54 protein-coding genes (1 of these 54 running past the window's edge) are annotated in these 57671 nt (G+C 59.6%); 15 read left to right on the top strand and 39 right to left on the bottom strand.

Going from position 1 to position 57671, the window contains the following annotated elements; genetic code table 11:
• The 10 genes from WA845_RS19420 to WA845_RS19465 all read right to left on the bottom strand — a co-directional run.
• Positions 1-122, bottom strand: a 122-nt coding sequence (locus WA845_RS19420) for a GlsB/YeaQ/YmgE family stress response membrane protein (protein ID WP_337322561.1), incomplete at its 3' end; no start/stop codon positions are given.
• A 95-nt stretch (positions 123-217) separates the two neighbouring features.
• Complete coding sequence (lpdA, locus tag WA845_RS19425; protein ID WP_337322536.1) at positions 218-1663, bottom strand: dihydrolipoyl dehydrogenase; 1446 nt, start codon at positions 1661-1663, stop codon at positions 218-220.
• Positions 1664-1720: 57 nt separating this feature from the next.
• Positions 1721-2365, bottom strand: a complete 645-nt coding sequence (locus tag WA845_RS19430) for an SGNH/GDSL hydrolase family protein (RefSeq protein ID WP_112554884.1) — start codon at positions 2363-2365, stop codon at positions 1721-1723.
• A 12-nt stretch (positions 2366-2377) separates the two neighbouring features.
• Positions 2378-3748: a pyruvate dehydrogenase complex dihydrolipoamide acetyltransferase gene (locus WA845_RS19435; RefSeq protein WP_004441609.1), complete on the bottom strand. Its 1371-nt coding sequence runs from the start codon at positions 3746-3748 to the stop codon at positions 2378-2380.
• 14 nt (positions 3749-3762) lie between these two features.
• Positions 3763-5184, bottom strand: a complete 1422-nt coding sequence (locus WA845_RS19440) for a pyruvate dehydrogenase complex E1 component subunit beta (RefSeq protein WP_035208868.1) — start codon at positions 5182-5184, stop codon at positions 3763-3765.
• Positions 5185-5201: 17 nt separating this feature from the next.
• Positions 5202-6245, bottom strand: a complete 1044-nt coding sequence (gene pdhA, locus WA845_RS19445) for a pyruvate dehydrogenase (acetyl-transferring) E1 component subunit alpha (protein ID WP_004441604.1) — start codon at positions 6243-6245, stop codon at positions 5202-5204.
• A gap of 153 nt (positions 6246-6398) precedes the next feature.
• The gene (locus tag WA845_RS19450) at positions 6399-6716 is read right to left on the bottom strand and encodes an FtsB family cell division protein (RefSeq protein ID WP_004441601.1); all 318 of its coding nucleotides are present in this window, start codon (positions 6714-6716) and stop codon (positions 6399-6401) included.
• A 293-nt stretch (positions 6717-7009) separates the two neighbouring features.
• A complete protein-coding gene (gene eno / locus WA845_RS19455; RefSeq protein WP_022556098.1) occupies positions 7010-8284 on the bottom strand; it encodes a phosphopyruvate hydratase in 1275 nt (424 codons plus the stop codon).
• Between the two features lie 136 nt (positions 8285-8420).
• Entirely contained in the window at positions 8421-9266 is an 846-nt protein-coding gene (kdsA, locus tag WA845_RS19460; RefSeq protein ID WP_037089144.1) for a 3-deoxy-8-phosphooctulonate synthase, read from the bottom strand.
• On the bottom strand, positions 9263-10144 hold the full coding sequence (locus WA845_RS19465) for a VOC family protein (RefSeq protein WP_337322537.1): 882 nt from the start codon (positions 10142-10144) through the stop codon (positions 9263-9265). The genes kdsA and WA845_RS19465 overlap by 4 nt, the downstream gene beginning before the upstream one ends.
• A gap of 314 nt (positions 10145-10458) precedes the next feature.
• Here WA845_RS19465 and lexA point away from each other — a divergent pair, with 314 nt between their 5' ends.
• Together lexA and WA845_RS19475 are read left to right on the top strand one after the other, a co-directional pair.
• Entirely contained in the window at positions 10459-11181 is a 723-nt protein-coding gene (gene lexA, locus WA845_RS19470; protein ID WP_004441588.1) for a transcriptional repressor LexA, read from the top strand.
• Positions 11182-11433: 252 nt separating this feature from the next.
• Complete coding sequence (locus tag WA845_RS19475; RefSeq protein WP_112554888.1) at positions 11434-12111, top strand: glutathione S-transferase N-terminal domain-containing protein; 678 nt, start codon at positions 11434-11436, stop codon at positions 12109-12111.
• 19 nt (positions 12112-12130) lie between these two features.
• Here WA845_RS19475 and WA845_RS19480 read toward each other — a convergent pair whose 3' ends face one another.
• Positions 12131-14605 carry a ComEC/Rec2 family competence protein gene (locus WA845_RS19480; protein ID WP_337322538.1) on the bottom strand — a complete coding sequence of 825 codons (2475 nt, stop codon included), beginning with the start codon at positions 14603-14605 and terminating at the stop codon, positions 12131-12133.
• A 262-nt stretch (positions 14606-14867) separates the two neighbouring features.
• Between WA845_RS19480 and gltA the strand changes: the two genes are divergently transcribed.
• Positions 14868-16157 carry a citrate synthase gene (gltA, locus tag WA845_RS19485; RefSeq protein WP_006697561.1) on the top strand — a complete coding sequence of 430 codons (1290 nt, stop codon included), beginning with the start codon at positions 14868-14870 and terminating at the stop codon, positions 16155-16157.
• A 123-nt stretch (positions 16158-16280) separates the two neighbouring features.
• On the opposite strand, the gene lpxB is transcribed toward gltA, so the two are convergent.
• The 15 genes from lpxB to WA845_RS19560 all read right to left on the bottom strand — a co-directional run bounded on the left by lpxB (position 16281) and on the right by WA845_RS19560 (position 30577).
• Positions 16281-17462: a lipid-A-disaccharide synthase gene (lpxB, locus tag WA845_RS19490; protein ID WP_112554890.1), complete on the bottom strand. Its 1182-nt coding sequence runs from the start codon at positions 17460-17462 to the stop codon at positions 16281-16283.
• A complete protein-coding gene (locus WA845_RS19495; protein WP_004441575.1) occupies positions 17459-18325 on the bottom strand; it encodes an LpxI family protein in 867 nt (288 codons plus the stop codon). Before WA845_RS19495 ends, lpxB begins: the two co-directional genes overlap by 4 nt.
• Before the next feature lie 3 nt (positions 18326-18328).
• Positions 18329-19144 carry an acyl-ACP--UDP-N-acetylglucosamine O-acyltransferase gene (gene lpxA / locus WA845_RS19500; protein ID WP_004441573.1) on the bottom strand — a complete coding sequence of 272 codons (816 nt, stop codon included), beginning with the start codon at positions 19142-19144 and terminating at the stop codon, positions 18329-18331.
• Positions 19141-19608, bottom strand: coding sequence for a 3-hydroxyacyl-ACP dehydratase FabZ (fabZ, locus tag WA845_RS19505; protein ID WP_004441570.1), 468 nt, complete (start codon positions 19606-19608; stop codon positions 19141-19143). Before fabZ ends, lpxA begins: the two co-directional genes overlap by 4 nt.
• Positions 19601-20668, bottom strand: a complete 1068-nt coding sequence (gene lpxD / locus WA845_RS19510) for a UDP-3-O-(3-hydroxymyristoyl)glucosamine N-acyltransferase (RefSeq protein ID WP_337322539.1) — start codon at positions 20666-20668, stop codon at positions 19601-19603. Before lpxD ends, fabZ begins: the two co-directional genes overlap by 8 nt.
• 49 nt (positions 20669-20717) lie before the next feature.
• Entirely contained in the window at positions 20718-23042 is a 2325-nt protein-coding gene (gene bamA, locus WA845_RS19515; protein WP_045534115.1) for an outer membrane protein assembly factor BamA, read from the bottom strand.
• A 199-nt stretch (positions 23043-23241) separates the two neighbouring features.
• Positions 23242-24363, bottom strand: coding sequence for an RIP metalloprotease RseP (gene rseP, locus WA845_RS19520; protein ID WP_162719212.1), 1122 nt, complete (start codon positions 24361-24363; stop codon positions 23242-23244).
• Positions 24364-24412: 49 nt separating this feature from the next.
• Entirely contained in the window at positions 24413-25246 is an 834-nt protein-coding gene (locus WA845_RS19525) for a phosphatidate cytidylyltransferase (RefSeq protein WP_004441563.1), read from the bottom strand.
• Positions 25246-25989: an isoprenyl transferase gene (locus tag WA845_RS19530; protein WP_112554894.1), complete on the bottom strand. Its 744-nt coding sequence runs from the start codon at positions 25987-25989 to the stop codon at positions 25246-25248. Before WA845_RS19530 ends, WA845_RS19525 begins: the two co-directional genes overlap by 1 nt.
• A gap of 62 nt (positions 25990-26051) precedes the next feature.
• Positions 26052-26609: a ribosome recycling factor gene (gene frr / locus WA845_RS19535; protein WP_004441558.1), complete on the bottom strand. Its 558-nt coding sequence runs from the start codon at positions 26607-26609 to the stop codon at positions 26052-26054.
• 61 nt (positions 26610-26670) lie between these two features.
• Positions 26671-27393 carry a UMP kinase gene (gene pyrH, locus WA845_RS19540; protein ID WP_003502561.1) on the bottom strand — a complete coding sequence of 241 codons (723 nt, stop codon included), beginning with the start codon at positions 27391-27393 and terminating at the stop codon, positions 26671-26673.
• Positions 27394-27490: 97 nt separating this feature from the next.
• Positions 27491-28417 (bottom strand): translation elongation factor Ts, encoded by a 927-nt coding sequence (tsf, locus tag WA845_RS19545; RefSeq protein ID WP_004441554.1) that lies wholly within the window; start codon positions 28415-28417, stop codon positions 27491-27493.
• A 357-nt stretch (positions 28418-28774) separates the two neighbouring features.
• On the bottom strand, positions 28775-29542 hold the full coding sequence (gene rpsB, locus WA845_RS19550) for a 30S ribosomal protein S2 (protein ID WP_003502558.1): 768 nt from the start codon (positions 29540-29542) through the stop codon (positions 28775-28777).
• A 6-nt stretch (positions 29543-29548) separates the two neighbouring features.
• The gene (locus WA845_RS19555; protein WP_003512833.1) at positions 29549-29674 is read right to left on the bottom strand and encodes a hypothetical protein; all 126 of its coding nucleotides are present in this window, start codon (positions 29672-29674) and stop codon (positions 29549-29551) included.
• Positions 29675-29734: 60 nt separating this feature from the next.
• Positions 29735-30577 carry a cell envelope integrity EipB family protein gene (locus tag WA845_RS19560; RefSeq protein WP_004441545.1) on the bottom strand — a complete coding sequence of 281 codons (843 nt, stop codon included), beginning with the start codon at positions 30575-30577 and terminating at the stop codon, positions 29735-29737.
• A gap of 116 nt (positions 30578-30693) precedes the next feature.
• Between WA845_RS19560 and WA845_RS19565 the strand changes: the two genes are divergently transcribed.
• Genes WA845_RS19565 through WA845_RS19580 form a run of 4 tightly spaced genes read left to right on the top strand, consistent with a single transcriptional unit; the run spans position 30694 to position 33545 of the window.
• Positions 30694-31164: a RidA family protein gene (locus WA845_RS19565; RefSeq protein WP_004441543.1), complete on the top strand. Its 471-nt coding sequence runs from the start codon at positions 30694-30696 to the stop codon at positions 31162-31164.
• Positions 31161-31901: a glycerophosphodiester phosphodiesterase gene (locus WA845_RS19570; protein WP_162719196.1), complete on the top strand. Its 741-nt coding sequence runs from the start codon at positions 31161-31163 to the stop codon at positions 31899-31901. Before WA845_RS19565 ends, WA845_RS19570 begins: the two co-directional genes overlap by 4 nt.
• Complete coding sequence (locus WA845_RS19575) at positions 31898-33091, top strand: GNAT family N-acetyltransferase (RefSeq protein ID WP_112554896.1); 1194 nt, start codon at positions 31898-31900, stop codon at positions 33089-33091. Before WA845_RS19570 ends, WA845_RS19575 begins: the two co-directional genes overlap by 4 nt.
• A gap of 22 nt (positions 33092-33113) precedes the next feature.
• The gene (locus WA845_RS19580) at positions 33114-33545 is read left to right on the top strand and encodes an HIT family protein (RefSeq protein ID WP_004441536.1); all 432 of its coding nucleotides are present in this window, start codon (positions 33114-33116) and stop codon (positions 33543-33545) included.
• Positions 33546-33729: 184 nt separating this feature from the next.
• On the opposite strand, the gene WA845_RS19585 is transcribed toward WA845_RS19580, so the two are convergent.
• A complete protein-coding gene (locus WA845_RS19585; protein ID WP_162719213.1) occupies positions 33730-34572 on the bottom strand; it encodes a DUF1989 domain-containing protein in 843 nt (280 codons plus the stop codon).
• A gap of 118 nt (positions 34573-34690) precedes the next feature.
• On the opposite strand from WA845_RS19585, the gene WA845_RS19590 reads away from it, so the two are divergent.
• Complete coding sequence (locus tag WA845_RS19590; RefSeq protein WP_112554900.1) at positions 34691-35569, top strand: LysR family transcriptional regulator; 879 nt, start codon at positions 34691-34693, stop codon at positions 35567-35569.
• Here WA845_RS19590 and WA845_RS19595 read toward each other — a convergent pair.
• From WA845_RS19595 to cckA, 6 genes are all read right to left on the bottom strand, one after another.
• Positions 35553-36503 (bottom strand): phosphatase PAP2 family protein, encoded by a 951-nt coding sequence (locus WA845_RS19595; RefSeq protein WP_112554902.1) that lies wholly within the window; start codon positions 36501-36503, stop codon positions 35553-35555. The two genes, WA845_RS19590 and WA845_RS19595, sit on opposite strands and share 17 nt — an antisense overlap.
• A 55-nt stretch (positions 36504-36558) precedes the next feature.
• Entirely contained in the window at positions 36559-36903 is a 345-nt protein-coding gene (locus tag WA845_RS19600; protein WP_162719197.1) for an AzlD domain-containing protein, read from the bottom strand.
• Entirely contained in the window at positions 36900-37658 is a 759-nt protein-coding gene (locus WA845_RS19605; RefSeq protein ID WP_004441519.1) for an AzlC family ABC transporter permease, read from the bottom strand. Before WA845_RS19605 ends, WA845_RS19600 begins: the two co-directional genes overlap by 4 nt.
• Before the next feature lie 165 nt (positions 37659-37823).
• Complete coding sequence (gene clpA / locus WA845_RS19610) at positions 37824-40331, bottom strand: ATP-dependent Clp protease ATP-binding subunit ClpA (RefSeq protein ID WP_004441518.1); 2508 nt, start codon at positions 40329-40331, stop codon at positions 37824-37826.
• A 10-nt stretch (positions 40332-40341) separates the two neighbouring features.
• A complete protein-coding gene (clpS, locus tag WA845_RS19615) occupies positions 40342-40698 on the bottom strand; it encodes an ATP-dependent Clp protease adapter ClpS (RefSeq protein ID WP_003502541.1) in 357 nt (118 codons plus the stop codon).
• A 284-nt stretch (positions 40699-40982) separates the two neighbouring features.
• Positions 40983-43571 (bottom strand): cell cycle histidine kinase CckA, encoded by a 2589-nt coding sequence (gene cckA, locus WA845_RS19620; protein ID WP_112555124.1) that lies wholly within the window; start codon positions 43569-43571, stop codon positions 40983-40985.
• 659 nt (positions 43572-44230) lie between these two features.
• On the opposite strand from cckA, the gene WA845_RS19625 reads away from it, so the two are divergent.
• Positions 44231-45478: a flagellar biosynthetic protein FliO gene (locus WA845_RS19625; protein WP_337322540.1), complete on the top strand. Its 1248-nt coding sequence runs from the start codon at positions 44231-44233 to the stop codon at positions 45476-45478.
• A 104-nt stretch (positions 45479-45582) separates the two neighbouring features.
• Here WA845_RS19625 and dksA read toward each other — a convergent pair whose 3' ends face one another.
• Positions 45583-46002, bottom strand: coding sequence for an RNA polymerase-binding protein DksA (gene dksA / locus WA845_RS19630; RefSeq protein ID WP_004441503.1), 420 nt, complete (start codon positions 46000-46002; stop codon positions 45583-45585).
• Between the two features lie 302 nt (positions 46003-46304).
• Here dksA and WA845_RS19635 point away from each other — a divergent pair, with 302 nt between their 5' ends.
• From WA845_RS19635 to WA845_RS19650, 4 genes are all read left to right on the top strand, one after another.
• Positions 46305-46781 (top strand): SixA phosphatase family protein, encoded by a 477-nt coding sequence (locus WA845_RS19635; protein WP_337322562.1) that lies wholly within the window; start codon positions 46305-46307, stop codon positions 46779-46781.
• A 127-nt stretch (positions 46782-46908) separates the two neighbouring features.
• The gene (locus tag WA845_RS19640; RefSeq protein WP_072494328.1) at positions 46909-48387 is read left to right on the top strand and encodes a YcjX family protein; all 1479 of its coding nucleotides are present in this window, start codon (positions 46909-46911) and stop codon (positions 48385-48387) included.
• Positions 48384-49463 carry a YcjF family protein gene (locus WA845_RS19645; RefSeq protein ID WP_004441496.1) on the top strand — a complete coding sequence of 360 codons (1080 nt, stop codon included), beginning with the start codon at positions 48384-48386 and terminating at the stop codon, positions 49461-49463. Before WA845_RS19640 ends, WA845_RS19645 begins: the two co-directional genes overlap by 4 nt.
• Positions 49464-49592: 129 nt before the next feature.
• Positions 49593-50153 (top strand): hypothetical protein, encoded by a 561-nt coding sequence (locus WA845_RS19650; protein WP_004441493.1) that lies wholly within the window; start codon positions 49593-49595, stop codon positions 50151-50153.
• A 13-nt stretch (positions 50154-50166) separates the two neighbouring features.
• On the opposite strand, the gene folK is transcribed toward WA845_RS19650, so the two are convergent.
• From folK to folP, 3 genes are all read right to left on the bottom strand, one after another.
• Positions 50167-50682 carry a 2-amino-4-hydroxy-6-hydroxymethyldihydropteridine diphosphokinase gene (gene folK / locus WA845_RS19655; protein ID WP_184285448.1) on the bottom strand — a complete coding sequence of 172 codons (516 nt, stop codon included), beginning with the start codon at positions 50680-50682 and terminating at the stop codon, positions 50167-50169.
• Positions 50683-50686: 4 nt separating this feature from the next.
• Entirely contained in the window at positions 50687-51052 is a 366-nt protein-coding gene (gene folB, locus WA845_RS19660; RefSeq protein WP_003502532.1) for a dihydroneopterin aldolase, read from the bottom strand.
• A gap of 78 nt (positions 51053-51130) precedes the next feature.
• Entirely contained in the window at positions 51131-51916 is a 786-nt protein-coding gene (gene folP, locus WA845_RS19665) for a dihydropteroate synthase (protein WP_084317306.1), read from the bottom strand.
• A gap of 178 nt (positions 51917-52094) precedes the next feature.
• Here folP and WA845_RS19670 point away from each other — a divergent pair, with 178 nt between their 5' ends.
• Positions 52095-52721, top strand: a complete 627-nt coding sequence (locus WA845_RS19670) for a DUF922 domain-containing Zn-dependent protease (protein WP_004441483.1) — start codon at positions 52095-52097, stop codon at positions 52719-52721.
• Between the two features lie 302 nt (positions 52722-53023).
• Here WA845_RS19670 and WA845_RS19675 read toward each other — a convergent pair whose 3' ends face one another.
• Both WA845_RS19675 and WA845_RS19680 read right to left on the bottom strand, forming a co-directional pair.
• A complete protein-coding gene (locus WA845_RS19675) occupies positions 53024-53344 on the bottom strand; it encodes a 2Fe-2S iron-sulfur cluster-binding protein (RefSeq protein ID WP_006697584.1) in 321 nt (106 codons plus the stop codon).
• A gap of 131 nt (positions 53345-53475) precedes the next feature.
• Complete coding sequence (locus WA845_RS19680; protein WP_112554909.1) at positions 53476-53844, bottom strand: Hpt domain-containing protein; 369 nt, start codon at positions 53842-53844, stop codon at positions 53476-53478.
• A 477-nt stretch (positions 53845-54321) separates the two neighbouring features.
• Between WA845_RS19680 and WA845_RS19685 the strand changes: the two genes are divergently transcribed.
• Positions 54322-57671, top strand: partial view of a hypothetical protein gene (locus WA845_RS19685; RefSeq protein WP_337322541.1) — the 5' portion only. The gene runs 3016 nt beyond the window's last position; only the first 3350 of its 6366 coding nucleotides appear in the window; it begins with the start codon at positions 54322-54324; its stop codon lies off the right edge, out of view.

Genomic DNA, 57671 nt, shown 5'->3' on the forward strand with positions numbered 1-57671 from the left:
GAACCGACAATGCCAAGGACAATGTTCATGAAAATGCCGAAACGCATGTCCATGAGCTTGCCGGCAAGCCAGCCGGCGAGACCGCCGATGATGATTGCTGCAATCCAGCCTACACTTTCCATTCCCACGCTCCCTGAAATAACAGCCCGCCTTAAGGCTGTATCGAGACATATGGGACACCCGGCATGGTTAGACAATGCCGGGCATCACGCGGCACTTATGCGTTCAGCACACGTCCATAGGCGTCGAGCACGCTTTCCTTCATCGATTCCGAAATGGTCGGATGCGGGAAGATCGTGTGCATCAAATCTTCTTCTGTCGTCTCCAGATTCATGGCGACGACAAAGCCCTGAATGAGTTCGGTCACTTCCGCCCCGACCATATGCGCGCCAAGCAGCTCGCCGGTCTTCTTGTCGAAGATGGTCTTGACCATGCCCTGATCTTCACCCAGCGCGACCGCCTTGCCGTTCGCCGCAAAGGAGAAGCGGCCGACGCGGATATCGCGGCCCTGTTCCTTGGCCTTGGCTTCGGTGAGACCGACAGAAGCGACCTGCGGGTTGCAATAGGTGCAGCCGGGAATCTTCAGTTTGTCCATCGAGTGAACATTCGGCAGACCGGCGATCTTTTCGACGCAGATGACAGCCTCGTGCTCAGCCTTGTGGGCAAGCAGCGGCGGACCCGCGACATCGCCGATGGCGTAGATGCCGGGAACGTTGGTCTTGCCGTAACCGTCGATGACGATGAAGCCGCGATCGGTCTTCACACCGGCAGCTTCGAGGCCGATGCCTTCGATATTGGCAACGACCCCAACGGCAGAGATCATGCGATCAGCCGTGATCTTTTCAGAAGAACCGTCCTTCTTCTCCAGCGTCGCGGTGATGGAGTTCGTGCCCTTCTCCACCTTCGAAACCTTGGTTTCCAGATGGATCTTCATGCCCTGCTTTTCGAGCTGCTTCTTGGCGAAGGTGGAGATTTCCGCATCTTCGACAGGCATGACCTGGCTCATGATTTCGACAACGGTCACGTCCACGCCCATGGTGCGGTAGAAGCTGGCGAATTCGATGCCAATCGCGCCGGAGCCCATGACGAGCAGCGACTTCGGCATTTCTTCCGGCTTCATTGCCTCGAAATAGGTCCAGATCAGCTTGCCATCGGGCTCAATGCCGGGCAGCGCGCGCGGGCGGGCGCCCGTGGCGACGATGATGTGCTTGGCTGTATAGGTACCCTCGCCCAGCGTGTTCTTCGGAACCGGACCCTGCGGCTGCACCACCGGCTTGGTGGACTTGCCGACCACGATTTCGCCCGGCTTGGTGATCTTGGCTTCACCCCAGATGATATCGACCTTGTTCTTCTTGAACAGGAAACCGACGCCATTGTTCATGCGGGCTGCAATGCCGCGCGAGCGCGCCACGATTGCCTTGACGTCAGGCTTGATCGAGCCTTCCAGCGTCAGGCCGTACTCCTTGGCGTGGGTGGCGGTGTGCATGACATCGGCTGTGCGCAGCAGCGCCTTGGTGGGAATGCAGCCCCAGTTGGAGCAGATGCCGGCCAGATGCTCACGCTCCACGACGGCAACCTTCATGCCGAGCTGGGCTGCGCGGATCGCGGCAATGTAACCGCCCGGTCCCGAACCGATGATGATGACGTCATATGATTGAGCCATTGGAAATCCTGCCTTGTCCTATCAGGTCGCGAGCAGCGCCACGACCGGGAATTGTTCTTAAAGTCCGAGCATCATGCGGACGACGGGCTCCAGCCCCCGCCCGATGGCCCGCGTATTTTCAGCATCGAGATGAACGCCATCCACCGGCGTCGTTTGGGCAACGGAACCCGCATCGAAAAAGCCGCAATAAAGCTCATCAGCAAGGTCCCGGTAAACGGACGCCAGCATCGCCGATTCATCGATCGCATCACGAAAGATCGCGCCCATGAACGGATTGGCCGTTTCACACAGCTGCGGCGGTGCGACGATCAGCACGTCAGGCGCCTCCCAGTCCGGCACCTGCCAGATGTGGTTGCGCGTGAGCTTCACCAGCCGTTCGACACCCTTCATGGCAACGATCGCCGATCCATGGATTGACGGTTTCAGGTCGTTGGTGCCGAGCATTATAATCACCAGATCCAGCGGCGCATGGCTGTGCAACAACGTCGGAAGAACCCGCGCGCCGTTGCGGTCGCAATCGGCGGTGTTGTCGTCATAGGCGGTGGTGCGACCACCCAGACCTTCGTGAATCACATGCACGTCAGGACCGAGCGCCTTCTGCAAGACGCTCGGCCAAAGATCGTCATGGCTGTGCCGGCCACCCGTTTCCGCATTTGATCCCCAGGTGAGGGAATCGCCAAAGCAGAGGACCGACTTCACCATCTTACTCTCCGATCAAACCAGCATGCCCATCGGGTTTTCGATGTAGCGCTTGAAGGCGCCGATCAGTTCGGCTCCGAGCGCGCCATCGACGCAACGGTGGTCGGTGGAGAGCGTGACCGTCATGACGTTGGCGATCTTGATCTCGCCATTCTTGACGACAGCGCGTTCTTCACCCGCGCCGACCGCCAGGATGGTGGCATGCGGCGGGTTGATGACGGCGGAGAAGCTTTTCACGCCCATCATGCCCATGTTGGACACGGCGGTCGTGCCACCCTGATATTCCTCGGGCTTCAGCTTGCGCTCTTTCGCGCGCTTGCCGTAGTCCTTCATCTCGTTGGAGATGGTGGAGAGCGACTTCTGTTCGGCCTTGCGGATGATCGGCGTGATCAGGCCACCCGGAATGGACACGGCAACGCCGACATCCGAATGCTTGTGCTTGACCATGGCGCTCTCCGTCCAGGAGACGTTGGCGTCGGGCACGTCACGAAGGGCCAGCGCCAGCGCCTTGATGACCATGTCGTTGACCGACAGCTTGTAGGCCGGCTTGCCGTCCTTTTCAGGGGCAGCGGCGTTGAGCTGAGCGCGCAGCGCCAGAAGCGTATCCAGTTCGCAATCGACCGAAACGTAGAAATGCGGAACGGTCTGCTTGGATTCGACCAGACGCTTGGCAATGACCTTGCGCATGCCGTCATGCGGCACGAGCTCGTAGGAGCCCTCTTCGAACAGCTTGAGAACGGCTTCGTCCGACTGGCCCTTGGCAAGCGCCGGAGCCGGTGTGCCTGCGGATGCAGCAGCGGCGGGAGCAGCCTTTGCACCGCCGGAAGCAGCAGCTTTTTCGACGTCGGTCTTGACGATACGGCCATGCGGGCCGGAACCGGAAAGGGCCGAAAGGTCGAGACCGGCTTCCTTGGCGAGACGACGTGCCAACGGCGAAGCGAAGATGCGCTCGCCGGACTTTGCAACCGGCGCTGGCGTGGACGAGGCAGCGGGCTGGTCGGCAACCGGCTTTTCAGCCTTCGCCGGGGCAGCCTCTTCCTTCGGCGCTTCCGCCTTGACGGCGTCCTGCTTGGGGGCCTCCGTCTTTGCCTCAGCCTTGGCAGGAGCGGCATCGCCGCCCTTTGCCGCCTCGGCCACATCTTCGCCATCGGCGGCGAGGATTGCGATGAGGGCATTGACCTTGACGGCTTCCGTGCCGGCCGGAACGACCAGCTTGGCAACGGTGCCTTCGTCGACGGCTTCCACTTCCATGGTCGCCTTATCGGTCTCGATCTCGGCGATCACGTCACCGGGTGCGACCTTGTCGCCTTCCTTGACCAGCCACTTGGCCAGATTGCCCTCTTCCATCGTCGGAGAAAGGGCAGGCATGGTGATGTTGATAGGCATCGAAACGCCTCCCCTTACTTGTAGCAGACGGTTTTGACGGCCTGGACGACTTCATCGACATTCGGAAGCGCCAGCTTCTCCAGATTGGCCGCGTAAGGCATCGGAACGTCCTTGCCGGCGATCGTCAGGATCGGCGCGTCGAGATAATCGAAAGCAGCGCGCTGGACCTGGTTGGAGATGAAGTCACCGACCGATGACTGCGGGAAGCCTTCTTCGACAGTGACGAGACGGCCTGTCTTTTTCACCGATTCGATAACGGTCGGCAGGTCCATCGGGCGGATGGTGCGCAGGTCGATCAGTTCGACGTCGATGCCGAGCTTTTCGAGTTCCGCAACAGCCTTCACCGCATAGGTCATGCCGATGCCGAAGGAAACGATGGTAGCGTCCTTGCCCTTGCGATGAATGCGCGCCTTGCCGATCGGCAGCACGAAATCATCGAGCTTCGGCACTTCGAAGCTCTGGCCGTAGAGAATTTCGTTCTCGAGAAAGATGACCGGGTTCGGATCGCGGATGGCGGCCTTCAAAAGACCCTTCGCATCGGCAGCCGTATAGGGCATGACGACCTTGAGGCCCGGAATATGGCTGTACCATGCGGCGTAACATTGCGAGTGCTGGGCCGCAACGCGGGCAGCAGCACCCGAAGGACCACGGAATACCATCGGCGCGCCCATCTGGCCGCCCGACATGTACAGGGTCTTCGCTGCCGAGTTGACGATCTGGTCGATCGCCTGCATGGCGAAGTTGAAGGTCATGAATTCGACGATCGGCTTCAGGCCGGTCATGGCTGCGCCGACGCCGATGCCGGCAAAGCCGTGTTCGGTGATCGGGGTGTCGATGACGCGGCGCTCGCCGAATTCCTGCAGCAGGCCCTGGGTAATCTTGTAGGCGCCCTGATATTCGGCGACTTCTTCACCCATGATGAAGACTTTTTCATCGGCGCGCATTTCTTCGGCCATGGCGTCACGCAGCGCTTCACGCACCGTCGTCATCACCATTTCGGTGCCTTCCGGAATGTCCGGGTCAGCGGCGACGTCGATCTTGGGCGCTGCCGGAACCTTCGCGGCTTCCTTGGAAGCGCTCGGCTCTTCGGTCGCTTCGCGGGTCTTGCCGCCAGCGGCATCAGAACCGGAGTTGGCAGCTTCGGCCTTCGGCTCTTCCTTCTTGGCAGAGGAAGAGATGTCGTCGGCGCTTTCGCCTTCCTGGATGAGCACGGCGATCGGGGTGTTGACCTTGACGCCTTCGGTGCCTGCATCGATCAGCAGCTTGCCGATGACGCCTTCATCCACGGCTTCCACTTCCATGGTCGCCTTGTCGGTTTCGATTTCCGCGATCACGTCGCCGGAGGTGACCTTGTCGCCTTCCTTTTTAAGCCATTTGGAAAGCGTGCCTTCCTCCATGGTCGGGGAAAGGGCGGGCATAAGAATTTCTACAGGCATGGGTTTCCCTTTCCCGATCAGAGCAGAATGTCGGTGTAGAGCTCGGACGCATCCGGCTCGGGGTCGTTCTGGGCGAAGTCGGCGCTGTCGGCAACGATATCACGGACATCCTTGTCGATGGCCTTGAGTTCGTCTTCGCTGGCCCAGCCCTGCTCCAGAAGACGTGCTTTCACCTGCTCGATCGGATCGTGTTCCGAACGCATCTTTTGCACTTCGTCCTTGGAACGGTATTTCGCCGGGTCGGACATGGAGTGACCGCGGTAACGGTAGGTCAGCATTTCCAGAATGATCGGACCCTTGCCGGAACGGCAATGTTCAAGCGCCTGATCGGCTGCTGCCTTGACGGCGCGCACATCCATGCCATCTACCTGAATGCCTGGAATGCCGAAGGACTGGCCACGCAGCGAATAATTCGACTGGGCGGTGGCGCGGGCGGTCGAGGTGCCCATGGCATAACGGTTGTTCTCGACGATATAGATGATCGGCAACTTCCAGAGAGCGGCCATGTTGAAGCTCTCATAGACCTGGCCCTGGTTCGCCGCGCCGTCACCGAAGTAGGTCACGGAGACGTTGTCGTTACCGCGATAGCGGTTGGCGAATGCGAGGCCGGTGCCGAGCGACACCTGGGCGCCGACGATGCCGTGACCGCCATAAAAATGCTTCTCTTTCGAGAACATGTGCATGGAGCCGCCCTTGCCTTTCGACAGACCGCCCTTACGGCCGGTCAGTTCGGCCATGACGCCACGGGCGCTCATGCCGCAGGCGAGCATGTGACCATGGTCGCGATAGGCGGTGATGACCTGGTCGCCCTCTTTCTGAGCCATCTGCATGCCAACGACGACAGCTTCCTGGCCGATATAGAGGTGACAGAAACCACCGATGAAGCCCATGCCATAGAGCTGGCCGGCCTTTTCTTCAAAACGGCGGATCAGAAGCATCTCGCGATAGGCGTGAAGCTCTTCTTCCTTCGAGAAGTCGGGGCTGTTCTTGCCGGTGAATTCGGTTGCGGACTTTGCCGTTGTCTTGCGGCCGGATACGGTCGCTGATTTTCGCGGCGCCATTCATCCCTCCCTGAGTTGCCGTTTGAATGGATAGAGTGGCGCGTACCATATGCAAGAATGCGCCATGCAGCAATGCTTTAAACGCATGGCACATATTCACGCTAAGGTGCTGTGAATAAATCAAAAATGTTGAATTAACCTAATTTCGGTTAATCAGAAATATGTGTTCATGATGACGATTTCGTCCGTTCGGGACATGTTCAGCTGGTACCGGGAAATCTCGTCAATCATGTCCCGTTCAAGCGAACCGTCACTCAACAGTTCCACCTGACGTTCCAGCGCCACGCGCGCCTGTGTCAGCTTTGCAAGCTCCGCCGTCCGGGTAATACGCTGCCGTTCCAGCCGCTCCGTTGCCTGAAGGCCGAAATCGCCATGGATCGAATGATAACCGAAGTAGGAAAGAAAAGCGATGGTAATGGCTGGAACGATCAGCCGACCGAATCGTCTCTTTTTATGATGCCTGGTCCACATGCCGGAGAGATGCCTCAAAACGCGTAACGTGAGTCTGAGACTAGAGCGGATTGTTTAACTATCCGTTGACCTTAAATTCCAATCGGCAATTGGGCATGAAAAAGCCCGCCGGAGGGCGGGCTGGATTGGCGGGAGACCTGCCCGCCCTATCGTCATCCTCGCCCTTGAGGCGAGGATCCAAAAACGTACCGTGGTGGATCCTCGGGTCAAGCCCGAGGATGACATCTCATATGTAGATGCGTTTTTCACCACCTCTGCCCGCAAGACAGCGGGCCCAGAAACCCGAACGCAAATTAACCGCGCAGAATTGAACGGCCGGCGTAAGCAGCCTGAGGGCCGAGCATTTCCTCGATACGGATCAGCTGGTTGTACTTTGCGAGCCGGTCGGAACGGGCAAGCGAGCCGGTCTTGATCTGACCGCAGTTCGTGGCAACTGCGAGATCGGCGATGGTCGAATCTTCGGTCTCGCCCGAACGGTGCGACATGACGGCGGTGTAGCCGGCCTTGTGGGCGGTTTCGACCGCGTCCAGCGTCTCGGAAAGCGAACCGATCTGGTTGACCTTGACGAGGATGGAGTTGGCGACGCCCATCTTGATGCCGTCGCGAAGACGCGCGGAGTTGGTGACGAAGAGATCGTCGCCGACCAGCTGGCACTTATTGCCGATGAGATCGGTCAATGTCTTCCAGCCGTCCCAGTCGTCTTCAGCCATCCCGTCTTCGATGGAAATGATCGGGTACTTGGCAACGAGGTCAGCAAGGTATTCAGCCATGGCGCCCGATTCCAGCGTGCGGCCTTCACCCTCGAGAACGTATTTGCCGTTTTTGAAGAATTCGGTCGATGCACAGTCGAGGCCGACATACATGTCTTCGCCCGGACGGTAACCGGCCTTTTCGATCGACTTCATGATGAAATCGAGCGCGGCAGGCGCGCTTTCGAGACCGGGAGCGAAACCGCCTTCATCGCCGACATTGGTGTTGTGGCCCTGCGCGGAGAGCTCTTTCTTCAGCGTGTGGAACACTTCCGAACCCATGCGCACGGCTTCGCGGATGTTTTCTGCGCCAACCGGCAGGATCATGAATTCCTGGAAGTCGATCGGGTTGTCGGCGTGGGCGCCGCCGTTGATGATGTTCATCATCGGAACCGGCAGCAGATGCGCGTTCGGGCCGCCGACATAACGGTAGAGCGGCAGGCCGGAGGCTTCGGCAGCAGCCTTGGCGATGGCGAGCGACACGCCGAGAATGGCGTTGGCGCCGATGCGCGACTTGTTCGGCGTGCCGTCCAGCGCGATCATCATCTGGTCGATCTGGATCTGGTTTTCAGCATCGAAACCGCCGATGGCGTCGAAGATTTCCGTGTTGACGGCTTCAACGGCCTTTTCTACGCCCTTGCCGAGATAACGCTTGCCGCCATCACGCAGCTCAACCGCTTCATGCGCGCCGGTGGAGGCGCCCGAAGGAACGGCGGCACGGCCCATGGAGCCGTCTTCGAGGTACACATCGACTTCAACGGTCGGGTTGCCGCGGCTGTCGAGGATTTCGCGCGCGATGATATCGGTAATGGCAGTCATGGTCTCTCCCTTGGGAATGGAACAGATATTTTCCGTCGCCTGTCTTAGACGATGGCGAAGAAATTACAATGACGGCAGGCCGTAGAAAGGGAACCACCGCCATTTAAAATCGATTGGCACGCGCCGCGCCCGCCGCTCAGGCTTTCGCGATGGCGTCGAAGGCCAGCAGCTTTTCGAGCAGTTTCGGCATATCCTTCAGGTGAACCATGTTCGGGCCGTCAGAAGGCGCATTGTCCGGGTCCTCATGGGTCTCGATGAAGAGGCCTGCGACACCAACGGCGACAGCTGCGCGAGACAGCGTTTCGACAAATTCCCGCTGACCGCCGGTGGAACCGCCCTGCCCGCCCGGCTGCTGCACCGAGTGGGTGGCGTCGAAGACAACAGGTGCGCCGAGGGATGCCATGATCGGTAGAGAACGCATGTCGGAGATCAGCGTATTGTAGCCGAAGGACGCGCCGCGTTCGCACAGCAGCACATTGGGGTTGCCGCTTTCATTCAGTTTGGCGAGCACGTTCTTCATGTCCCATGGCGCCAGGAACTGGCCTTTCTTGACATTGATGACACGGCCGGTTTTTGCGGCGGCAACGAGAAGATCGGTCTGACGGCTGAGGAAGGCCGGGATCTGCAGCACATCCACCACTTCGGAAACGATGGCGCACTGTTCTTCGGTGTGAATGTCGGTCAGGACCGGAAAGCCGAATTCCTTCTTGAGATCGGCAAATATCTGCATGGCACTGTCCAGACCGATGCCACGCTTGCCGGAAAGCGAGGTGCGGTTCGCCTTGTCGAAGGATGACTTGTAAACGAGGCCGATTCCGAGCCCGTCACAAAGCTCCTTCAAGACGCCCGCAATCATGAAGGCGTGCTCCCGGCTTTCCATCTGGCAGGGGCCGGCGATCAGTGAAAAACGCTCGCTATTGCAAAAGGAAACCTTGCTGGCGCCCTGGCCGGCGGTGACTTTGAGATTGTTCGTGACGCTCATCTTTTTTCCTCGAAGGCGAAATCGACGCCCTGTCCGGGTGCTGCGGGCACCACCAGACGGCCGCCCGCTTCTGCGCTGGACACGCCATTAGCAGCAAGTACCGTCGCTGTCACGGCAAGATCGTCAACGGAAAAGACGACGCCCATGCCGCGCAGGCCCTCACCGCTTTTTCCCGTAGCCTTCGGGTCAACGCCAGAAAGGGCGGGTCTTTCCCTCAGCCTCACCCTTGCATTGCCGGTTTCGAAAACGACATCACCATCCGGAGACACGACGCCGTTGCAGCCGAAAACCGTTTCTATCAAGTGGGTGTCACTCCGCGTACCGGAACACAGCACGATCTCGCGAAGGCCCAGAACTCCGTTCTGGTGACGTTCCAGTGCAGCACGGTCCCCCGGCAGTGCCTGCAGGCGTTGACAACTGAAGAGGAAGAAATCCGCAGCCGATCCGCTTGCCGCGAAAGCAAGCCGGAACGCCGCCTTGCCTGACGATCCGTCCGGCATTTGCATGGGCCGCGAAAATTCGAAGACCTCGCCGGCCGATACGCCAGACGCCACGAATCTCCGGTGATCGGCACGAGCGTCAGCGGTGGAGGCCACAAGGGCAGAAAAACCTTCCTGTCCGTACGATCGCCGGAATGCCTGGTCCCTGCCGGTGAAAACATCGCCTCTCTCGACCGACGCAGTATAGCTAACCCGGTCAGCAATTGTCAGCGGCTCCAGATAGGTGCCATCCCTGAAGAAGACGCAGGCATTCTCCGTGCCGAACGGATGGAGAGCCTGTGGCGCGACCGTAAAGCCAAGGACCTTGAGCCGCGCGGCCGCTACCGCAAGGTCCCGAACGGGCAGAACGAGATGATCGACGCGATGCCTGTCAGCCATAAATCTTGCCTTTTTGACGCGCCCGGCGCAGATGCCGGGTATTGAAGCTGACAAAAGCACGAAGGGCGCCGGGAATGCAAATGACCGGCCTGCGCGTCGATGCCTGTATCGGCAAAGGCTGGAGTTCAAGAAAGCGACGGCATCCCGCCCGTCAGTCATCGTTTCCGCTTCGGCGTTGTCCCTAAGATCAAATCACGATCGGAGGCGCATCCTTCACGAAATTTTAGGGGATTGCGGAACACATATGGAACATATAGTGTTCGTTCTGTATTTGTTTCGCGACTTCAACGACGATTCTCAAGGGTGTTTTCCTCATGCTCACGCGCAAACAGCAGGAGTTGCTTCTCTTCATTCACGAAAGAATGAAAGAGTCCGGCGTGCCGCCCTCCTTCGATGAAATGAAGGACGCACTCGATCTTGCCTCCAAATCCGGCATCCACCGGCTGATCACCGCTCTGGAAGAGCGTGGGTTCATTCGCCGGCTACCTAATAGGGCACGAGCGCTTGAAGTGATCAAGCTGCCGGAGGCCTATGTGCCCGGCGCGAGGCCGCAACGGGGCTTCTCGCCGAGCGTTATTGAAGGCAGCCTCGGCAAGCCCAAGATGCCCGAGCCCGCCCCTGCTCCCAAGGCGCCTGCGAACGATATAGCAGGCGCGGCAACCGTGCCCGTCATGGGCCGGATCGCTGCCGGTGTGCCGATCTCAGCCATTCAGAACAATACGCATGACGTGGCGGTTCCGGTGGACATGCTCGGCTCGGGCGAACATTACGCGCTCGAGGTCAAGGGCGATTCGATGATCGAGGCCGGCATCTTCGATGGCGATACCGTCATCATTCGCAACGGTAACACCGCCAATCCCGGCGATATCATCGTGGCGCTGGTGGATGACGAGGAAGCGACGCTGAAGCGCTTCCGTCGCAAAGGCGCTTCGATCGCACTTGAAGCCGCAAACCCTGCCTATGAAACCCGCATTTTCGGACCTGATCGGGTTAAAATCCAGGGCAAGCTGGTAGGGCTGATCCGCCGGTATCATTGATGCTGCTGCCGGTCCGGATAAGGCCGGAGCGGTCGATGAGCGATAAATCAGGCCTTCAAGATGAACGGCGCGTCATTCCACTCGAGTGATGCGCCTTTTCTTTTTAATGGCGGCGAAGGCGGCTTTGCCAGAGGACGTCGGCAGGGATGGCGCCCCACCCATCAATTGGCGTTATGGGAGCGATGGATTCTTTGCGATATTCCGGGCCGGGCCGCTGGTATAAAAACCCGCTTCACAGTCAGGAGACCCGCAATGTACGATCTTTATATCGCCAACAAGAATTACTCCTCCTGGTCGCTGAGGCCATGGGTCCTGATGCGCACGCTCGGTATCGCCTTCGAGGAGAAACTCGTCCCGTTTGGTGAAGGCGTGTCATTCTCCACCTTTTCCCCAACTGGCAAGGTGCCTTGCCTTGTCGATGATGGCGTGACGATTTGGGAGTCACTCTCGATCGCCGAATATCTTGCCGAACGTCATCAAGGGGTATGGGCAAGCGACAAGCATGCGAGAGCCTGGTCGCGGTCGGCAGCAAGCGAAATGCATGCGGGATTTTCGTCCCTTCGCAATCTCTACCCCATGTCCGTTGGCGTTCGTGTCAGACCGAACGTCAGCGATGCCGGGCTTGCGGCGGATATAAAGCGTGTCGATGCGTTGTGGAGCGAGGGCCTGTCGAATTTCGGCGGTCCCTATCTCGCCGGTCAGAAGTTCACGGCGGTGGATGCCTTCTACTGCCCTGTGGCATTCCGTTTCCAGACGTATGGCGCAGACCTTTCTCCTGCGGCAAAAGCCTATTGTGAGCGACTGCTCGCTCTGCCTTCCATGCGCGAATGGTATGAGGCGGGACTGAAGGAGACCTGGCGTGACGCGGCACATGAAGAGGAGATCGCCGGAATCGGCGAATTAACGATGGATCTACGCGCAAAGGCCTGACGATCCTCGCTGGTGGCGATCATTGCGACGCCGCCAGCAGACGGGTGATCGTTTCAGGCAATTCCCGGTCGAAACGTCCGGTTTTCCAGTCATAATATCGATGTTCACTCCACGGGCGGTTTGCGCCCGCGGTCGACGCCCGTAGCCGACCGACAACGCCTGGCTGATCGCTCCTCGCGAAGTCTATCTCCACGGAACCGATGCGCCGCAATATGTCGCGGTTGAGGAGTAACGCGCCCGAGCGACACTGTGCAAACGACGTTCTGCGGGAAACAATGACGATGTCGGCAATGTCACATGCTTTTCCGGCGAGGCGGCCGTCTTCCAGTACGATGATCCATTCGCCGCTTTCCGCACGCGCCACGCACCAGCGACCTGACTTGCATGTAAAAATTCCAGGCGCTGCATCCTTCAACGCAGCCGCCATGTCTCGTCCCACAGCCTTTATTTCGTCCCGCGTGAGCTTTGATTTCTTGGTGAGTGCGATGCCGGACGCGGTTGGAACGTCTTTTCTGAGGATAACGGGCGCGAGCGGTTTCTCCGGAAGCAGCAGCGCCCTCTGCCACTGGTCATAGATGAAGCCATGCGGCCGGGTTTTTGTGGCGTAAACCTTGTTCTCGTCCAGAAGCGCGACCAGAGAACCGTCTTCATGAACGAGGAGATCGGGCAGATCGCGCTGAGATGTCGCTGCCGAGAGGCCGAAGGCAAGCAGCAGAGGCGGAATGCCCAAAAGCGCAAGGCGGCTGCGCAGCAGGGTCAGCAGCAGGAAGCCAGCCGAGGCGATGCCGATGAACCAGCCATGCGGACGTCCGGTCGCAGCGCTGCCACCCCAGGAGGCGACTTCGTCCGCGACCTCTATGACCAGCGCCATGCCATGGCCCATGACCTTCAGGAATGGCGCGTCGAGCCCGAACGGCATCAGCAGCATGGCAATCAGACCGAAGGGCATGACGATCAGCGACATGAGCGGCGTGGCGGCGAGATTGGCAAAAAGTCCATAGGTGGTGACACGCTGGAAATGTTCGGCAGAATAGATTGCTGTCGAAAGCCCACCGATCAGCGACGTTGTGATAACGCCGCCGATCACGGCACCTGCCGTTTGCGCCACCGTCACCCAAGCCGGTTTTCGCCCCCTAAAAAGACGCTCGCGGTCAATGCGCCAACGGCTCCAGGCCGCATAGGCAGAAACAAGCGCGATCGTTGCGGCAAAAGACATCTGAAAGCTTGGACCCATCACTTCGGACGGGGACAGCGCCAGTACCACGAGGGCGGAGAGCGCAACATTTCTCAGGCTGAGCGAGGGCTGATCGAAGAGCACCGCAATCAGCATCACGGACATCATCAGCCAAGCCCGCTCGGCGGAAACTGCGAAACCGGAAATCAGATAGTAGCAAAGTGTCATCAGGAGCGCTGCGAAGGCGGATATCTTCTTGACCGGCCATCGCTGGGCAAAGGCTGGGAACAGGCTGAATGCGAGCCTCATGCCGACAAAGAAGATGCCTGATGCCAAGGCCATGTTGAGCCCGGATATGGCAACGATATGAGCCAGCCCCGAGACCCGCAGCGCCTCCATGGTTTCCGGCGATATGGCTTGTCTCTCATCGGTGACGATGGATGCGGCGAAGGCACCCGCATCGCCGCCGATCGTCGTGCGAATGCGCTCGGCGATGGCGGCACGCAGGCGATAAAGCCACATGTCGGCCATCTCCAGCCAACCCTCGGCCCCAAGGTCCGCCGTCGCCACCGCCTGGGGCGGCTGGTAAAAAAAGCCTGTCGCGCCGATGCCCCGGAAATAAGATGAAAAGGCAAAGTCGTTCAATCCCGGCAAAGCCGGTCCGGACGGTGGAGAGAGCCGTGCCTTGCCGCGTATGGTCGCGCCGATGGGCATGGCGTCGCCGCCACCGCGCGCAAGGAGCGACACCCTCCCCGGCAGACGCGTTAGTGACGGCGCTTCAGTGGAGTGGAGCTGCACCAGATACCGCCAGTCGCCCCGCGCATCCACCTCCCGGCGCACCACCTTGCCGGTGAGCGTGGTGGTGACCGGCGTGTCCAGAAGGATGGTCGCCGCACGGCGGGTTTCGAGTTCCGCAAAAAGCATGCCGAGCAACAAGAGGGCGACAAGGCTGCACGCCCTTCCCACCGTATCAAGGCGGTATCGGTTGAGGAGCGCCAGTGGGGCCGCGACTAAAAATGCGACGATCAGAAGGGGCAAGGAAGGCGCGGTGTCGAGAGAAAACCAGAGGATCGCTCCGCAACCGATGACAACGGGTACGAAAAGAAAATCGTGCCCGAATGCGCGTTCTTCCGTCAGCCAGACGGCAACTTTTCGAGAAACGGAAACGCCGGGTTCGGGCCTGTCGACCAGAGGCGGCAGAACAGGGATCGCGACGGCGACGGTCCGCTGCAGCGGAAACAGGATATCCACCGTGCCGGGGGCGTTTCCCTGCATCGTTTCGGCATATCCGAAATGCTGTTTTTCCCCTTGACCAAGCATTCTGCGCCGCGCCCCTGCCGCACTGTAAACAGGTTTGCAGAGGGACGCCCGAGATTGCAATGCTTTCCTTTAACCGCGCGTTGACCGAGATTGAATTGCTTCGATCGACGAGGCCAAAAGCAACGCATTTGCGTTTGCCGCAATGCACAATTTGACCTTTGGATAGCTTGGCATCTGCGACAGGATCATATAGCTAATCGGTAGACGCTTAACCGCGGGGCGTGTCTCAACGCCCCCACCCGCATGTTTTCGGAGGATCAGTATGACGGAAAAAAGCGCTACAGTGACACTTGGCGACAAACAGGTCGAACTCCCTGTCAGGGAAGGCACGATCGGGCCGAGCGTCGTCGATATCGGCACGCTGTACAAACACACGGGCTCCTTCACTTACGACCCGGGTTTCACGTCGACGGCCTCCTGCGAATCCAAGATCACCTATATCGACGGTGACGAAGGTGTTCTCCTGCACCGTGGCTTCCCCATCGAACAGCTCGCCGAACAGGGCGACTTCCTGGAAACCTGCTATCTGCTGCTTTACGGCGAACTGCCGACGGCGGCACAGAAGAAAGATTTCGACACCCGCGTCACGCGCCACACCATGGTGCACGAGCAGATGAGCCGCTTCTTCACCGGCTACCGTCGCGACGCACATCCGATGGCCGTCATGTGCGGCACGGTCGGCGCTCTCTCGGCCTTTTACCACGACTCGACCGACATCACCGATCCGCATCAGCGCATGGTCGCATCGCTTCGCATGATCGCCAAGATGCCGACGATCGCCGCGATGGCCTACAAGTACCATATCGGCCAGCCCTTCGTTTACCCGAAGAACGATCTGGATTACGCCTCCAACTTCCTGCACATGTGCTTTGCCGTGCCGTGCGAGGAATACAAGGTCGATCCGGTTCTGGCCCGCGCCATGGACCGTATCTTCATTCTGCATGCCGATCACGAACAGAATGCCTCCACCTCCACGGTGCGTCTTGCCGGTTCGTCGGGCGCCAACCCGTTCGCCTGTATTGCGGCCGGCATTGCCTGCCTCTGGGGTCCGGCACACGGTGGCGCCAACGAAGCGGCGCTCAACATGCTCAATGAAATCGGCTCGGTTGACCGCATTCCGGAATATATCGCCCGCGCCAAGGACAAGAACGACCCGTTCCGCCTGATGGGCTTTGGTCACCGCGTCTACAAGAACTACGACCCGCGCGCCAAGATCATGCAGAAGACGATGTATGAAGTGCTGGAAGCCACTGGCAATTCCGACGATCCGATCATGCAGGTCGCGCTGGAACTGGAAAAGATCGCCCTTTCCGACCCGTATTTTGTCGAAAAGAAGCTTTACCCGAATGTCGACTTCTATTCGGGCATCACGCTGAAGGCGCTCGGCTTCCCCACGACCATGTTTACCGTCCTCTTCGCTCTCGCCCGCACGGTTGGCTGGATCGCACAGTGGAACGAAATGATCGAAGATCCGCAGCAGCGCATCGGCCGTCCGCGCCAGCTTTACACGGGTGCCGGCAAACGCGACTACGTTCCGGTTTCCAAGCGTTAATCGGCAAACCACGACACATCAAAGGCCGGCGAGTTTTACTCGCCGGCCTTTTTGCTTGCCATTGTGGATTGGGATACACGCGGTGGGACCGGCGGCAACACAGGCCCTGACACAGCCGGGGCTTCAACCTCGCTGTCTGCGGGCGTTCACGACCTCGAGGAGAATAGCCGCGCCGGTTTCGCCGGGCGGGACATCCGTGCGCAGACGTTGCTGCACCAGAGCATAACCTTCGAGCATGGCCTTCCGCTCAATTGTATCGGATGACAGGCGTTCCGCCCAACGCAGCATCGATCCGGCCCTGACCACCTCGTTGAAATACTCCGGGACGACAGCATAATCGGCAATGAGATTGGGTAGCGCACCCGTCCAGGTCTTCACCCGCTTGCTCAGCATGGTGAAAATCCAGTCGGTCTTGTAGACAGATATGGTCGGCACGCCGGCAAGAGCCAACTCAAGAATGACCGTGCCTGACGCTGCGATAGCCGCATCGGCTTCCGCAAAGGAGTTCCACTTGAAAGCAGGATCGATGCCGATTTCGGGTCTGATTTCCTGCGGCCAAGACGCCGCCAGTTCGCGGATGCGATGTTCCTGACGTGGAACGGTGGGCAGCAGAAACCGCGTCGGACCATTCCGTTCCACAAAAGCCTTCGCCGCGTGCTGGAACGGCTCCATCAGCCTGGTGGTCTCGGTGGAACGCGACCCGGGCAGAAGAAGAATCGTCTTCAGCCGCCCCTCCGCTGGAAGTGGCCGTTCTGCCCGCTTCCGACGCACCGCGAGGACGTCCGGATCGACGCTGAGGCGATGGCCGACGAATGTGGTCGGCGGGCCTCCGAGACGGCGCATCGCCTCCGGCTCAAATGGCAGGAGAGCCAGGACATGGTCCACATAGGATAACATCGCCGTGGCGCGATGTTCTTTCCAGGCCCAGACGCTCGGGCAAACATAATTGACGACCGGCAGATGCGGCAGTTCCTTGCGGACTTTTTTTGCCACTCGATGGGTGAAATCCGGGCTGTCGATGATCAAAAGGACATCCGGTTTTTCCCGTATCACCGCCTCAGCCGCCCGGTTGATCAGGCCGATCAGTTTGGGCAGTTTCTTGAGGACCTGCGTGAACCCCATGATTGAGAGTTCGGAATAATCGAAAAGAGAAGTGAGCCCCTGCCCCTCGAGTGCCTCGCCGCCGACGCCGACAAGTTCGATCGAACCGGGATATCGGGCCTTGAGGGCCCGGACCAAATCCGCGCCGAGAAGATCGCCCGACACTTCGCCGGCGATGACCGCCACCTTCAATCTCTCCGTCATTCCATCATGTCTCCGCGAAGTGACGTATCGATGCCACAGACGAATATGCCCGCCTGATCGGCAGCTTTCAACATCGCGTCACGATCGAGCACCAGTGCGCGTCCGGCTTCGACTGCAATGCCCGCAAGCCCGGCCTTTTGGGCATTTTCGACAGTTTCGATCCCGATTGTCGGCAGATCGGCGCGTACATCCTGCTGCGGTTTGCAGAGCTTGACCAGCACACCCCGGCGGCGAGGCGAGATGCGTCCTTCTGCGCGCAATGCCGCGACGCGCAGTAACATTGCGTCCGTGCCTTCAACGCCCTCGAGCGCCACGATGCGGCCGCCGACGGAGACCGCACCCTGCCCGACATCAAGTTTGCCGAGCGCAAGCGCCGCCTCAGCTGCCCTGCTTATGTCCTTCAAGTCGTCTTCGGCCGGTTTTTGCGTGCCGAAAGCGCCTGTCGTGGCCAAGAGGCCTGGAGCGATCTCATGCGCGCCGATGACTTTCGCACCGAGCGTGCCGATGATCTTTATGACCATCTGCAGAACGGCGTCATCGCCGCCCGACAATAGCGTTTTGACGATGGATGGAAGTTTTAGCAGGATAGCGACGGTGGGGCGGATTTCACGCCATTCCGGCCGCCGCGCCACGGCCCCGGAAAGCACGACACGATCCACCCGGTTGTCACGCAGCAGCCGGCCAAGCCCGGCGACGTCACCAACCGAGATGACGGCGTTGTCGAAACCGCTCCAGTCGAAGCGGGAATCATCGCGCAGCCGCACGATGAAAGGATCTTCTCCCATCTCACGGGCGGCGTTCGCCACGTAAAGTGGCAACTGGCCGCTGCCGGCCACAATGGCGAGACGCCCGCCGCCTGTCACGGCTCACTTGCCCCGGTTGGGCGAAGAGATCGCGCGGTCGCTGTCCACTCCAATGAAATCGATGATTTCTAGCGCCTGCGGGCAATCCAGATATTCGCTGCGGTCGATCGCTGCCGCATTGCCGCGGATAGTGCCTTCCGCCTCGAAGATCTGCTTGAAGACGCGCCGGACCTTGTGGATATCTGCGCGCTCAATGCCGGCACGCGTCATGCCAACGACATTAAGGCCGCCGAGAATGCCGGGATTGCCATTCAGCATTCCATAGGGAATGACATCGTAATTGACCGCGGACAGTCCGCCGATGAAGGCCTGACGGCCAATGCGGGTGAACTGGTGAACAGCACAGCCGCCGCCGAGAATGGCGCGGTCCTCGATCGTCACATGGCCGGCCAGCATCACATTGTTGGACAGGATGATGTGGTCGCCAAGGCGGCAATCATGCGCCACATGTGAGTTGGCAAGGAACAGATTGTCGTTACCGACGATCGTCTTGCCGCTGCCATCAGAGCTGCCGGCGTTCATGGTGACGCCTTCGCGCATGGTGCAGCGCTCGCCAATTTCAAGCGTGGTTTCAGAACCGTCGTGGCGAACCGCCTGCGGTGTGCCGCCGATGACCGCCATGGGGTGGACGACCGATCCACGGCCGATGACCGTCAGGCCGGATACAACGGCATGATTGTGCAGCCGGACATCATCATGCAGCGTGACTTTCCCGCCGACGTAGCTCAGCGCACCGATGACGACGTTTTCACCGATCACCGCACCGTCTTCGATCACGGCGGTGGGGTGAATTCTGGCCGAGGCGGCAATCGTGCTCATTGCTGGTCCTCGGGGATCATCATGGCGCCGACATCAGCCTCCGCCACCAGCGCACCATCCACCTTCGCCTCGCAATGGAATTTGAAGACATTACCGCGTTGGCGCTGCTTGACGACGTGAATTTCCAAACGATCGCCGGGGATCACGGGTTTGCGGAAACGGGCGTTGTCGATTGTCATGAAGTAGACCAGATGGCCGCCCTCACCTTGGCTGCGGGCGCATATTGCACCTGCCGTCTGGGCCATGGCTTCGACGATCAGAACACCCGGCATGATCGGCCGGTCCGGGAAGTGGCCGGTGAAATGCGGTTCGTTGACCGTCACGTTCTTGATGCCGGTCGCCGAATTGTTACCGTCAATATCGATGATCTTGTCGATCAGCAAGAATGGGTAACGATGCGGCAGAAGCTTCATGACTTCCAGAATGTCAGCCGCGCCGAGCGTCGTCTTCGTTTCTTCAGTCATTGTTTTTCTCTCCTGTTTTTTTATCACGCCCTTCAGCGCGTGCCAGAATTTCGGCCATGTCGCGCAGGAAATATTTCATCGGTCGCGCAGGCGTTCCGCCATAACGGGCGCCTGCCGGCACGTCCGCCACAACACCGCTCATGGCAGCGATCTGCACGCCGTCGCCAATGTTGATATGGCCATTGATGCCTGCCGCACCACCAATCATCACACCGTCGCCGATACGGGTGCTGCCCGCAATGCCGACCTTGCTGACGATGCCGCAATGGCGGCCGATGCGAACGTTGTGGCCAATCTGGACCTGATTGTCGATCTTGGTGCCTTCGCCAATCACCGTGTCATCCATGGTGCCGCGATCGATCGTGGTGTTCGCGCCGATCTCGACATTGTCCTGGATGATGACACGGCCAATCTGGACGATCTTCAGCATGCCGCGTGGACCGGGGGCATAGCCGAAACCGTCTTGCCCGATGCGCGCACCATTGTGGATAATCACATTATTACCGATGAGCGCGGCAAGAACGCTTGCGCCGCCTGCAATGGTGCAATCGCGTCCGATCTGTACATCCTGCCCGATGATGACACCGGGCCCGATCTGCGTACCAGCACCGATATGGGCGCCGGCGCCGATCACTGCGAGCGCCTCGACAATGACGCCCGCTTCCAGCTTCGCGGAAGGATCGACATGCGCAGCATGAGAAATTTCGCTTTCCATCCGCGCGATCGGACCGGGACGCATCGCCGAGGGGTGCAGCAAGGCACCAACCTGGGCAAACAGCGTGTGTGGATTTTTCGATATCAGCGCGGGGATGTCGGACGGAAGCATGTCCACAAGGGCAGCGTCACAAATGACGGCGGCGGCTTCGCAGGTCTGCAGCTCATCGCGGTTCTTGCGCGAAAGGATATAGCAGAGCTGATCGGGTTTTGCCCGATAGACCGGAGAAACGGACCTGACAATCCGCTCTCCCGCCGCCTCATCAGACAGTTCCGCCCCAAAGCGGTCTGCGATGTCTTTCAATCGCAGTCCCTCGTGGGGCGGAAAAAACGCGTTGTATTCCATTAGCCGGAAACTCCAGAACGTTCAAAGTTGCAGTTCTGGACTGCCGATATCAGAAAGTGTTGGACATGCCAAACCGGAAACGCTGTTCCTCGTCGTAGTCTTCCTTGGCGATCGGAACCGCGTAGTCTACACGGATCGGACCGAAGGGCGACGCCCACATCACGCCAATACCGGCGGATGCGCGGATGGAATTGTCATCCTTTACACCGGCGCTGTTGGCGACCTTATTGCCGTAAAGCGTACCTGCATCGACGAAACCAGCAAGACGCAGACCGAAATCCTCGGGAACGCCAGGCATCGGAGCCGTGACTTCAGCAGAGGCGGCGAAATAGGTCGTGCCGCCGATGGAGTCGGAACCGATGCGCGGACCGATACCATCGTTCTTGAAGCCGCGCACCTGACGTCCGCCGAACTTGAACTGATCGAATACCAGCAGATTGTCGCCCGTCGGCATCACGTGACCGGCCTGACCGGTGAGCGAGCCGATGACGTCGTACTCATCCGACAGGGTATAGAAGAAGCGCGCCTTGGCGTAGATCTTGTAATATTCGGAATCGCCACCCAGACCGGCAAATTCGTTCGTCAAAGCAGCCTGCCAGCCTTCACGCGGCATGTTGCGGTCGTCGAGCGTATTGTAGTTCAGCGTGTTGGAGATGATGGACTGCGTCCAATCGCCACCGCGGATCAGGTCCTTATAAGGTGCAGCAAGGTTGCTACCGGTCTCCCAGTCACCCTCACCATCATAGTTGAGCTGCTTGTAGGTATACTTGAACGTCGTCGAGAGATCCTCGGTGATAGGCGCGGTCACGCGCAGCGAGAAGCCCTGCTCGTCGTAGTCGTAATAATCTTCGCTGCGGCTCTGGCTCTTGAACAGGTCGAAACCTGCAGCAAGGCGGTAGCCGAGGAAATAAGGCTCGGTAAAGGACAGCGTGTAGCTACGCGCATCGTCTTCACCCGCACCGGCAGCGAGACGGATATACTGACCGCGGCCGAGGAAGTTCTTCTCTTCGATGGAGGCTTCGAGCAGAACACCGTCGTTCTGCGAATAACCGGCGCCGATACCGAACGAACCGGTCGACTGATCTTCAACGTCAACCACGATCACGACGCGGTCAGGCGCGCTGCCGCCGGCGGTCGAGATATTGACCTTCGAGAAGTAACCCAGCGCCTCCAGACGACGCTTGGCAGCGGTGATAACCGTCTGGTTGAACGCATCGCCTTCAGAAATATCGAATTCGCGACGAATGACATAGTCACGCGTGCGGGTGTTGCCACGGATTTCGATACGCTCGACGTAAGCGCGCTCACCCTGATCAACGATGTACGTCACGCCAATGGTGTTGCCGGACATGTCGCGGTCGCCGCGCGGCGTTACACGGGCGAAAGGATAACCTTCACCGGCGACGCGCTTGGAAATCGCCTCCATGCTCTGCTGAACTTCCTTGGCGCTGTAGCTTGCGCCCTGGCGGGTCTCAACGAGGCCCTGAAGCTCCGAACCCTCAACACCCGGAACGGTCGATTCGACCGCGACGTTGCCGAAGTTGTAACGCTGACCTTCATCGACCGTGATGGTGATGTTGTATTCGTTTTTGGACTCATCAAGCACAGCCTCGGAACCAACGACCCGGAAGTCGGCGTAACCGCGGTTGTAATAGAACTGGCGCAGCGCCTCTTCGTCGGCGCGCAGCTTGTCCTCGTTGTAGACGTCCTTACGCGTCAGGAATGACAGCATGTTGGACTTCTTGGTATTGATGACAGCAGCCAGACGACCATCGCTGTAGGCATTGTTGCCCACGAAGTCGATGCGGCCGATCTTGGTACGCTCACCTTCATTGATGACGAAAGCGATGTTCACGCGACCCTGACCGACGGAAACCGTCTGGGTGGTGACTTCGACATCGCTGCGGCCGATAGCGGCATAGGCTTCCTTGATGCGGGCAATATCCGCCGTCACGATGGCCTGATTGAACGGGCCGAGCGACTGCGTCTGCACGATGCCGGCGAGCTTGTCGTCCTTGATCTTGCGGTTGCCGTTGAAGACTACCTGGTTAACGAGCTGGTTCTCGTTGACGGTCACGACAAGCGTGCTGCCCGAAACGCGCATGGAAACATTCGAGAAGTAACCGGTGGCGTAAAGACGCTTCACCGATTCATCGATGTCCGAATTGGAAAAGTTCTTGCCGGGCGCAATGGTGATGTTGGAACGAACCGAATCCGCACCCGATCTTTCGGCGCCGCGAACGTCGATTCTGCTGATGACGGCTGCGTGTGCAACGCCAGCAGAGGCAAGCACACCAAGGCCCGCAACCGAAGAAACACCGGCAGACAGAGCAACCGCCGACACAGCGTTCAAAAATCTTGAACCAGCCTTCATTTCAATTCTTACCTTTTTACGTTGTCCCTCAGCGGGCGGAACCCGACTCCGGCCATGTGCGTCGTTTTACCTGCTTTTCCCCTACAAGCAAGCGCGAACGTTAAATTCTGTTTACTTCGTGCTCCAGAGTGGCTCATTCGCCACTTTGGCATAAAAACAAGGTAAACAACCGACTAACAAAACCGTTAAAACACAATCCTCAGCCAATCAAGCTGCTGATATCATTCCATGTTGCAAAAACCATAAGACCCAAAATCATCGCCATGCCGATGCGGAAGGCAACCTCCTGCGCGCCCGCTCCCAGCGGCCTGCCGCGGATGGCCTCGATGGCGTAGAACACGAGATGTCCGCCGTCCAGAACCGGGACGGGCATCAGATTGAGGAGCCCGATCGATACCGACAAAACGGCTGCAAGTTGAATCACGGCGGAAATGCCAAGCGTCGCCATCTGGCCAGAAGCCTGCGCGACCCGCACCGGGCCGCCGAGCTGATCGGCATTCATGCGGCCGGTAACGAGATTGCCGATATAATTGAATGTGCCGGTGATGACGTGGCCTGTCTCGCGCACACCTTCCAGAAGCGCCTGCGACGGTGAATATTCGATGTGACGGAAATTACCGCTGGTCTGGTCGGTGACAATGCCGATGATACCCATTTCCAGCTTGTTGCCGAACTGGTCGGTGGTTTCTGTCCGGGTCGGCACCATCGGCAGCTTGAGATCCTCGCCTGCCCGCTCGACGGTGACCGTGATAGGCGTGCCGGGCCGGATGCCGACATAACGGCGGACATCTTCGAAGGTCACCACTTTTTCGCCGTCAATCGCCACCAGACGGTCGCCGGGGCGCACGCCCGCAGCGGCGGCGGCACTGTTTTCACGCACCTCTGCAACAACGGGATCGGCGATCATCCGGCCGTAAATGCCGAAGAGTACTGCGAAGATGAGAATCGCGAGGATGAAGTTTGCGATCGGGCCCGCAGCGACGGTCGCCGCCCTTTTCCACAGTTTTGCACCGGAAAGCGTCTGCGCCCTCTCCTCCAGCGTCATATGGGACAGGCCCGAGCTGTCCGGCTTGCTCGCTGCGTCTTCATCGCCGAAGAATTTCACGTAGCCGCCCAGTGGTATGGCTGAAATCTTCCATCTCGTCCCGCGCTTGTCGGTGAAACCGAGCAGCTCGGGGCCGAAGCCGACGGAGAATGCCGTGGAACGGATGCCGCACCAGCGACCGACGAGATAATGCCCCATCTCGTGGACAAAAACGAGAAGGGAAAGCACCAGGATGAAGGGCACGATATAGCCGGTCAAAAAGCCGGTCGCCGCCATTACTGTGTTCATGACAATCTGCCCTTCATGTCGTGACCTTTCGTGCCGCTTAGAAACCCGGCAGCAGACCGCCGCCCGACCCGGGCACATCGCCGGTTGCCGCCGCGTGCACGAAAGCAATGAGGAATACCGTAAAGCAGGCGAAAACAAGACCGTCAACACGGTCCATGAAGCCACCATGGCCAGGAATGAGATGGCTTGAATCCTTGACCTGGAAACGCCGTTTCACGAACGATTCGAAGAGATCGCCGATCTGGCTGAACACGGAAAGAAGGAGTGCAAGCCCCAGTACCAGAAAGCTGATGCGTCCGTGATAGGCCATGGAGACTGCCGCGCCGCCGATCACGGCCGCCGCCGCCCCGCCAATCGCGCCAGACCACGTCTTTCCGGGCGAAATAGAAGGCGCCAGCTTCGGCCCGCCGATGGCGCGTCCGACAAAATAGGCAAGAATATCCGTTGACCAGACAACGGCGAAAATGAACAGGATGGATACAAAGCCCGTCAGTTCGTCACCGCGGATGGCCGCCAGTGATATACCGCTCAGACCCGCATAAAAAATGCCCCCCACCAGCCACCAGTTTTTGCCGCGCAATACCGGAAACAGCGCCGCTGTCAGCGTGAAGCCTGACAAAAGCGGCAGGTCGAGCGAGGATTCGCCGAAAATCGTGTTGCCGGCAATGACGGCGACGGAAAACCAGCCCCAGGCGTTGCCGGTCGGATTGCTCTCCGACATCCGGGTAATCGTCGACCACTCATAATAGATGAGAATCGCCAGAAGGCCCGCAACGATGCGGAACAGAATGCCGCCATACCAGGTTGCGGCCAGAATGACCGCGGCCATGACGATCGCGGAAACAATCCGCAGTCTGAGTTCTCGGCTCATCAGGCGCCTGCCACGGCAACCTGCTCGGTGAGTGCACCGAAGCGGCGGTCACGCGTTGCATATTGCTCGATTGCGGAGAAGAAGAGCTGCCGGTCGAAGTCCGGCCAATATTCCGGAATGAACAGGAACTCGGAATAGGCCGCCTGCCAGAGCAGGAAGTTCGACAGGCGTTCCTCGCCGCTGGTGCGGATGATCAGGTCCGGATCAGGAATGCCCGAGGTGTCGAGCCGGGCCGAAATCATCTCGGGGGTGATGGAAGCTGCGTCTAGCCTGCCTGCGGCAACATCAAGGGCGATTGACGCCGTCGCGCGAGCGATCTCGTCACGGCTGCCGTAATTGAAGGCGATCACCAGCGTCAGCTTGGTGTTCTCGGCCGTCATCTGCTCAGCCTCTTCCAGAAGCGAGCGAATATCGTTCTTCAGCCCCTGCCGGTCACCGATGATTCGCACGCGGACGTTCTCGCGGTGCAGTTCGGCAAGGTCGCGGCGGATGAAAGCCTTCAAAAGCCCCATCAGGTCGCTTACCTCGGATTCGGGCCTGCGCCAGTTTTCCGACGAGAAGGCAAAGAGGGTGAGATAGCGTATGCCGCAGTCACCGGCCGCGCGCACGGTCTCGCGCACGGCCTCCACACCGCGGCGGTGCCCCATCACGCGCGGGAGGCCGCGCTGCTTTGCCCAGCGGCCGTTGCCATCCATGATGATGGCGACGTGCTCGGGTATGGAGGAACGTGTCGTCGTCGGCATATCGATCCAGTAACAGGGCAGCGCGGAATTAAACGGAAAAGACAGGTCTATCGCAGGCGATATCAGACCTGCATGATTTCCTTTTCCTTCTCGGCAAGCAAGCGGTCAATTTCCGAAATCGTGTCGTCGGTCATTTTCTGCACCTTTTCCGACTGGCCACGGCTTTCGTCCTGACCGATGTCGCCATCCTTTTCGGCTTTTTTCAGACCGTCCATGCCATCACGACGGACATGGCGAATCGCCACCTTGGATTTTTCGGCATAGTCATGGGCGACCTTGACGAGCGACTTGCGGCGCTCTTCATTGAGTTCAGGCAACGGAATTCTGAGGTTCTGGCCGTCAACGATCGGGTTGAGGCCGAGGTTGGATTCGCGGATGGCGCGGTCGACAGCGTTGACCATCGACTTGTCCCAGATGTTGACGCCGAGCATGCGCGGCTCGGGAACGGTGATGTTGGCCACCTGGTTGAGCGGCACACGCGAACCGTAGGCGTCGACGGTCACTGGGTCCAGAATGTTGGCCGACGCGCGGCCGGTGCGCAGCGACGCGATATCGCTCTTAAACGCATTGATGGCGCCATCCATACGGCGCTTGATATCGTTGAGGTCAACACCACTCATCTTGATACTCCATCTTGTCGGCCAGCGGCCGTATTCGCCCCAGGGGCGGCATCGTTTTGGATTATTTGTCGTGCACGATGGTCTTGCGGCCGCCGCCGGTCAATATCTGTGCAAAACCGCCCTTCTCATGGATCGAGAAAACAATGATCGGGATGTGGTTTTCGCGGGCAAGGGCGACAGCGGCGATATCCATGACCGCGAGCCCCTTGCCGAGCACTTCGCTATGGGTCAGCTCGTCAAAGCGGGTTGCCGTCGGGTCCTTCTTTGGGTCAGCGGAATAGATGCCGTCCACCTGGGTTCCCTTGAAGATCGCCTCTGCGCCCATTTCGGCGGCGCGCAGTGCAGCAGCGGAATCGGTGGTGAAGAACGGGTTGCCCGTACCGCCGGCGAAAATCACCACGCGGCCCTGGGCCAGATGATGAAGGGCGGCACGCTGGGAGAAGCTCTCACAGATCTCGGGCATGGCGATTGCCGAAAGAACGACAGTGTCGATGCTGAGCTTGCGGAGCGAGGTGGCAAGGGCCAGCGCGTTGATGACGGTTGCCAGCATGCCCATATGGTCGCCGGTGACGCGGTCGCCGCCCTTGGATGCCACGGCCACGCCGCGAAAGATATTGCCGCCGCCGACGACAACGCCGACTTCAACGCCCATCGCCCTTGCCTCGGCGATATCGGAGGCAATGCGGTCGGCCACCGCCACATCGATACCGAAACCCTGATCACCCATGAGGGCTTCGCCGGAAGCCTTGAGAAGAACGCGTTTGTAGATCGGCTTGGAAGACATCATGACTCCTCGGAAATGTAACCGAAACGCGGATACACGAAGGGCACCGCGTTGTCACGCGATGCCCTCCCGTTTTCCCAAGATTGGGTAAATATAATCAGCCCTTGGCGACGGCTGCGACTTCAGCTGCGAAATCGCTTTCTTCCTTTTCGACGCCTTCGCCGAGCAGCAGGCGAACCATGCCGGTAACTTCGATGGAAGCGCCAGCTTCCTTCTCGGCTTCCTTGACGGCAGCGCCGACGGTCAGGTCGGGGTTGATGACGAAAGCCTGCGACAGAAGGGCGACTTCTTCGAAGAACTTGCGCATGCGGCCATCAACCATCTTTTCGATGATGGCTTCCGGCTTGCCGGATTCGCGGGCCTGTTCGATGAAGACGTTGCGCTCGCGCTCAGCAACGGCAGCGTCGACTTCTTCAGCACGGATGGCGAGCGGGTTGGTTGCGGCGATGTGCATGGCAACCTGGCGGCCGATGGAGTTGAGAACTGCCTTGTCGCCTTCCGACTTCAGCGCAACGAGAACGCCGAGCTTGCCGATGCCGTCGCCGGCAGCGTTGTGGATGTAGGTCGCGACAACGCCGTGCGGCACTTCCAGCGCAGCGGAACGACGCAGGGTCATGTTCTCGCCGATCGTTGCGATCGCGTCCTTGATGCTGTCGGAAACGGACTTGCCGGTTGCCGGATAGGTGGCAGCGGAAACAGCGTCAACGGTGCCATCGGTGGAGAGAGCAACCTGGGCGATGCCGCGGATGAGATCCTGGAAAGCGTCGTTACGGGCAACGAAGTCGGTTTCCGAGTTCAGCTCGACAACGACAGCCTTGTGACCCATGGTGGCAACGCCGACCAGACCTTCGGCAGCCGTGCGGCCGGACTTCTTGTCGGCCTTCGCGATGCCCTTGGCGCGCAGCCAGTCGATCGCCGCTTCCATGTCGCCATTGGTTTCAGCAAGAGCCTTCTTGCAGTCCATCATGCCTGCGCCAGACTTTTCGCGCAGTTCCTTCACCATTGCGGCTGTGATTTCGGTCATTGTGTGCCTCTTATCGGTTCGATCGGTCAGCCGGCGGAATTTGCCGTGCCGAAGTTCTGGGTGATGACTGTACCCGGCCGCACACCCTTTGAAACCCTGAGGTTCCGACAAGGGGCATGCGCATTCCCAAGTGCTGCGGCGTCGCCAAACATCGAAATGATGGGTGCCGCTCTAGTGTGACAGCGTTATGAAGACTGCCTGCCGTTCCAACCACCTCGGACGCCTGTGGTTTCCAGAAACCGTGGCGGAGCGGTTAGAAACGAACAAGGCCGTCAACCCATTGAAGGTCTTTGACGGCCTTGTCATATCCTGGTCGAGGAGACGGCGATACGGGATCGCCGCCAGACAGGGCCTATATCAGGCGCCAGCCTCGTCTTCGAGAGCGGGCTCGATCGGAGCTTCTTCAGAAGCGCCGATGTCGCGGCCGGAAGCGCCCTGCTGACGGGCAATACCGTCGATGGCAGCGCGGGCGATCAGGTCGCAATAAAGCGAGATGGCGCGCGAAGCATCGTCGTTACCCGGGATCGGGTAGTCGATGTGATCCGGATCGCAGTTGCTGTCGATGATCGCAACGACCGGAATGCCAAGACGCTTGGCTTCTTCGATCGCGATCTTTTCCTTGTTGGTGTCGATGATGAACATCAGGTCCGGAACGCCGCCCATATCGCGGATACCGCCGAGAGCCTTTTCAAGCTTTTCGCGTTCGCGCTCAAGGTTCAGGCGTTCCTTCTTGGAGTAGCCGGAGCCTTCCGAGTTCAGGATCTCGTCAACCTTGCGCAGGCGCTGGATCGAGTTCGAGATGGTCTTCCAGTTGGTCATCATGCCGCCGAGCCAGCGGGAGTTGACGTAGTACTGGGCCGAACGCTTTGCGCTGTCGGCGATAATTTCGGACGCCTGGCGCTTGGTGCCAACGAACAGAACGCGGCCGCCACGGGCAACGGTGTCGGACACGACCTGAAGGGCGCGCGACAGCATCGGAACGGTCTGAGCCAGGTCGATGATGTGGATGTTGTTACGGTCGCCGAAGATGTACGGCTTCATCTTCGGGTTCCAGCGGTGCGTCTGGTGGCCGAAGTGAACACCAGCTTCCAGAAGCTGGCGCATAGAAAAATCGGGCAATGCCATGCCTTGTTACTCCTTTTCCGGTTTAACCCCCGCGAAGCGAACAGCGCCGATTTTCATCGACACCACCGGGCGGAACGGACCGGATTTCTCCCGGAACATCCCAAGCTTCGCGTGTGGAATGGTGAGCCGCATACAGTCGCCTGCTTAAAAATGCAAGCGATTATGCGAAAAAACCGCGCAAATGGCCCCGTTTCAGCGCACGGGCTTGTTTTCGCAGGTTTCGGGCTTGAGAATATCAAGCTTCGCAAGCTTTCCCGTCAGAACGAAATCACCGTAATCCATGGTGAGATCGCGGGTGATTCCGTTTTCATAAAGCTTGAACGACATGCGGTAGATCGGCAAAGCGTCGGTGCCGGTCTTGTCGTTGTAATAGGCGATGGTCACCGGCCAGAAGGCGGCCTTGGCGAAATCGCCCGCCTTGCCGGCATCCGCGTCCCCGTCCTTCGGTGTCTGCGCCTTGCCGACCAGCGTCGAGGTGATCAGGCTTTCATCACCATCATCCGACCCATCGAAAATACGGGATTCGAAAATGCGCTTTCCCTGCTTCGCGTGCTCGATGACCTGAAACATGTGTTGTGTCGGGAATTCGCTTGCGACCAGACTGACCTGGCGGGCATCCGGACGGGTCAGGTCGACCTTCACGCCATCGCTGCTGTCGGTTGCCGCCCCCTGCACTTCCTTGTCCAGCTTGTCATCGGTGTAGGACTTGGTCTCGAAGGTGAATTTCTTGGCGGCAATGTCTTCGAACGTCGTCGTCTGCTGATCCGTCATCCGCACGGCATCGCCCGTGTTGATCTGCGTTACGAAACGGAAATCCGTCTTGTAACCCTGGCAGGCGGAGCCGGTGAACTCATAGACCATGCGACCAGTCATGCCTTCGATGCCGGAGCGATCGGACGCATCCTTGAGTTCGAGGTCGTAGACGGCGCGATGTGCAATGAGATCGGGAACCGCGACGGGCAAGGCGCTGGCGGCGTTCGACAGGCCGGTCATAAGCCCTGTTGCGGCGACGAAACCAAGCGTCCTGACAAACATGCAATATCTCCTGTTGGACTCGCCGCTCATATTGTACAAGCAACCGCCCGGCTTTTGGATCAACATCTTCTGAATGCCGGATTCTTGAAGGATTTACAACAAAACCGGAGACGAAAATGTCGGACGTCATCGAAGGCCGCCTCAAGGAACTAGGCTTTACGCTTCCTGTTGCGGCAGCACCAGCCGCAAACTACGTTCCGTTCACCATCAGCGGCAATCTGCTTTATGTATCGGGTCAACTGCCGATGGAATCGGGCAAGATTGCGGTGACGGGCCTCGTTGGCCGCGATGTCGACGTGGCAGGCGCCCAGCGCGCAGCCGAACTTTGCGCCGTGAACATCCTCGCACAGGTCAAGGCCGCCTTGAATGGCGATCTGTCGAAAGTCCGCCGCGTCATCAAGCTGAACGGCTTTGTGGCTTCCGTTCCCGAGTTCGTTGAGCAACATCTCGTCATCAACGGTGCATCGAACCTCATCGCCAATGTTCTGGGCGAAGCCGGCAAACATGCCCGCGCCGCCGTCGGCATGGCCGCCCTGCCCTTCAATGCATCGGTCGAAATCGACGCCATCGTGGAAATCGACGTATGACACTGAAACTCTCCTGGCTGACGGCCCAGCCCGTCGCCCATCGCGGTTATCATGATCTCAACAAGGCGGTCTGGGAAAACACGCTCTCCGCCTTTTCCCGCGCCGTCGAGGCCGGTTTTGCGATCGAATGCGACGTTCAGCTGGCGGCCGACAGTGTGCCGGTGGTTTTCCATGATCACGATCTGGAAAGGCTGACCGGCATCAAGGGCGATGTGCGTGAACGCACCTCGGCGGAGCTGGCAATGCTTTCCGTCGGCCAAACCAAGGATCGCGTTCCGAGCCTCAAGCAGCTTCTGGCTCTCGTGGCCGGCAAGGTGCCGCTGGTTATTGAGCTGAAGGGCCGCGAGGGCGAAGGCGTCGATGACGGCTTTGCCGAAGCGGTGCTGGAAGACCTCGAGGGCTATAACGGCCACGTGGCGCTGATGAGCTTCGACCACCATCTGCTGAAGGACCTGAAGGCTGCGGGCTCGCCCTGGCCGCTCGGGCTGACGGCCGAAGGCGATAGGCCGGAGGACTTCTTCAGACATGACGACGCCATGCAGCTGGAGCTCGATTTCATCTCCTATCATTGGGGTCACCTGCCCAACAGCTTCATCGAAGCGCAAAGAAAACTCGGGCTTCCGGTGATTACCTGGACGGTCAGGGATGAAAATGCGCGCGAGACGACCTATAAATATGCGGACCAGATGACATTCGAAGGTTTCGACCCGAGAGAGAACCCGTCCACCACGGCATGACAGAAGATTATTCCATCAGCATTGCGCAGTCCTTCGCGGACATCGATCCGGAAAGCTGGAAACGGCTTTCCGGAACATCGCGCGATGCATCAGGAAAATCTTACAACCCGTTCATATCGCATGAATTCCTGTCTTCCATGGAAGACTCCGGCTCGGCCACCGCCAAGACTGGCTGGCTGGGGCACCACCTGCTGCTGGAAAACGCTGCAGGCAGCCTCATTGGTGCCGTTCCTGCCTACCTGAAAAACCACAGCAAGGGCGAATACGTCTTCGATCACGGCTGGGCAGATGCCTTCGAGCGGGCTGGCGGGCATTATTATCCGAAATTGCAATGCTCAGTGCCCTTTACCCCGGCGACGGGCCCGCGGCTGCTGGTTGCCAACGGCGAAGATGTCGGACAATTCAAGCCGCTCCTTGCCTCCGGTCTTGCACAAGTGACCGAGAAGATCGGCGTTTCCTCGGCTCACGTCACGTTTCTGGAAGAGGATGACCTATCCGCTCTTCTGCCATGCGATTTCCTGCATCGTACGGACCAGCAATTCCATTTCATCAATGACGGTTATCGCGATCACAACGATTTCCTCGATGCGCTGTCATCACGCAAGCGCAAGGGGCTCAAGAAGGAACGCCGATCAGCGCTGGAACACGGCATCGAGATCGACTGGCTGACGGGGTCCGACCTGACGGAGGACATCTGGGACCAGTTTTTCGCCTTCTACATGGATACCGGCAGCCGTAAATGGGGCCGGCCCTATCTGACCCGGGAATTTTATTCGCTGATCGGCGAGCGAATGGCCGATGACGTGCTGCTGGTCATGGCGAAACGCGAGGGGCGCTATATTGCCGGTGCGATCAACTTTATCGGCTCGGACGCGCTTTACGGCCGGCACTGGGGCTGCATCGAGGATCATCCTTTTCTGCATTTCGAGGTCTGCTACCATCAGGCGATCGATTTTGCGCTGTCCAAGGGTTTGAAACGAGTGGAAGCCGGTGCGCAGGGCGAACACAAGCTGGCGCGCGGCTACGTGCCGGTCACCACCCATTCGGCGCATTTCATCGTCCACCCGGGCCTGCGCCGCGCCATTGCCGATTATCTTCAGCGGGAGCGCGAAGAGGTCGAGCATATCGGCGATTACCTTGATGAACACACGCCTTTCCGCAAGGGCGAAAGACAGGAACCGGACGCATAGTCCGACATACGGAGAGAGCAGAATGACGGCCAGCGCCTATGACGACAACAATATCTTCGCAAAAATCCTGCGCGGCGAAATTCCGAGCCATAAGCTTTACGAGGACGAGCATACTCTGGCCTTCATGGATGTGATGCCGCAGGCCCCGGGCCATCTGCTCGTCGTTCCCAAAACCGGCTCCCGCAACCTGCTCGACGCCGATCCCGAAGTGCTGGCGAAAACCATTCCGGTGGTGCAAAAACTCGCAGTCGCGGCAAAGGAAGCCTTCGATGCGGACGGCGTTTTCATCGCCCAGTTCAACGAACCGGCGGCTGGCCAGACCGTGTTCCACCTGCATTTCCACGTCATTCCGCGCAAGGAAGGCGAACCGCTGAAGCCGCACTCGGGCGTCATGGCCGATGGTGACGTGCTGAAGGCTCACGCAGAGAAGATAAAGGCGGCGCTCGCCTCCTGACGGGCGCCAAGACATCTGCGCGTTTGTCGCGGCCTCCGCACGCCGTTGTCACAGACCCGATCCCTCGGCTGGCGCGATCAAGTTCTCGATCGCGCTAGCTTTAAGGCGCAGAAGCGCCCTGGCTGCACGCGGCATCATCCTCTGGCCCGTTCGGGAACGCACACGGCGGCAATATTGTTTGCAGTCACGCCGGAGGGCGATAGGCATTCCTCTCCGGCCATGGCCAGCCTTCAAGCATCGTCGGATCCGGCCGGTAAATCTCTACCTGCAGCGGATAACAGGCCGCCGTATCGCTGGAATGCGTGGCGCTGCAATCGCCTCCCGGGCAGGCGGATAGCGCGCCGATGAGATCAATTTCCGCAAAGAACTCGAGATAATCGCCCGGACGCACCGGACTTGCCTTCATGAAATACTGGTGGGTGTCGCGGGTGAACCCCGTGCACATGAAGACGTTCAACACATCATGAACATGCGGCTCCGCTTGCCGGAACGAAAGGCCTTTGGCGGAAGCAAGCGCGTTCGTGAGGTTGGAGTGGCAACAATAATGATAATCGCCGCCGCTGAGCAGCTTGTTCGTGTAGGGATCGCAGCGCGTGCCGATCACGTCATGCACACCGCCGCCGTCCTCGTCCCAGCCATACCATGACAGCGTGTCATGGGTGATGGTCGCCATCGGCCGAAGGGATGGCAGGTTGCTCCACAACCGGTTGCCGACAGAAACATGGGTGGCATGCAGCGCGCGGGTCTTGCCGCTGAAAAACCGTTCATTCAGATCATGCGCATTCCAGAGGTTCAAATCCCCCACCTGCGGGCCTTCGATACTGACGATGCGGAAAAAATGGCCCTTCGGAACGTTGAAGGTTCGGCCGTCACGCGGCGGCACGATAACCTCATCGATCTTCTCCATGCTCCCGCGTGCTTTTTCCAAAAGCGCAAGGTCGGGAGTCTCAAGTGTGCCGTTCGGGTAAACGACGACAGGCGAAATGGCGCGGCGCGCGGCGGCGTCTTCGGGTTCGGCAACAGGCATTCGGGGCATGAAATCCTCTGAGCGACGTAATGTCGGAGGGAAATTGCGGTACGAATGCCCGGGTGACAAGATGGGTTCTTCTTGCGCTCAGACCAAGTTTTACTTACCCTTGTTTCTCATGATGTTGCCTCCGCTCACCACTCTCCGCGCCTTCGAGGCGGCCGCCAGGAAAGGCAGTTTTGCCCTGGCCGCCCTTGAACTCGGCATGACGGCGACCGCCGTCAGCCAGCATATACGCAATCTCGAGGCATGGCTTGGTGTTGTACTCTTCGAACGGCATGCCAGGGGCGTAACGCTGACGCCGGCCGGGAAGGATTTCGGGGGCACGGTTTCCTCAAGCCTCAGGCAGATCGCTTCCGGCGCAGAACGCATACGCGGCCGTCGCGATCGCATCACGGTCCGCCTCGCCAGCCTGCCTTCAGTCATTGCGCATTTTCTGACGCCGCGGCTTCCGCGTTTCCGGGCGATGCATCCCGATATTCAAGTGTCCATCAGCTATCTCGGCGCCAGGCAGGCCGTGCCGGCCGATCTCACCATAGAGCATGGCGTGTCTGCTGGGCCAAATGCCGTGGCGCTTCTCAGCGCCGAGACACGCCCCACCTGCGCTCCCGGTTACGCCGACCAATTCGGTCCGTTCAGCGCGGTTGCCAGCCTGTTGCAGGCGGAATTGCTGCATGACGATAGCGAAATGGCCTGGCGGGCCTGGTTCGCCGCCGCCGGCACGGTCCCGCCGAATAGCACCGGCCCGATTTTCGCGGATTTCAATCTTCTCGTAACAGCGCTGAAGGCCGGCCAGGGCGTCGGTCTCTGTCCGACAGCACTTCTGCGTGACGAGATTGCGAAAGGCGAACTGATCGTTCTCTTCGAGCGCGCCGCCGACAAGGACAAATATTACTGGCTGGTGGAAACGGCGGAAATGAGTACATCGGCGAGGCTTCTGGCGGACTGGCTGTTGGCAGAAGCACGCGAAGCCGGGGCGACTATTTCGCCACCATGACCTGACCGGCCGCCTCGGCCGTCCTTTCGATGCGCTCTTTTGCCGACAACCATTGGAGCAACCGGCCCGAGAAGGCGCAGATGATGGCAAAAGCGACGAGACCGCCAAAAACATCCGAGAGGTGATGCCCGCCCTGCACGAGGACGGCCGGCAGCATCAACAGGTTAAGCGGCAGTATGACGAGCATCGCCCACCAGTGCCTTGGTGCGAACCAGACAGACATTGCCGCCATGAAGATGTGGAACGATGGAAAACCGATAAGTCCCAGGACGCTCTTAGGGGAAAGGTAGTCAACACCCTGCGTCGCAAGACGGTTCAGTTCCTGCCCATACTCATTGCCCACCGCCAGAGGAATTGCCTGGGAGACCCATTGGGGCAGCTCCATATAGGCAGATGGTCCGAATGTCGGGAAAAATATCCAGAAAACGATGCTCGCAAAAGCGCCCAGCACCCCGGTGACGAGGAAATGATGCAGCAGCCGGTTCTTGCCCGTAAAGCCCAGAGTGAGGACAATCAATAGAAGCTGGGGAAGTGATGTTGCATAAACGAAGAACAGGATTGTCCCGATCCACGGATGCGTTGCCGCCCAGATGACAATGTCCTTCCAACTATAGCCAAATGCCGCGTCCACAGCGAAGAGCGCATTATCGATCGTCGGGAACGCAATTGGCAGGAACATATAGTTGAAGATGGAGGCCGCGAGCGTGAAGAGGATAAATAGCCCTCCCGACATGAGGGCGGCAGCTATACGGTCATCGCGCCCGCTTCTGCGATAGAATTGACCGAGAAGAAAGACGCCGGCACCCGCGAATACACACAGGAAGTACCCGGCATAATCCACGCTGATGCCCCTTGCTGCAATCAAGGCTGCATCAACGACAAATAATAAAGCGATAAAGCCAACGACGAAACGTTCCGCTGCAAATAATCGCATGGCGCTGGATCCCTGTTTTGATCGCGCAGTCTAAACAGGGAGTTTTAATACTAGGTTAGAAACCCAGCGCGAAAAGTCCGCCTGCCAGGAGCACGATCGGCACCGCGACGCCGACGATGACGCGTTGGCCGGCGGCCAGAAAGGCAACAAAGCCGAGTACTGCCGCACCGATACGCAGCCACATCGGCGAGGACTCAAGCGTTCCGGTCGGAAACACGATCAGCTTGGCGGTGACCGCCATGACGAGTGACGTGGCAACCGCCCTCACCCAATAAAGCGCCTCGGAATCCTCTTTCAACCGGTTACCGGCGAGAACGCCGAGCCAGCGCCAGAGATCGGTCGCCAGCCAGCCTGCGATTGCGATGAAGAGATAGGGTGCCCACCAATGGTCGCTCATCATGGTTCACTCTCCGGTGAGGCCGGTTTCATCCTGCGGCGGAATATGAGGCGATCGATTGCATAAGCCACCGTGCCTCCACCGATACCGGCATAAAGGATGTCGAATTCGGGTGCGAGGACCGCAAAGGCCGGACCGGCGATGACGCCGATGACAAAGGCGACCTTGACGACGGAGTGGCGCGCCGAAGCCCAGATGGACGCGATGAAATAAACCGGCGTCAGGAAGAACAGGACACCAGCAACCAGCGGCGGAAACGCGGCGACGACACCGTAACACAAGCCAACGATGATGGCATTGACGACGGTGAGCGTGATGCCAAACCCGGCAAACCAGGCGGCGCGGGCCTCCCGTGGCACCTTTGAAAGGTTCTGTGTTGCAAAGACCCACGCCGTAATCGCAACGAAATGCGAAAGGAACAGCAAAATCCAGGTCGGCGTCTTCGCGCCGCGCATTTCGGGAACGATGGAGGCCACCATCGGCATCATACGTACCGATGACAATGTCACCGCCAGAAAACAGGCGGCAAGATTGGCGCCGCCGACCATGGAGCCGATCAGGATCATCTTGGCGGGCAATGCCCAGATGAACAGCGTCATGAACACGGCTTCACCGCGGGCTACGCCCGATTCCAGTGCAAAAGCGCTGAAACCGACGAAGGATGTCATGAGAATAAGGGACGGCAGCGAGAATATGCCCCGCATTCCCCTGAAAAACCAGCCGCGCAATGGGATGGTGTCGCTATCGGCATTTTGCATTGCGAACCCACTCGTGCATGTCGTCTGAAATGCCGTGGCATCGCGGCAACGTCATACAGACGGAGAAATGAAGACTTGCCGCCGATTCCATTAAAGAGCGGCACGCTTCATGCATAAAAATGCCGGGCTTTCGCCCGGCATCTGTTTATCGATCAAAGACCGCGGTCACTTCTTCTTCGGTACCTTCGGTACGGCGTTGGCCTTGCGCCGCGGCTTTTCGGCATCGTCGGACTTGTCAGCTTCGGCGACGAGGACATCCGCCTCTTCCTTCGCTTTAGCAGCCTTGGAAGATGTTTTCGCCTTTGCCTTGCCAGGGGACTTCGCCGCCTTAAGTTCGGCTTCCGGCTGCGGCTTGACGGGTGCGGTCTCCGGCAGAACCTCGAGTATGAGGCCATCGGCACCGTCATCCTTCTTGCCGACGGTGACACTGACGACGCCGCCCTTTTTCAGCTTGCCAAAGAGAATTTCATTGGCGAGCGGCTTCTTGATGTTCTCCTGGATCACACGAGACAGAGGACGGGCGCCCATCTTCTCGTCGTAACCCTTCTCCGCCAGCCAGGAGATCGCATCTTCATGCAGATCGAAGGTGACGTTGCGCTCGGAGAGCTGGGTTTCCAGCTGCATGACGAACTTCTGCACGACCTTGTGGATAACGGCGGTCGGGAGCGGCGAGAACGGAATGATCGCATCTAGACGGTTGCGGAACTCCGGCGTGAACAGGCGGTTGATCGCCTCTTCATCTTCACCAGTGCGGCGCGAAGAACCGAAACCGATGGCGGATTTCGCCATTTCGGAAGCGCCCGCATTGGTCGTCATGATGAGGATGACGTTGCGGAAGTCGATTTTCTTGCCGTTATGGTCGGTCAGCGAGCCGTGGTCCATCACCTGCAACAGGATGTTGTAGATGTCAGGATGCGCCTTTTCGATTTCGTCCAGCAGCACCACGGAATGCGGATGCTGATCGACGCCATCGGTCAGAAGACCGCCCTGGTCGAAGCCGACATAACCGGGAGGCGCACCAAGCAGGCGCGACACGGTATGACGTTCCATGTACTCCGACATATCGAAGCGCAGCATCTCGACGCCGAGCGAGGCGGCAAGCTGCTTGGCCACTTCCGTCTTGCCCACGCCTGTCGGGCCGGAGAAGACATAGGAGCCGATCGGCTTGTTCGGTTCGCGCAGACCGGCACGGGCCAGCTTGATGGCCGTGGCAAGCGCCTCAATGGCGATGTCCTGACCATAAACGACGGAGCGCAGTTCCTTTTCGAGGTTGGCGAGAACCATCTCGTCATCCTTGGAAACCGTCTTCGCGGGAATACGGGCCATCGTCGCGATGGTCGCCTCAATTTCCCGTTCGGTGATCAGCTTACGACGCTTGGAAACGGGCAGCAGCATCTGCGCTGCACCGGTTTCGTCAATCACGTCGATCGCCTTGTCCGGCAACTTGCGGTCCGAGATATAGCGGGCCGACAGTTCAACGGCAGCCTTGATCGCCTCATTGGAATATCTGAGGTGATGGTAATCCTCGAAATACGGCTTCAGGCCCTTCATGATCGCGATGGCGTCATCAATCGACGGCTCATTGACATCGATTTTCTGGAAACGACGCACGAGCGCACGATCCTTCTCGAAGAACTGGCGATATTCCTTGTAGGTGGTCGAACCGATGCAGCGTATCGCGCCAGAAGACAGCGCAGGCTTCAGCAGGTTAGACGCATCCATCGCGCCGCCGGAGGTCGCGCCCGCACCGATGACGGTGTGGATTTCATCGATGAACAGGACCGCGCCCGGGTACTCTTCGAGTTCCTTGACGACCTGCTTCAGACGCTCTTCGAAATCACCGCGATAACGGGTGCCCGCCAGCAGCGTGCCCATGTCGAGCGAAAAGATCGTGTCATTGGCGAGCGCCTCCGGCACCTTGCCTTCCACGATCCGCTTGGCAAGCCCTTCAGCGATCGCCGTCTTGCCGACGCCCGGATCACCCACATAAAGCGGGTTGTTCTTGGAGCGGCGGCAGAGGATCTGGATGGTGCGGTTGACCTCGTCGTGACGGCCGATCAACGGGTCGATCTTACCGTTTTTCGCCTTTTCATTGAGGTTGACGCAATAGGCCTTCAAAGCATCCTGCTGCTTCTTGGCGGACGATCCGTCCTCCTCGGGATTGCTGCGGTTCGGCTTGTTTTCGCTTTCCGGTTCGTCAGCGCCACGCGGCGTGCGCGTCTGGGACGTGCCGGGGCGCTTGCCGATACCGTGAGAGATGTAGTTGACCGCATCGTAACGGGTCATTTCCTGTTCCTGCAGGAAATAGGCAGCATGGCTCTCGCGCTCGGCGAAAATCGCCACAAGCACGTTTGCGCCGGTCACTTCCTCGCGGCCGGATGACTGAACATGGATCACGGCGCGCTGAATGACGCGCTGGAAGCCGGATGTGGGTTTGGAATCCTCGTCGTAACCGGTGACGAGGTTGGTCAGTTCATTGTCGACGTAATCGCTGACAGTCTTGCGAAGGGCATCGAGATCGACGTTGCAGGCGCCCATGACGGCTGCGGCATCCGCGTCGTCGATCAGCGCCAGAAGGAGATGTTCGAGCGTCGCATATTCGTGGTGACGCTCATTTGCAAAGGTCAGTGCCTGGTGCAGCGCCTTCTCGAGACTCGGGGAAAAAGTTGGCACGTTGCGATCCTCATTTCTTTTCCATGACGCACTGCAGCGGATGCTGGTGCTGTCGGGCGAAATCCATGACCTGGCTTACTTTCGTCTCTGCGACCTCATATGTAAACACCCCGCATTCGCCTACGCCGTGCTGGTGCACGTGCAGCATGATGCGGGTTGCCGCTTCACGATCTTTCTGGAAAAACCGTTCCAGAATGTGAATGACGAATTCCATGGGAGTGTAGTCGTCATTCAGTAAAAGAACACGGTACAAATTCGGTCTTTTCGTCTTCGGCTTAACGCGGGTGATAACAGACGTTCCACGGTTGGTACCGCCCCCGTCTTCCCCTTCGCCCTCGCCCTGCATGTAGATCGGCTTAGCGATCATCTTTCATCATTCTCCAAACTGTTCTCAAACCGACAGCTGATTGCCAGGAGGGAGAACTTCGCCTCTCCATATTTAGGTCGTTAAGAAGCGATTTTAAGCCCCTTGCGCGACGGTGCAATCACTATTGCGTTTGCGAAGAGGCAAACCTCGCGAAAAGTGCGGGATATGAGAGGTAACCGAAGTCCGAGAAGACATACCTCGCCCGCATGGGCGCGCCTTCGCGCCAAATGCGGACGGCTGCGACAGGCGGCCGCTCTGCCGAATTCGGTTCGACGGCGCCGGTCTCACTCCTTGTCGTCGAGCATTTCGCGCACGGCGATGGCAAGCTGCTTCAACGAGAAGGGTTTGGGCAGGAAACCGAACTTGGCATCAGCCGGCAGGTTTTTCGCGAAGGCATCCTCGGCATAACCTGAAACGAAGATGAATTTCAGGTCTGGATAGGACTTGCGCAGCTCTCTCAGCAGCGACGGGCCGTCCATCTCAGGCATCACGACGTCGGAAACGACGATATCCACTTTGCCTTCCAGTTCCTCCATCACCTCCAGCGCCTCTGTGCCGGAGCCTGCCTCGTGCACGGTGTAGCCGCGCGTTTCCAGCATGCGCTTGCCGCCACGCCGCACCGCCTCTTCGTCTTCCACCAGCAGCACGACGGCGGATTTGCCTGTCAGGTCCAGCGGCTCCTCCTTCACCGGCTCGGCCGCGGCGACCGGAGCAAGCGCCGCCTCGCCTGGCTGCTGTCCAGTGCCGGGAACCGCCTCCACCACGTGGCGCGGAAGGTAGATGCGGAAGGCCGTTCCCCTGCCCACTTCCGATTCGGGATAAATATAGCCGCCGGACTGTTTGACGATGCCGTAGACCATCGACAGCCCGAGGCCCGTGCCCTTGCCCACTTCCTTGGTGGTGAAGAACGGTTCGAAAATCTTGTCCATGATCTCCGGCGGGATGCCCGTGCCGTTATCGGCAACTTCCACCATCACCATGTCTTCGGCCGGGAATTCGGGACGGCCGAGCGCGGCGATCTCTTCTGCGTCGACGTTGCGTGTCCTGATGGTGATCTTGCCGCCATCGGGCATGGCGTCGCGTGCATTGACGCAGAGATTGATGAGCACCTGCTCGAACTGCGACAGGTCTGTTTTCACCGGCCACAGGTCCCGGCCATAATCGACCTCCAGCTTGACATTGGTGCCGGAAATCAGCCTGTCCACCAGCATGCGCAGATCGCCGATCACATCCGTCAGGTTGAGGATTGCCGGGCGCATCGTCTGCTTGCGCGAGAATGCCAGAAGCTGGCGCACCAGTACGGCGGCGCGGTTGGCGTTTCGCTTGATCTCCATCAGATCGGCGAAGCTCGGATCGGCCGGACGCGCCTGCAAGAGCAGATGGTCGGACGACAGCAGGATGGCGGTCAACACGTTGTTGAAATCGTGGGCGATGCCGCCTGCGAGCGTGCCCACCGCGTTCATCTTCTGCGTCTGCGCCATCTGGGTTTCGAGCGCCTTCTGCTCGGTCACCTCTATCGCATAGACGATTGCCACCTCTTCCGGCGCCTCGTCGTCCTGGTCGATGACGGCATTGATGTAGAAACGGAAATGCCTCGTCTCGTCGCTCGGATGGCGGGAATCGAAGGGCGCGATATCGCCCTGACGGTCCTTGGCCTCGGCGAGCGCCTGTTCAAGTCGCGGCTTTTCATTGTCGTGAAGGACTGTCTCGAGTGCCACGCCGCGATCAATATCGTCGCGCCCGACAACGCCGGAGAACAGCTTGAGGAAAGGCGCATTGATGCGCAGGATGCGTCCATCGCCGTCAAGCGAGGCAATCGCCATCGGCGTATTGTTGAAAAAGCGCGTGAAGCGCATGGCGGAGGAAGATTCGGTATCCTCCTGCCCCTTGGGCCGCATCAGGACGATGGTACGGCTCTCACCCGGCGCGCCGTCCTTTGCCGTGACCTGGTGGACGAGGCGGGCCGGCATGCTCTGGCCATTCACCCGGCGCATGTCGAGATCGAGGATTTCGGTGCGCTTTGCTGAACCCTGGGGCTGGACGGATTCGATCAGCGCCATGCCCTCGCCGGCGACGATGTCCGAGACCGTCATCGAGCCTGGCGAAAACTGTGCGAGATCGATGCCGAGCCATTCCGACAGAGTGGCGTTCAGATAAACGATCTCACCCTTGCGACCGGCGGAAAAGAAACCGGCCGGCGCGTGGTCGAGGTAATCGATGGCATTCTGCAATTCGCGGAAAAAGCGCTCCTGATCTTCGCGCTCTGGCGTGATATCGGCAATCTGGAAGACATGCAGCCCCTCGCCGCCCGAATCCTTCAGCACCCTGCCCTTCAGCCTGTACCAGTGTGGCCCCGCATTGGAATCCTCGCCCAGCGGTTTCAGCAGGCGAAATTCTTCGTAGCCGTCGCGGCCTTCGCGCAGCATGTTGATGAGACGGTAAAGAGCCTCCGTCGCTTCCCGGCTGCGCGACAGCAATGTTTCAAGACTCTGGATATCGCTCGCCTTGGTGGTGCCGCTCATCCTGCAATAGGTGGCGTTGGCATAAACCATATGCCCCTTGGCATCTGTTATCAGCGTACCATCGGGGTGGGCAGAGAGAAACCGGCGTGCAAGCCCATCCGATTGCGATTGCGGCATCACCTCAATGAAACCGATGATCGACGACACCAGAAAGAAAATGCCCATCATGGCCAGCACACCAAGAATGCCGAGCACGATTTCGTTTTCGAGAGAATCCTTGAAATAGACAAAGGCGGCGGCAGCGGCGATCAGCACCAGCGCCAGCAGCAGAATGCGCAACACCGTGCCGGAACGGGCACGCCTGTCCACCAGCGGAAGGTCGTTGTCGCTTGTCTCGCGCACCCGTGTCATCTTGGCCTCGCAGTCGTGCAGGTCGTCATTCAAACAGTCCCGCACTCCGGACGGAATCGGGCAGCAGAATTTCTTGTAGCAACTCGCTCGACCCTCAAAAAGCTCCGCAGCGACACAAAGGCTTAAAACGCACAGCGAAAACGGCTTCAAAGCCGCATATCAGCCTCAAAAGACTAATGGCGCGTGCAGGTGAGTTCCCTCACCTGGCATTGGATCCGCGGCGCGGAGCACTCAATCCTGCCGTCACTGACGGTGCAGACCGAACATCCATCGGTAAAGTCCACACACGATGGGTTGTCCCGAACGAACTCATCCATCGTGAAAACCTTGCCTGGCGCCTTATCATCCGCCGCTGCCGAACAGGAAATCAACAGGGCGGCAGTGCAGCGCCTCAGTACGGGTCCGACGAGACGGGATCGAAACATGGCAAGCGCTCCCTTCTATTGGAAGAATTGCAACTTTCGCTCTCGCCCAGCATTGAAGGACGAGATGTGGCGCTTTGGTGGCGCCGTTGCCATCGATAAGGCGATGCCCTTGCTGAAATGAATAAACCTTGTGTTGCGCCTAAAAAAATCGTCTTTTCGTGCTTGATGTTCACATTATAAGAACCACGGCAATATTAATTGCCCAAGAAATTAAAAGGCCAAAAATCTGAAGGGATGATCTCCATGATGGAAGATTTTATCGGCACCTATGGAAACCGTCTCATCGTCGCCGTCGTCGGCGTGGGTGTGGCCCTCCTCGTTCTGGCGATTGCTCTGTGGATCCTGCGCAGACGAAGCGGTTCGGCGCCCTTTATCCGCGGCGGCCGCAACCGGCAGCCACGTTTGCAGGTGCTTGACGCCACAGCCGTCGATGCGCGTCGTCGGCTCGTGCTGGTGCGGCGCGACAATGTCGAGCATCTGGTCATGATCGGCGGCCCAACCGATATCGTCATCGAGAGCGGCATAGGCGCGATCCCGATCGTCAGGGATGTGCAGGAGCCGGAACTCAAGGCGCTCCCGCGTCAGGAAAGCGAGCCGAAAAGGACCGAGCCTTCCATCTCACCGGAACGCCGCGCCGTGCTGCCGCAGCAGCAACCGTCTCAAGCCCCTGCGCCCGCTTCGATAGCGGAGGAGCCGGTGAAGCAGCCACAACGGCCGGAACCGCCCGCTCAAGCCCAACGTCCCGCGCCGACAGCAGCGGCAGCACCACCGTCGCCGCGCCCGGCAACGCCACCGCCGCCTGCGTCCCCGCCTCCGACGGCGCGTGAATCCGCCGCGCCGGCAAGACCTGCATCTTCCGAGCGGGAGGCGGCCCGTCCTGCCCCGCCGCCAATACCGGTGACCGTAGCCGCCGCCGGCGCGACCGTTCTGCCCGTCGCCGCCGCGTCACTCCCCATCGCCCCGGAGCGGCCGGAGTTTAAGCGGGCCGAACCCTCGGCACCCGCCCCCGCACCGGTTGCGCCGCCGATCCCGGCCCAGGGACCTATAGAGACAAAGACGGCAGAGGGCGGGCCTGCGGACGTTGCGCCGCCCGTTTTTGCTGCGCGCGAGCCGGTGATCAATCAATCCATCGCAGCCGATTTTCTCGACGCTGCGCGGGAGCGGGTTCTTCCCGGTATGAGCCCGGCGGCGAGCGCACCGTCTGTCCCGTTCCCACCCAAGCCTGAGAATCCGGCCGTCGCCGCCAATGACACCGAGCCGAAATTTTCAGACGAGCTGGCCAGCGATTTCGAGAGCTTCCTCGAAGCCGAGATCGCCAAAAGCAAGGAAGCCGATAGTGACCCGGACGCTCTCCCCGTAGCGGAAAAGCAGGCAAAACCGCAGCCGGCCACGCCACCAGTCACCGGCGCATCGCCGGATGGTGACGTCCAGAAGGAGATGGCACGCATCTTCGGTGAGCTTTCGGTGACCCGCGACCGCTGAAGAGACGAATTTACCCGGCCGAGGTCTATTGCATAAAAAAGGGCACGGAAGCGTTTCCGTGCCCTTGTTCTTTTATAGTGTCACCGGTCTGACGCGGCTTAGCCTTATTCGTCGCGGTAGACTTTTTCGCGACGCTCGTGGCGCTCCTGCGCTTCGATGGAGAGGGTCGCAATCGGGCGCGCGTCCAGACGCTTGAGGCCGATGGGCTCGCCTGTTTCCTCGCAATAACCGTAAGTGCCGTCTTCGATCCGCTGAAGGGCTGCATCGATCTTCGATATCAGCTTGCGCTGACGGTCGCGGGCGCGAAGCTCGATCGCCCGGTCTGTTTCGGAAGAGGCCCGATCCGCAAGATCGGGGTGGTTGGCGCTTTCTTCGGCGAGATGTCCGAGCGTCTCGCGCGCTTCTCTCAGGATATCGTTTTTCCAGGCTATGAGCTTCGCGCGAAAGTAGGCGCGCTGGCTGGCATTCATGAACTCATCGTCTTCCGAGAGCACATATTTGCTAAGATCGATCTTCTCACTCAACGCGATTCTCCTCGAAGAACATCTCAATGCGGCGGTGTATACTCCAATGATAGTGGCCGGTTCAAGTCTACAGATCAGTTTTCGGGCATTTTTAAAACTGACACAAAAATCATCTAAATGACTAATTTTTATTCTTTATTCGTATTGAAGCGATCTCTTCTTCAATCACTTCAATGCGACTTACCAACAGGAAAGAGGACTTGCGGTCCTGCAACCCAATCCTGTAGCATTCCGCCCGTGCCCTGACATTCGAACGCCGGTCCCCGCCCTTGACAGCATCTTCCCCGAGCCGAGTTTATCTTCTGCGCCACGCCAAGGCCGCCTGGGCGGCGCCGGGAGAACGGGATTTCGACCGGGGATTGAACGAGGCCGGCTTTGCCGAGGCGGAGATCATTGCCGACCTCGCCGCCGACCGTCGCTACCGGCCCGAAGTCCTCCTGTCTTCCACGGCCGTTCGCTGCCGGCAGACAACGGAGGCCTGGCAAAGGGCCTTCAATGAAGGCATAGACATCTTCTATGTCGATGAAATGTATAATGCGCGCAGCGAAACCTATCTCTCCCTTGTCGCCGCTCAGACGGAGGCGCAGTCAGTGATGCTGGTGGGCCATAACCCCACCATGGAGGCAACGCTGGAAGCAATGATAGGCGAGGACCTGCTGCATGCAGCCCTGCCCTCGGGCTTTCCGACAACGGGCCTCGCGGTTCTGGATCACGACGGCGGTGCTGCCAACGGCAGAGACCGCTGGCGGCTGGTCGATTTCCTCGCACCGGGCAAATAATCGCTTCGGCGTGCCATGAATTGTCGAAAGAAGGCGCGCTGAAAATCCGATGGCGCGCTTCTTTTTTGGGCAACCGTATCTTCCTATATTGCAGCCGTGACCGTTTAACGCAGCCGGGAAATTGCCATTGCCGCCTTCTCTTACGTCCCTGACAGACAGTGCGCTCATTGCGTTCGATAATCTGGCCGACCGCGCGAGTAACCTCACTCACCCCACATTGCGGCTTGGTGTCACCGGCCTTTCGCGGGCGGGCAAGACGGTTTTCATCTCTTCGCTGGTCCACAATCTTCTCAACGGCGGGCGGCTGCCGCTGTTTGAGGCCATGCGCTCCGGACGCGTTTCTAACGTGCGACTGGAGCCGCAGCCGGACGACGCCATTCCCCGTTTCCAATATGAAGATCACATCCAGGCACTGGTGCGCGACCGGCTTTGGCCGGATTCGACGCGGGCGATCTCGGAACTCAGGATCACGCTGGATTACCAGAGCGCCAGCGGCTGGGGTCGCTGGTTCTCGGCCGGCAAGCTCTCCATCGATATCGTCGATTACCCCGGCGAATGGCTGCTCGACCTGCCGCTTCTGTCGCAGGATTACAGGCAATTCAGCGACACCACAGTCTCGCTGGCCGGAAGCGGGGTCCGCGCCGAGCTGGCACAGGAATGGCTGGCCATCGCCTCTTCGCTCGATATCAACGCGCCCGCCGATGAAATGACGGCCCGACGCTTGGCTGAAAGCTTCGCGGCCTATCTCAAGGCTTGCAAGTCCGACGAGAGATCGCTGTCCACCCTGCCGCCCGGCCGCTTCCTGATGCCCGGCGATCTGGAAGGGTCGCCCGCGCTGACCTTTGCGCCGCTTCCCGGCCTGACGGACGAAAAAGCGCCCAAAGGCTCCCTGCGCGCCATGATGGAGCGGCGCTACGACGCCTACAAGTCGATTGTCGTCAAACCCTTCTTCCGCGAGCATTTCGCCCGCCTCGACCGGCAGATCGTCCTGATCGACACGCTGCAGGCCGTCAATCGCGGTCCGGAAGCCGTTCAGGATCTGGAGCGGGCGCTGGGCGATGTTCTCGCCTGTTTCCGCCCCGGCACCAACAGCCTGCTGTCGTCGCTGATCGGCCGTCGCATCGACAAGGTGCTGATTGCGGCCACGAAGGCCGATCATCTGCATCACGAAAGCCATGACCGGCTGGAGCGCCTGACCCGGCGTCTGGTCGACCGCGCCATCACCACCATCGGCATGAATGGCGCCGGTATCGAAGTCATGGCGCTGGCTTCGGTTCGCGCCACGAGAGAGGCAAGTGTTCGACAGGATGGCCACGAACTGCCCGTCATCGTGGGCACGCCGATGGCCGGCGAAACCATCAATGGCGAGACATTTGACGGCAATCGCAAGACAGCGATCTTTCCGGGCGACCTGCCTGACGATCCGGAGCCATTGTTCCGCAGCATAGACCGGGATGGCGACAAGGCGACACTACCTGATGTCAATGTCGTGCGTTTTCGACCGCCCAACATTGACGAGCCGGGCAGCGGCGGCATTCGGCTTTCCGTTCCACATATCAGGCTCGACCGCGCCATGCAGTTCCTGTTCGGAGACAAGCTCGCATGAAAGCTCCCACACAAAACGATCCGCAGACGCGCCGCCCCGCCGCTTTCACGCTCGAGACGGAAGAGACTGCACGACCGTCCGCCACGCAGAAGCGAGCGCCGCGCAGTTTCGATGCGGAGATATCTTTGACGCCAGATGAAGACGATCCGTTTCTGGCACCTGAGGACATAGACGCTGCCGCTCTGCCCGTGGCGATACCGAAGAAAAGCCGCTTCTCCTTCGGCAAGCTGGCGCTTGGTGCCTTGGGTGTCCTGTTCTCGCTTGCCTTCGGGCTCTGGGCGGATCAGCTCATCCGCAATCTGTTTTCCCGCTCCGACTGGCTGGGCTACACGGCAACGATCGCCCTCATCGTGGCGCTTTTTGCGGTTCTCGCCCTCGTTGGCCGCGAAGTCTTCGGCATCATGCGGCTGAATGCCGTACAATCTCTCAAGGCGGATGCCGAGACGGCAAGCCTCGACAAGAGCCCGAAACCCGCCCGCGCCATCGTCACCCGCCTGAATGCCGTCCTTTCCCATCGGGCGGAAACGGCCAAGGGGCGCGCGGCGCTGAAGGAAACGGAAAGTGACGTCATCGACGGCCCGCATCTGATCGAGCTTGCCGAACGTGAACTGCTGGTGCCGCTCGACCGACAGGCGCGGGCGCTGATTCTCAATTCCTCGAAACGGGTCTCGGTTGTCACCGCCGTCAGCCCACGCGCCGTCGTCGATCTCGCTTATGTGCTGTTCGAAGTGACGCGGCTGGTGCGCGCCATGGCAGAGCTTTACGGCGGCCGTCCCGGCACGCTCGGCATGCTGAAACTCCTGCGCGATGTCGTCGCCCATCTCGCCGTCACGGGCTCGATCGCCGTCGGTGACGGGCTCGCTCAACAGGTTCTCGGACACGGCCTTGCTTCGAAACTCTCCGCACGTCTCGGCGAAGGCGTCATCAACGGCCTGATGACGGCGCGAATCGGCATTGCCGCAATGGATCTTTGCCGCCCGCTGCCGTTCAGGGCTGTGAAACGGCCGGGAATCGGCGATTTCATGTCCGACCTCACGCCCGATTTAAGCAGTGGAAAAAGCGGCGAGAAAGCCTGATTGCTCGGCTTTGAGCGGTTCAAAAGGTTACGGATGACGCCGCAAATGAGAGTGAAATAAACCAAGCATTAACCATTCCGCCGGTAGATTGCAGCCTATCGAACAGGCTTCTTCGCCGGGGAAAGTATCATGTATTCGCGCTTCTTTTCGCTTGTGGGCGGACTTGCCGCCATATTGTCCGTCAGCGGCGGTTTCGGCATGTCTGACGTGCATGCCGCATCACGCGATCGCGACGACGTGTTTTTCCGCTCCGTTGCCGGCGTCTGGAAGGGTCCGGGCGAAATCGTCGCCGGCAAATACAAGGGCACGAAATTCACCTGCGACCTGACGGGCGAACCGCTTGACGACAAGCAGACCGGCATAAAGCTCGGCGGCACCTGCCGCGTCGGCGTCTTCAGCCAGCCCATGTCCGCCGTCATCAGCCAGAAGGGCAACAGCTACGAAGGCAGGTTCCTTGATGGCGCGGCCGGCAAGGGTCTGGACATCACCTCCGGACAGGTCAGCGGCGACAAGGTCGTCGTCGGCATCAACCGCGCCAAACTCAACGGTGCAATGGTTGCCCGCGTCTCCAACGACAATTCGATGAACATCACCATCTCGGTGAAGGTCGCCGATCAGATGATACCGGTCATCGGCGTCACGCTGGCGCGCGATATCGACCAGCTGGCTGTCGGCTCGATCAAGCCGTAAAGACTACAGTTTTTCAGCCATTGCCAGGCGGGAGTGTCCACCACTCCCGCTTTTCGTTTGCGCTGACAATGCCGCTCTTGTCCGCCTGCTGAAGCCATTCCCGGACGGACTTTCCCCTGACCTGGAGATCAGGCGCTATATCAGCAAGCGGCATCAGCACGAAAGCGCGCTCCGTCATGCGCGGATGCGGCACTTCAATGCTTTCCGTGACGATAGACTGGTTCCCGAAGGTCAGCACATCGATATCGATGGTGCGCGGGCCCCAGCGTTCCGTCCGCACCCGTTTCATGCCTTTTTCGATATTGAGGCACAGTTCCAGCAGCGCGGGCGCCGAAAGCGCGGTCTCGACCAAAGCGCAGCAATTGAAAAAATCGGCCTGATCCGTCTTGCCCCATGGAGGTGTGCGGTAAAGGTTGGAGACGGCCATCAGGCGGCAATCGCCATGCGCATCGAGTTCGCGCAGTGCCCTGGCCATGGCGGCGGCCGCATCGCCGATATTGCCGCCGAGACCCAGGGCAGCGACGGTCATCGTTTCAGGCTCGGTGTTCAACGCTCACCTGTGCATAATCCAGAATACCGGGAACCGGCGCCGAGGGCTTGCGCACCGTGATGCGCAGCCAGACGATTTGCGGATAACGGGCACGCAGCGCCTTGGCGATGTCGTTCGCAAGCGCCTCTATGAGATACCGGCGCTGGCCGACGACGATCTTTTCGATGACCGCGAAAGCCACGCCATAATCGACGGTGTTCTCAATATCGTCGGTTTCCAGCGCGTCGCCCGCCTCGACCTCCATCTCGGCGTCGACGAAAAAGCGCTGCCCCAACACCTCTTCCTGTTCAAGAAGACCATGACGGGCAAAGAAGGAACAGTTTTTCAGGATGATGGTATAGCGGCTCATCGCATCGCCTCCATGGCAGGACTGTTTCGCCGGAAAGCCGCACCCTCCTCGGGACATGACATTCCGGCACTCATTGATCTAGGCATCGGCCTTTGCCGACGCTTTGGCAAGAACCGCATCGGCGATTGCCAATGCATCACGCGTCGCGGCGACATTGTGCACACGAAAAATCGAAGCGCCGGCAAGCCTCAGGATCGCCGTCGTCGCAGCCGTTCCGATATCGCGTTCATCGGCCGCATCCCGGCCCGTCAGCGACCCGATAAAACGCTTGCGCGACGTGCCGGCAAGAACCGGCAGGCCAAAGGCGGCAAGCTCGCTGAAACGGGCCATCAACTCAACGTTTTCCCGTTCGTCCTTGGCAAAACCAAAACCGGGATCCAGCACGACGGCATCGCGGGCAACACCCGCGTCCTCGGCGATCTCGAGCGAATGATTGAGGAATTCGAACTGGTCGGCGATGACATCGGCGAGCTTCTGCCGGTCGCGGCCGGTATGCATGATGCAGACGCCCGCGCGGGTGGCGGCGACCACGCCCGCCATTTCGGCGTCTTTCTGCAAACCGAAAACGTCATTGACGATATGCGCCCCTGCCGCGATGGCGAGCCGAGCCGTCGAAGCGCGGTAGGTATCGACGGAAATCAATACATCCGTCTCGCGGCGCAATTTCTCGATGACGGGCAGCACCCGATCCTGCTCCTCGGCTTCCGTTACCGCGGCAGCCCCGGGCCTGGTGGACTCGCCGCCGATATCGATGATGTCGGCTCCTTCTTCCACGCAGGTCAGCGCGTGGGAAAAAGCCGCATCGACGGCGAGATAACGGCCGCCATCCGAAAAGGAATCGGGCGTTGCGTTGACGATGGCCATAATACGGCCACGCCCATCAAGTTTCAGGGAGCGGCCATGGGCCGCTTGCCACGCGTTGCTGCCGGCTGTTATCACGTAACACGTGCCTTTCGGAATAACGGAGTGTTATGCCAATTCTTATAAGTTCCGCTCCGCCTATGCAGCAAACGTTTTTCAAGTTCAACCGGAAGGCCGGGTCATGACCAAATCATCACGTGCTCTTTGCGCCGCTTTGGCGGTCGCAGTCGCACTTTCCATCCCCGGACCGGCTTTTTCCGAAACCATCGTCCGCAAGACCTATTCCTATTTTTCGATCAGCGGCAAAACCGCCGCCGACCTCGACCAGCAGCTTTCCAGGCACGGCCCGCTGACCCGCAATACCGGCGCGCGCCATCCGGGCGCGACCGAAATCAAATTCGGCGGCGAACTCACCTATGTCGAGAAAAACGGCCTTTGCAGCGTCGGAACCGCCAAAGTGGTGCTCAACACCCGTATTCTCCTGCCGCAATGGAAAAACCGCCGCCGCACCACTGCGGAACTGGCCTTCATCTGGGATACGCTGCTTGCCGATATCAAGCGCCACGAGGAACGGCACGCCGAAATCGCCCGCACTCACGCCCGTTCGCTCGAACGGCAGTTGACCGCGCTTCGCCCTCAGAAAAACTGTGAAACGCTGCAGGAAATGGTTGGCAAGATCACCCAGACGGTGATGGACGAGCACGACAGGGACCAGATGCGGTTCGACGTGGTGGAATCGCGAAATTTCGATGCCCGCATGACACGGCTCCTGAAAAACCGGCTTGAACAGGGACAGAGCCGCCGCTGAGAGATCCGCGCCCTTCTTCCGACAAAGCTGAATGATTGGCCGACATGACGTAACGTGATGTCCGATCTCACCCGTGACTTCTGGTGATGGTGCGTCCGGTGAGACTCATTGTACGTTCTACGTACGGTTTCGGACCATACTGTCTCAAAAGCTTTGATGGTCGCAGCCGCCTCCGGTTCTCCCGGTGCGCACTTGAGGGCTCGCAGGTGTTTCCTCCCTCGCCTGCATGCTGCGTACCCGCCTCGCCCCGCTCCCCGCTACCTTGGTGAGCGGGGCTTTTTCTGCCGCAAAGCCGTTTCGTCTCAGCCCTGGCGCTCAGGAACGTGAACGACGAGACCGTCAAGGTCGTCGCTCATCTTGATCTGACAGGAAAGACGCGAAGTCGGCCGCACGTCGAAAGCGAAATCCAGCATGTCTTCTTCCATCGGCTCCGGCCCGCCAACGCGCTCCGACCAGGCGTCGTCGACATAGACATGACAGGTAGCGCAGGCGCAGGCACCGCCACATTCCGCGTCGATGCCGGGGATGGAGTTGCGCACGGCATTCTCCATCACGGTGGAACCGTTGCTTACGTCGAGTTCATGGGGCGTGCCGTCAAAGGCAACGATTGTCAGTTTTGTCATGCCGAAATCCAGAATGTGATCTAAGAACTGTTCTAAACACATAGAAAGGCCGGTTCGCCTTGGCAACCCGCTTGGAGGGCGCCCAGGGCCTCAACCGGCCTTGCGAAACCGCAATTTTGATGAATTACGCCTCAGCGGCAAAGTTTCAGGATGAAATTTTCCGCCTCGACAATGGCGGCCGCAAGCTTTGCAATCGCGACGCTTTCATTGCCACCAGCCTCCACGGCGGCGGCAGCCACAGAAACATCAAAGGCGCCGACAGCCTGTGCTGCGCCCTTCAAACGGTGCGCTGTCGCCTTCATGCCCGTGTCGCCGGCGCCCGCCATTTCGTGCAGCGCGGCGCGCGCATTGCGGCTGAACAGTTGCAGCACCTCGATCTCAAGATCCTTGTCGCCCATCGTCTGACGGGCCAGATGATCGAAATCGATAGGCTTTTTTCCAGTGACCGGCGCGCCGCCGCAATTATCGGGCGCTTCGAAAGCGATACTGACTGCTGCCATGTCTCAAATTCCTGTCTTGCCGTTTCCTGTTTCGTGTCACATCTGTGTCGTATTCAGGCATCCTAACCCGTGCTATCGGCTTAAATTACGGCGTGACGCGGCTGAAAATCTTCTGCTATGGTTAATTTATGTTAAACTTATGCGAAACAAGGCGTTCAGCGTGAAACTCAGGTTTAAAAACTGTTAAAAAGCCAACACTTCGCCACCACCGCAAATCCGCATTAATTGTTTCGAACACCTAAATGTGTCACTACGGTACTGCTGTTGCTGCGAGGCCTAAGCACAAGCTTTGTTATTGCGGCACAGTGTTGTAATTTCGCCCGAAAGCTGGATCACCAGCATTCGGGATTTGGTAAGTGGCGGGATTGTTCTCTCATGGAGGGATATGTTCCGCTGGCATGATGGCGGCAGTCCGCCTGCATAGGCAGGCGGTCCAACGGCATGAAGCCGGGCGTATGTGTAACGAGGCGTAACCGCATGGCGAATAACAAGATCAGCGACTCTGTCGACGAGACTGCTTTCCAGGCATTGGAAGATGCCCTGCAGCTTGGCGCTTTCGAAGAAAAGCCGGAGACGCGGAAGACTGCAGCGCCGAAGCAGCCGGAGGCCAGAGTGAAGGAAGCCAGCAGACCGACCCCTGCTCCCGAAGTCGCGCGCACGCCTGTCGAACCGGCGCCGAAATCGCCCAATCTCGAAGCGGCCAATGACGGGTCCAAGCGCAGCCCGGCCATGATCCTCAAATCGCTGGAAGGCGGGTCCATCGGCGGCGCGCTTCGCAACGCCACGATCATGTCGGTCATATGGGCGCTCGGCGGCCTTGGCATCGCGCATCTTCTTTACGGCAATGCGCTCTGGAATATCGGTTCGCTTTCCGACCTTGCCGCGATCCCCGGCCTGATGGCGATCGTCGTCGGCATTCTGTTGCCGGTAATGTTATTCTTCGCCTTCGCCATCATGATGGCGCGTGCCCGCGATCTGCGCAACGCCGCCCGCTCCATGGCGGAAGTCGCGCTTCGGCTTGCCGAACCCGAAACCGTTGCCTCTGACCGCATCATGTCCGTTGGCCAGGCGGTTCGCCGTGAAGTCTCGGCCATGAATGACGGTATCGAGCGCACCATTGCGCGTGCGACCGAACTCGAAACCCTCGTCCATTCCGAAGTCAATGCGCTTGAGCGCAGCTATGCGGACAATGAGCTGCGCGTGCGCAGCCTCGTGCAGGAACTGACCGCCGAACGCGACGCAATCGTCAACCATGCCGAGCGCATCCGCTCCTCCATCGTCGGCGCGCAGGAACAGATCAAGGAAGAACTCTCCATCGTCGGCGAAGAGCTTTCGATGCGGATCGCCACGACCGGCGAGGCCTTTGCGTCGATGATCGACACACGTTCGGCGGCTCTCCTGGAAAAATCGCGCGCTTCGACGGAAGCGATGGGCAGCCTGATCGCTGCCAAGACCGAGAACCTGCTTCAGGCGCTGAACTCCTCCGGCACGACGATTTCCAACGAATTCGACATGCGGCTGCATAATCTCACCTCGACGCTGGACGAACGCGGTGAAGTGCTGCTCGAGCGTTTCGCGATCCATGCCTCGACGCTCGACAGCGGCGTGGAAAGCCTCAACAGCGCGCTTGAGGAACGCACCCGCCAGCTCAACGAGACGCTTTCCAGCCGCACGCTCGAGCTCAACCGCAATATCGAACGCGGCCAGCAGATCATCGGCGGTTCGCTGGATACCGTGCTCGACAAGCTCTCCACGACGCTCGAGGAAAAAGGCCTCTCCTTCCGCCAGAGCCTGCAGAGCACGGCCGACGACGCCATCATGGATCTCGATCTCCGCTCCGGCCTCTATGAGGAACGGATGCAGGCGACGGTGGGTCAGGTCAACTCGGCCTTCGATGAACACGTGGCGCAATTCGCCAGCGCCTTCGACCAGCGCGCCGGCAGCCTCGATAGCAAGCTGATGGAAAGCCTTGCCCGGATCAACGAAACCGTGGCGGGCGGTTCTGAAGCGCTAGACACCATGTTGAGCGCCGGTCTGGAACGCATCGGCACCACCATGACCGATCAGTCGCTGGCGCTCGCCACCGCGCTCGGCACGGGTCAGGAAATGCTGGAAAGCGCGCTTGAGGCCCGGACTCAGGCCTTCAGCGACGCGATCGGCCAGCGCACCGCCGAAATCACAGACGTCTTCGCCAATTCGCACGAGAAGATCGACGCCGTACTGTCGGAACGCAGCAACGCCCTGTTCGGCGCGCTTTCGGCCAGCCAGAACCGTTTCGACGAAGCGCTCGCCAGCCGTTCCATGGCTATTACCGGCTCCGTCTCCGGCACGGCAGAACGCCTCGCTGCCATGCTCGACGAACGTGCAGCTGCGATCAACAACGTCGTCGCCGACGTGGAACGTCGCCTTGCCGAAACGCTCGAAACGCGGGCCGCAGCCATTACCGGCGCAGTCTCCGGCATCGAGGACCGCATCTCCGACACGCTGGAAAGCCGCACGGCTGCCCTGCACGACGTCGTCTCCGGAGCCGAGAGCCGTATCGCCGAAACGCTTGATGGCCGCACGGCTGCGCTTTCCAGCACCATTTCCGGCGTCGAGGAACGTATCGCCGACACCATGGACAGCCGCACGCTGTCTCTCGACATGACCTTCGCTAATGTGGAGGAACGGCTTTCCGAGACGCTCGACAACCGCACCTCCGCCCTCACCGGCATCGTGGCGAGCGCCGAAGAGAAAATTGCCGGCGCGCTGGACAGCCGTACAGCCGCGCTCGGCGATGTGGTGGCGGGCGCCGAAACCCGGATTGCAGAAACGCTGGACGGCCGCACCGCAGCCCTCAACGCCGTGGTTTCGGGTGCGGAAGAACGCATCACGGATGCACTCGACAGCCGCGCGATGGCGCTGGATATGGCCTTCTCCGGAGTCGAGGAAAAAATCACCGAAACGCTCGATTCACGCACCGCAGTTCTCGGCGAGTTGGTGGCCAGCGCCGAAACCCGCATCGCCGGCGCGCTCGACAGCCGCACGGATTCGCTGAAGTCAGTCGTCTCCGGCGCGGAAGAGCGCATCACCGACGTCCTCGACAGCCGCACGATGGCGCTCGACATGAGCTTCTCGGGCGTGGAGGAAAAGATCGCGGATATTCTCGACGGCCGCACCGCCGCCCTGCACAGCGCCGTTTCCGGCGTGGAAGACCGCATTGCCAGCGCGCTGGACACCCGCACGGCGGCTCTTTCCGGTATCGTATCGGGTGCGGAAGAACGCATCGCCGATGCGCTCGACAGCCGCACCATGGCGCTCGACATGACCATTTCGGGTGTCGAAGAACGGATCGCCGAAGCCATGGACGCCAGGGCGTCATCGCTTTCGCTTGCGGCGGCCGGCGTCGGCCAACGCCTGGAAGCCACTGCTTTCACGCTTGAAAATGCGCTTGCCAGCGGCCATGAGCGGCTCGAAACCATGCTCGGCTCGCAGGCCGAGCGTATTGCCGGATCGCTGGAACGCAACAGCGGTCTGATCGAGCAGAGCGTTTCGGGCGCGGCCAACCGCATTGAAAGCGTCGTTGAGGACGGCAGCACCCGGTTTGCGCAGACCGTGGAAGAAGGCGTCTCGCGCCTCGAAAGCAATCTTTCGCAATCGCACGAGGACATCCGCAGCACGCTTGAGCAGCGTCAGGCAGAAATTGCAGCCACGCTCAGCTCCGCCACGACCCAGATGGGCGACATGCTCTCCGAGCAGGCGATGATGATCGGCACCACTGTCGCCTCCAGCGCCAGCATGCTTGAACTGTCGCTCGAAACCCAGCAGGAAACGCTGCAGAAGGCGAT

Origin of the sequence: Agrobacterium sp. CMT1 (genome assembly GCF_037203725.1) — a bacterium.
Lineage (GTDB): Bacteria > Pseudomonadota > Alphaproteobacteria > Rhizobiales > Rhizobiaceae > Agrobacterium > Agrobacterium pusense.

Coding starts and splice junctions, on each gene's coding strand:
- pdhA (WP_004441604.1), bottom strand. CDS start 6,245: ATGGCGCCGCGAAAATCAGCGACCGTATCCGGCCGCAAGACAACGGCA.
- WA845_RS19480 (WP_337322538.1), bottom strand. CDS start 14,605: ATGCTTGGTCAAGGGGAAAAACAGCATTTCGGATATGCCGAAACGATG.
- clpS (WP_003502541.1), bottom strand. CDS start 40,698: ATGATCGCTAAGCCGATCTACATGCAGGGCGAGGGCGAAGGGGAAGAC.
- bamA (WP_045534115.1), bottom strand. CDS start 23,042: ATGAAGGCTGGTTCAAGATTTTTGAACGCTGTGTCGGCGGTTGCTCTG.
- WA845_RS19580 (WP_004441536.1), top strand. CDS start 33,114: ATGACGGCCAGCGCCTATGACGACAACAATATCTTCGCAAAAATCCTG.
- frr (WP_004441558.1), bottom strand. CDS start 26,609: ATGAGTGGTGTTGACCTCAACGATATCAAGCGCCGTATGGATGGCGCC.
- tsf (WP_004441554.1), bottom strand. CDS start 28,417: ATGACCGAAATCACAGCCGCAATGGTGAAGGAACTGCGCGAAAAGTCT.
- WA845_RS19595 (WP_112554902.1), bottom strand. CDS start 36,503: ATGCGATTATTTGCAGCGGAACGTTTCGTCGTTGGCTTTATCGCTTTA.
- WA845_RS19435 (WP_004441609.1), bottom strand. CDS start 3,748: ATGCCTATCAACATCACCATGCCTGCCCTTTCTCCGACGATGGAAGAG.
- lpxB (WP_112554890.1), bottom strand. CDS start 17,462: ATGACGGAGAGATTGAAGGTGGCGGTCATCGCCGGCGAAGTGTCGGGC.
- WA845_RS19530 (WP_112554894.1), bottom strand. CDS start 25,989: ATGCCGACGACGACACGTTCCTCCATACCCGAGCACGTCGCCATCATC.
- WA845_RS19680 (WP_112554909.1), bottom strand. CDS start 53,844: ATGGCAGCAGTCAGTATCGCTTTCGAAGCGCCCGATAATTGCGGCGGC.
- folB (WP_003502532.1), bottom strand. CDS start 51,052: ATGAGCCGCTATACCATCATCCTGAAAAACTGTTCCTTCTTTGCCCGT.
- lpxD (WP_337322539.1), bottom strand. CDS start 20,668: ATGGAATACAACGCGTTTTTTCCGCCCCACGAGGGACTGCGATTGAAA.
- WA845_RS19525 (WP_004441563.1), bottom strand. CDS start 25,246: ATGAGCCGAGAACTCAGACTGCGGATTGTTTCCGCGATCGTCATGGCC.
- WA845_RS19430 (WP_112554884.1), bottom strand. CDS start 2,365: ATGGTGAAGTCGGTCCTCTGCTTTGGCGATTCCCTCACCTGGGGATCA.
- folP (WP_084317306.1), bottom strand. CDS start 51,916: ATGGCCATCGTCAACGCAACGCCCGATTCCTTTTCGGATGGCGGCCGT.
- WA845_RS19600 (WP_162719197.1), bottom strand. CDS start 36,903: ATGATGAGCGACCATTGGTGGGCACCCTATCTCTTCATCGCAATCGCA.
- WA845_RS19560 (WP_004441545.1), bottom strand. CDS start 30,577: ATGTTTGTCAGGACGCTTGGTTTCGTCGCCGCAACAGGGCTTATGACC.
- WA845_RS19590 (WP_112554900.1), top strand. CDS start 34,691: ATGATGTTGCCTCCGCTCACCACTCTCCGCGCCTTCGAGGCGGCCGCC.
- WA845_RS19450 (WP_004441601.1), bottom strand. CDS start 6,716: ATGTGGACCAGGCATCATAAAAAGAGACGATTCGGTCGGCTGATCGTT.
- WA845_RS19575 (WP_112554896.1), top strand. CDS start 31,898: ATGACAGAAGATTATTCCATCAGCATTGCGCAGTCCTTCGCGGACATC.
- lpxA (WP_004441573.1), bottom strand. CDS start 19,144: ATGAGCACGATTGCCGCCTCGGCCAGAATTCACCCCACCGCCGTGATC.
- WA845_RS19675 (WP_006697584.1), bottom strand. CDS start 53,344: ATGACAAAACTGACAATCGTTGCCTTTGACGGCACGCCCCATGAACTC.
- eno (WP_022556098.1), bottom strand. CDS start 8,284: ATGACTGCCATTACCGATATCATCGCGCGCGAAATCCTCGACAGCCGC.
- WA845_RS19645 (WP_004441496.1), top strand. CDS start 48,384: ATGAAAGCTCCCACACAAAACGATCCGCAGACGCGCCGCCCCGCCGCT.
- pyrH (WP_003502561.1), bottom strand. CDS start 27,393: ATGTCTTCCAAGCCGATCTACAAACGCGTTCTTCTCAAGGCTTCCGGC.
- kdsA (WP_037089144.1), bottom strand. CDS start 9,266: ATGAGCGTCACGAACAATCTCAAAGTCACCGCCGGCCAGGGCGCCAGC.
- WA845_RS19440 (WP_035208868.1), bottom strand. CDS start 5,184: ATGCCTGTAGAAATTCTTATGCCCGCCCTTTCCCCGACCATGGAGGAA.
- WA845_RS19570 (WP_162719196.1), top strand. CDS start 31,161: ATGACACTGAAACTCTCCTGGCTGACGGCCCAGCCCGTCGCCCATCGC.
- cckA (WP_112555124.1), bottom strand. CDS start 43,571: ATGACACGGGTGCGCGAGACAAGCGACAACGACCTTCCGCTGGTGGAC.
- WA845_RS19585 (WP_162719213.1), bottom strand. CDS start 34,572: ATGCCTGTTGCCGAACCCGAAGACGCCGCCGCGCGCCGCGCCATTTCG.
- rpsB (WP_003502558.1), bottom strand. CDS start 29,542: ATGGCATTGCCCGATTTTTCTATGCGCCAGCTTCTGGAAGCTGGTGTT.
- WA845_RS19605 (WP_004441519.1), bottom strand. CDS start 37,658: ATGCAAAATGCCGATAGCGACACCATCCCATTGCGCGGCTGGTTTTTC.
- WA845_RS19475 (WP_112554888.1), top strand. CDS start 11,434: ATGTACGATCTTTATATCGCCAACAAGAATTACTCCTCCTGGTCGCTG.
- fabZ (WP_004441570.1), bottom strand. CDS start 19,608: ATGACTGAAGAAACGAAGACGACGCTCGGCGCGGCTGACATTCTGGAA.
- gltA (WP_006697561.1), top strand. CDS start 14,868: ATGACGGAAAAAAGCGCTACAGTGACACTTGGCGACAAACAGGTCGAA.
- WA845_RS19565 (WP_004441543.1), top strand. CDS start 30,694: ATGTCGGACGTCATCGAAGGCCGCCTCAAGGAACTAGGCTTTACGCTT.
- WA845_RS19650 (WP_004441493.1), top strand. CDS start 49,593: ATGTATTCGCGCTTCTTTTCGCTTGTGGGCGGACTTGCCGCCATATTG.
- lpdA (WP_337322536.1), bottom strand. CDS start 1,663: ATGGCTCAATCATATGACGTCATCATCATCGGTTCGGGACCGGGCGGT.
- WA845_RS19465 (WP_337322537.1), bottom strand. CDS start 10,144: ATGGCTGACAGGCATCGCGTCGATCATCTCGTTCTGCCCGTTCGGGAC.
- WA845_RS19670 (WP_004441483.1), top strand. CDS start 52,095: ATGACCAAATCATCACGTGCTCTTTGCGCCGCTTTGGCGGTCGCAGTC.
- WA845_RS19625 (WP_337322540.1), top strand. CDS start 44,231: ATGATCTCCATGATGGAAGATTTTATCGGCACCTATGGAAACCGTCTC.
- lexA (WP_004441588.1), top strand. CDS start 10,459: ATGCTCACGCGCAAACAGCAGGAGTTGCTTCTCTTCATTCACGAAAGA.
- folK (WP_184285448.1), bottom strand. CDS start 50,682: ATGACCGTCGCTGCCCTGGGTCTCGGCGGCAATATCGGCGATGCGGCC.
- WA845_RS19555 (WP_003512833.1), bottom strand. CDS start 29,674: ATGCGGCTCACCATTCCACACGCGAAGCTTGGGATGTTCCGGGAGAAA.
- rseP (WP_162719212.1), bottom strand. CDS start 24,363: ATGGCGGCGACCGGCTTTTTGACCGGCTATATCGTGCCCTTCATCCTG.